The sequence below is a fragment of the Actinocatenispora rupis genome (assembly GCF_016861975.1).
Classification (GTDB): domain Bacteria; phylum Actinomycetota; class Actinomycetes; order Mycobacteriales; family Micromonosporaceae; genus Actinocatenispora; species Actinocatenispora rupis.
Window position 1 is genome coordinate 224,100 of record NZ_BOMB01000004.1, and the last position, 54,429, is coordinate 278,528.

At 72.2% G+C, this 54,429-nt stretch carries 58 protein-coding genes, 2 pseudogenes and 1 riboswitch (1 of these 61 cut by a window edge); of the genes and pseudogenes, 27 read left to right on the forward strand and 33 right to left on the reverse strand.

What is annotated here, in order from left to right; translation table 11 throughout:
* Window positions 1-28 precede the first annotated feature (28 nt).
* The 3 genes from Aru02nite_RS04805 (at window position 29) to Aru02nite_RS04815 (ending at window position 1,942) form a co-directional block, all read left to right on the forward strand.
* A complete protein-coding gene (locus Aru02nite_RS04805) occupies window positions 29-577 on the forward strand; it encodes a dihydrofolate reductase family protein (RefSeq protein ID WP_203655196.1) in 549 nt (182 codons plus the stop codon).
* Window positions 578-680: 103 nt separating this feature from the next.
* Window positions 681-1,193 (forward strand): methylated-DNA--[protein]-cysteine S-methyltransferase, encoded by a 513-nt coding sequence (locus Aru02nite_RS04810; protein WP_203655197.1) that lies wholly within the window; start codon window positions 681-683, stop codon window positions 1,191-1,193.
* Window positions 1,194-1,339: 146 nt separating this feature from the next.
* The gene (locus Aru02nite_RS04815; protein WP_203655198.1) at window positions 1,340-1,942 is read left to right on the forward strand and encodes a DNA-3-methyladenine glycosylase I; all 603 of its coding nucleotides are present in this window, start codon (window positions 1,340-1,342) and stop codon (window positions 1,940-1,942) included.
* Between the two features lie 570 nt (window positions 1,943-2,512).
* Here Aru02nite_RS04815 and Aru02nite_RS04820 read toward each other — a convergent pair.
* Window positions 2,513-3,292 carry a helix-turn-helix domain-containing protein gene (locus tag Aru02nite_RS04820; protein ID WP_203655199.1) on the reverse strand — a complete coding sequence of 260 codons (780 nt, stop codon included), beginning with the start codon at window positions 3,290-3,292 and terminating at the stop codon, window positions 2,513-2,515.
* 116 nt (window positions 3,293-3,408) lie between these two features.
* Between Aru02nite_RS04820 and Aru02nite_RS04825 the strand changes: the two genes are divergently transcribed.
* The 4 genes from Aru02nite_RS04825 to Aru02nite_RS04840 all read left to right on the forward strand — a co-directional run bounded on the left by Aru02nite_RS04825 (window position 3,409) and on the right by Aru02nite_RS04840 (window position 7,299).
* Window positions 3,409-4,434 carry a zinc-dependent alcohol dehydrogenase family protein gene (locus tag Aru02nite_RS04825; RefSeq protein ID WP_239076404.1) on the forward strand — a complete coding sequence of 342 codons (1,026 nt, stop codon included), beginning with the start codon at window positions 3,409-3,411 and terminating at the stop codon, window positions 4,432-4,434.
* Window positions 4,435-4,524: 90 nt separating this feature from the next.
* Window positions 4,525-5,676, forward strand: coding sequence for a glycoside hydrolase family 76 protein (locus Aru02nite_RS04830; protein WP_203655202.1), 1,152 nt, complete (start codon window positions 4,525-4,527; stop codon window positions 5,674-5,676).
* A gap of 359 nt (window positions 5,677-6,035) precedes the next feature.
* Window positions 6,036-6,338 (forward strand): putative quinol monooxygenase, encoded by a 303-nt coding sequence (locus Aru02nite_RS04835; RefSeq protein WP_203655204.1) that lies wholly within the window; start codon window positions 6,036-6,038, stop codon window positions 6,336-6,338.
* Between the two features lie 208 nt (window positions 6,339-6,546).
* Window positions 6,547-7,299, forward strand: coding sequence for an AraC family transcriptional regulator (locus Aru02nite_RS04840; RefSeq protein WP_203655205.1), 753 nt, complete (start codon window positions 6,547-6,549; stop codon window positions 7,297-7,299).
* Window positions 7,300-7,377: 78 nt separating this feature from the next.
* On the opposite strand, the gene Aru02nite_RS04845 is transcribed toward Aru02nite_RS04840, so the two are convergent.
* On the reverse strand, window positions 7,378-7,944 hold the full coding sequence (locus Aru02nite_RS04845) for a CGNR zinc finger domain-containing protein (protein WP_203655206.1): 567 nt from the start codon (window positions 7,942-7,944) through the stop codon (window positions 7,378-7,380).
* Between the two features lie 110 nt (window positions 7,945-8,054).
* Between Aru02nite_RS04845 and Aru02nite_RS04850 the strand changes: the two genes are divergently transcribed.
* Together Aru02nite_RS04850 and Aru02nite_RS04855 are read left to right on the forward strand one after the other, a co-directional pair.
* On the forward strand, window positions 8,055-9,227 hold the full coding sequence (locus Aru02nite_RS04850) for an epoxide hydrolase family protein (protein WP_203655207.1): 1,173 nt from the start codon (window positions 8,055-8,057) through the stop codon (window positions 9,225-9,227).
* Window positions 9,228-9,418: 191 nt separating this feature from the next.
* Window positions 9,419-9,985: a dihydrofolate reductase family protein gene (locus Aru02nite_RS04855; protein ID WP_203655208.1), complete on the forward strand. Its 567-nt coding sequence runs from the start codon at window positions 9,419-9,421 to the stop codon at window positions 9,983-9,985.
* A 132-nt stretch (window positions 9,986-10,117) separates the two neighbouring features.
* Here the strand turns inward: Aru02nite_RS04855 and Aru02nite_RS04860 are convergent, their stop codons facing one another.
* From Aru02nite_RS04860 to Aru02nite_RS04870, 3 genes are all read right to left on the reverse strand, one after another.
* The gene (locus tag Aru02nite_RS04860; RefSeq protein WP_203655209.1) at window positions 10,118-11,524 is read right to left on the reverse strand and encodes a S8/S53 family peptidase; all 1,407 of its coding nucleotides are present in this window, start codon (window positions 11,522-11,524) and stop codon (window positions 10,118-10,120) included.
* Window positions 11,525-11,918: 394 nt separating this feature from the next.
* Window positions 11,919-12,875 carry a M56 family metallopeptidase gene (locus tag Aru02nite_RS04865; RefSeq protein WP_203655210.1) on the reverse strand — a complete coding sequence of 319 codons (957 nt, stop codon included), beginning with the start codon at window positions 12,873-12,875 and terminating at the stop codon, window positions 11,919-11,921.
* On the reverse strand, window positions 12,872-13,243 hold the full coding sequence (locus tag Aru02nite_RS04870) for a BlaI/MecI/CopY family transcriptional regulator (RefSeq protein WP_203655212.1): 372 nt from the start codon (window positions 13,241-13,243) through the stop codon (window positions 12,872-12,874). The genes Aru02nite_RS04865 and Aru02nite_RS04870 overlap by 4 nt, the downstream gene beginning before the upstream one ends.
* Window positions 13,244-13,424: 181 nt before the next feature.
* A riboswitch (cyclic di-AMP (ydaO/yuaA leader) is annotated at window positions 13,425-13,569 on the forward strand.
* Window positions 13,570-13,579: 10 nt separating this feature from the next.
* Between Aru02nite_RS04870 and Aru02nite_RS04875 the strand changes: the two genes are divergently transcribed.
* On the forward strand, window positions 13,580-14,551 hold the full coding sequence (locus Aru02nite_RS04875; protein ID WP_203655214.1) for a C40 family peptidase: 972 nt from the start codon (window positions 13,580-13,582) through the stop codon (window positions 14,549-14,551).
* Between the two features lie 182 nt (window positions 14,552-14,733).
* Window positions 14,734-14,865, forward strand: coding sequence for a hypothetical protein (locus Aru02nite_RS37130; RefSeq protein WP_275408580.1), 132 nt, complete (start codon window positions 14,734-14,736; stop codon window positions 14,863-14,865).
* A gap of 150 nt (window positions 14,866-15,015) precedes the next feature.
* Here Aru02nite_RS37130 and Aru02nite_RS04880 read toward each other — a convergent pair whose 3' ends face one another.
* The 3 genes from Aru02nite_RS04880 to Aru02nite_RS04890 form a co-directional block, all read right to left on the reverse strand.
* A complete protein-coding gene (locus Aru02nite_RS04880) occupies window positions 15,016-15,327 on the reverse strand; it encodes an EthD family reductase (protein WP_203655216.1) in 312 nt (103 codons plus the stop codon).
* Window positions 15,328-15,423: 96 nt separating this feature from the next.
* The gene (locus Aru02nite_RS04885) at window positions 15,424-17,094 is read right to left on the reverse strand and encodes an L-aspartate oxidase (protein WP_203655218.1); all 1,671 of its coding nucleotides are present in this window, start codon (window positions 17,092-17,094) and stop codon (window positions 15,424-15,426) included.
* 343 nt (window positions 17,095-17,437) lie between these two features.
* Complete coding sequence (locus Aru02nite_RS04890) at window positions 17,438-17,620, reverse strand: hypothetical protein (RefSeq protein WP_203655219.1); 183 nt, start codon at window positions 17,618-17,620, stop codon at window positions 17,438-17,440.
* A gap of 250 nt (window positions 17,621-17,870) precedes the next feature.
* Here Aru02nite_RS04890 and Aru02nite_RS04895 point away from each other — a divergent pair, with 250 nt between their 5' ends.
* Window positions 17,871-18,203, forward strand: a complete 333-nt coding sequence (locus tag Aru02nite_RS04895) for a hypothetical protein (protein WP_203655220.1) — start codon at window positions 17,871-17,873, stop codon at window positions 18,201-18,203.
* 590 nt (window positions 18,204-18,793) lie between these two features.
* Here the strand turns inward: Aru02nite_RS04895 and Aru02nite_RS37705 are convergent.
* Window positions 18,794-19,789 (reverse strand): 3-alpha domain-containing protein, encoded by a 996-nt coding sequence (locus tag Aru02nite_RS37705; RefSeq protein WP_505712017.1) that lies wholly within the window; start codon window positions 19,787-19,789, stop codon window positions 18,794-18,796.
* A 111-nt stretch (window positions 19,790-19,900) separates the two neighbouring features.
* Window positions 19,901-20,332: pseudogene (locus tag Aru02nite_RS36445) on the reverse strand (MOSC domain-containing protein); the annotation flags it as partial.
* A 499-nt stretch (window positions 20,333-20,831) separates the two neighbouring features.
* On the opposite strand from Aru02nite_RS36445, the gene Aru02nite_RS04910 reads away from it, so the two are divergent.
* A complete protein-coding gene (locus Aru02nite_RS04910) occupies window positions 20,832-21,542 on the forward strand; it encodes a hypothetical protein (protein WP_203655222.1) in 711 nt (236 codons plus the stop codon).
* 64 nt (window positions 21,543-21,606) lie between these two features.
* On the opposite strand, the gene Aru02nite_RS04915 is transcribed toward Aru02nite_RS04910, so the two are convergent.
* From Aru02nite_RS04915 to Aru02nite_RS04965, 11 genes are all read right to left on the reverse strand, one after another.
* Window positions 21,607-22,713 carry an LLM class flavin-dependent oxidoreductase gene (locus tag Aru02nite_RS04915; protein ID WP_203655223.1) on the reverse strand — a complete coding sequence of 369 codons (1,107 nt, stop codon included), beginning with the start codon at window positions 22,711-22,713 and terminating at the stop codon, window positions 21,607-21,609.
* Between the two features lie 61 nt (window positions 22,714-22,774).
* Window positions 22,775-23,812, reverse strand: coding sequence for an LLM class flavin-dependent oxidoreductase (locus Aru02nite_RS04920; RefSeq protein ID WP_203655224.1), 1,038 nt, complete (start codon window positions 23,810-23,812; stop codon window positions 22,775-22,777).
* Complete coding sequence (locus tag Aru02nite_RS04925; RefSeq protein ID WP_203655225.1) at window positions 23,809-25,149, reverse strand: NtaA/DmoA family FMN-dependent monooxygenase; 1,341 nt, start codon at window positions 25,147-25,149, stop codon at window positions 23,809-23,811. The genes Aru02nite_RS04920 and Aru02nite_RS04925 overlap by 4 nt, the downstream gene beginning before the upstream one ends.
* A complete protein-coding gene (locus Aru02nite_RS04930) occupies window positions 25,146-26,321 on the reverse strand; it encodes an LLM class flavin-dependent oxidoreductase (protein ID WP_203655227.1) in 1,176 nt (391 codons plus the stop codon). The genes Aru02nite_RS04925 and Aru02nite_RS04930 overlap by 4 nt, the downstream gene beginning before the upstream one ends.
* Window positions 26,318-27,175: a glutathione S-transferase C-terminal domain-containing protein gene (locus Aru02nite_RS04935; RefSeq protein WP_203655229.1), complete on the reverse strand. Its 858-nt coding sequence runs from the start codon at window positions 27,173-27,175 to the stop codon at window positions 26,318-26,320. Before Aru02nite_RS04935 ends, Aru02nite_RS04930 begins: the two co-directional genes overlap by 4 nt.
* Window positions 27,176-27,185: 10 nt before the next feature.
* Window positions 27,186-28,802, reverse strand: a complete 1,617-nt coding sequence (locus Aru02nite_RS04940) for a dipeptide ABC transporter ATP-binding protein (protein WP_203655231.1) — start codon at window positions 28,800-28,802, stop codon at window positions 27,186-27,188.
* Complete coding sequence (locus tag Aru02nite_RS04945) at window positions 28,799-29,656, reverse strand: ABC transporter permease (RefSeq protein ID WP_239076406.1); 858 nt, start codon at window positions 29,654-29,656, stop codon at window positions 28,799-28,801. Before Aru02nite_RS04945 ends, Aru02nite_RS04940 begins: the two co-directional genes overlap by 4 nt.
* A 10-nt stretch (window positions 29,657-29,666) precedes the next feature.
* Entirely contained in the window at window positions 29,667-30,614 is a 948-nt protein-coding gene (locus Aru02nite_RS04950; protein ID WP_203655233.1) for an ABC transporter permease, read from the reverse strand.
* 3 nt (window positions 30,615-30,617) lie between these two features.
* Entirely contained in the window at window positions 30,618-32,222 is a 1,605-nt protein-coding gene (locus Aru02nite_RS04955; protein WP_239076407.1) for an ABC transporter substrate-binding protein, read from the reverse strand.
* The gene (gene ssuE / locus Aru02nite_RS04960) at window positions 32,219-32,773 is read right to left on the reverse strand and encodes an NADPH-dependent FMN reductase (protein ID WP_203655235.1); all 555 of its coding nucleotides are present in this window, start codon (window positions 32,771-32,773) and stop codon (window positions 32,219-32,221) included. Before ssuE ends, Aru02nite_RS04955 begins: the two co-directional genes overlap by 4 nt.
* A gap of 458 nt (window positions 32,774-33,231) precedes the next feature.
* Window positions 33,232-33,627, reverse strand: a complete 396-nt coding sequence (locus Aru02nite_RS04965; protein ID WP_275408581.1) for a winged helix-turn-helix transcriptional regulator — start codon at window positions 33,625-33,627, stop codon at window positions 33,232-33,234.
* 82 nt (window positions 33,628-33,709) lie between these two features.
* On the opposite strand from Aru02nite_RS04965, the gene Aru02nite_RS04970 reads away from it, so the two are divergent.
* Window positions 33,710-34,462, forward strand: coding sequence for an SDR family oxidoreductase (locus tag Aru02nite_RS04970; protein ID WP_203655239.1), 753 nt, complete (start codon window positions 33,710-33,712; stop codon window positions 34,460-34,462).
* A gap of 158 nt (window positions 34,463-34,620) precedes the next feature.
* On the opposite strand, the gene Aru02nite_RS04975 is transcribed toward Aru02nite_RS04970, so the two are convergent.
* Window positions 34,621-35,187 carry a TetR/AcrR family transcriptional regulator gene (locus tag Aru02nite_RS04975; RefSeq protein WP_203655240.1) on the reverse strand — a complete coding sequence of 189 codons (567 nt, stop codon included), beginning with the start codon at window positions 35,185-35,187 and terminating at the stop codon, window positions 34,621-34,623.
* Between the two features lie 60 nt (window positions 35,188-35,247).
* Here Aru02nite_RS04975 and Aru02nite_RS04980 point away from each other — a divergent pair, with 60 nt between their 5' ends.
* Window positions 35,248-36,132, forward strand: coding sequence for an SDR family oxidoreductase (locus tag Aru02nite_RS04980; RefSeq protein ID WP_203655241.1), 885 nt, complete (start codon window positions 35,248-35,250; stop codon window positions 36,130-36,132).
* Window positions 36,133-36,247: 115 nt separating this feature from the next.
* Here Aru02nite_RS04980 and Aru02nite_RS04985 read toward each other — a convergent pair whose 3' ends face one another.
* The 4 genes from Aru02nite_RS04985 to Aru02nite_RS05000 form a co-directional block, all read right to left on the reverse strand.
* A complete protein-coding gene (locus Aru02nite_RS04985; protein ID WP_203655242.1) occupies window positions 36,248-36,964 on the reverse strand; it encodes an alpha/beta fold hydrolase in 717 nt (238 codons plus the stop codon).
* A 9-nt stretch (window positions 36,965-36,973) separates the two neighbouring features.
* On the reverse strand, window positions 36,974-37,723 hold the full coding sequence (locus tag Aru02nite_RS04990) for an alpha/beta fold hydrolase (RefSeq protein ID WP_203655243.1): 750 nt from the start codon (window positions 37,721-37,723) through the stop codon (window positions 36,974-36,976).
* Window positions 37,724-37,960: 237 nt separating this feature from the next.
* On the reverse strand, window positions 37,961-38,824 hold the full coding sequence (locus tag Aru02nite_RS04995) for an IclR family transcriptional regulator (RefSeq protein WP_239076415.1): 864 nt from the start codon (window positions 38,822-38,824) through the stop codon (window positions 37,961-37,963).
* A 192-nt stretch (window positions 38,825-39,016) separates the two neighbouring features.
* Complete coding sequence (locus tag Aru02nite_RS05000) at window positions 39,017-39,577, reverse strand: NADPH-dependent FMN reductase (RefSeq protein WP_203655245.1); 561 nt, start codon at window positions 39,575-39,577, stop codon at window positions 39,017-39,019.
* Between the two features lie 180 nt (window positions 39,578-39,757).
* Between Aru02nite_RS05000 and Aru02nite_RS05005 the strand changes: the two genes are divergently transcribed.
* Complete coding sequence (locus tag Aru02nite_RS05005) at window positions 39,758-40,111, forward strand: winged helix-turn-helix transcriptional regulator (protein WP_203655246.1); 354 nt, start codon at window positions 39,758-39,760, stop codon at window positions 40,109-40,111.
* A gap of 134 nt (window positions 40,112-40,245) precedes the next feature.
* Here the strand turns inward: Aru02nite_RS05005 and Aru02nite_RS05010 are convergent, their stop codons facing one another.
* Window positions 40,246-40,848, reverse strand: a complete 603-nt coding sequence (locus Aru02nite_RS05010; RefSeq protein ID WP_203655248.1) for a TetR/AcrR family transcriptional regulator — start codon at window positions 40,846-40,848, stop codon at window positions 40,246-40,248.
* Window positions 40,849-40,921: 73 nt separating this feature from the next.
* Between Aru02nite_RS05010 and Aru02nite_RS05015 the strand changes: the two genes are divergently transcribed.
* Window positions 40,922-41,479 (forward strand): maleylpyruvate isomerase family mycothiol-dependent enzyme, encoded by a 558-nt coding sequence (locus Aru02nite_RS05015; RefSeq protein ID WP_203655250.1) that lies wholly within the window; start codon window positions 40,922-40,924, stop codon window positions 41,477-41,479.
* 245 nt (window positions 41,480-41,724) lie between these two features.
* Here Aru02nite_RS05015 and Aru02nite_RS05020 read toward each other — a convergent pair whose 3' ends face one another.
* Window positions 41,725-42,042, reverse strand: a complete 318-nt coding sequence (locus Aru02nite_RS05020) for an ArsR/SmtB family transcription factor (protein ID WP_203655252.1) — start codon at window positions 42,040-42,042, stop codon at window positions 41,725-41,727.
* A 57-nt stretch (window positions 42,043-42,099) separates the two neighbouring features.
* On the opposite strand from Aru02nite_RS05020, the gene Aru02nite_RS05025 reads away from it, so the two are divergent.
* Window positions 42,100-43,305 carry an MFS transporter gene (locus tag Aru02nite_RS05025; RefSeq protein ID WP_203655254.1) on the forward strand — a complete coding sequence of 402 codons (1,206 nt, stop codon included), beginning with the start codon at window positions 42,100-42,102 and terminating at the stop codon, window positions 43,303-43,305.
* Between the two features lie 111 nt (window positions 43,306-43,416).
* Here the strand turns inward: Aru02nite_RS05025 and Aru02nite_RS05030 are convergent, their stop codons facing one another.
* Complete coding sequence (locus Aru02nite_RS05030) at window positions 43,417-43,890, reverse strand: GNAT family N-acetyltransferase (protein ID WP_203655256.1); 474 nt, start codon at window positions 43,888-43,890, stop codon at window positions 43,417-43,419.
* 150 nt (window positions 43,891-44,040) lie between these two features.
* On the opposite strand from Aru02nite_RS05030, the gene Aru02nite_RS05035 reads away from it, so the two are divergent.
* The 3 genes from Aru02nite_RS05035 to Aru02nite_RS05045 all read left to right on the forward strand — a co-directional run bounded on the left by Aru02nite_RS05035 (window position 44,041) and on the right by Aru02nite_RS05045 (window position 46,956).
* Window positions 44,041-44,883 carry a sugar nucleotide-binding protein gene (locus Aru02nite_RS05035; RefSeq protein WP_203655258.1) on the forward strand — a complete coding sequence of 281 codons (843 nt, stop codon included), beginning with the start codon at window positions 44,041-44,043 and terminating at the stop codon, window positions 44,881-44,883.
* Between the two features lie 393 nt (window positions 44,884-45,276).
* A complete protein-coding gene (locus Aru02nite_RS05040) occupies window positions 45,277-45,555 on the forward strand; it encodes a hypothetical protein (protein ID WP_203655260.1) in 279 nt (92 codons plus the stop codon).
* 684 nt (window positions 45,556-46,239) lie between these two features.
* Window positions 46,240-46,956, forward strand: a complete 717-nt coding sequence (locus tag Aru02nite_RS05045) for a hypothetical protein (RefSeq protein ID WP_203655261.1) — start codon at window positions 46,240-46,242, stop codon at window positions 46,954-46,956.
* Between the two features lie 220 nt (window positions 46,957-47,176).
* Here Aru02nite_RS05045 and Aru02nite_RS05050 read toward each other — a convergent pair whose 3' ends face one another.
* Both Aru02nite_RS05050 and Aru02nite_RS37430 read right to left on the reverse strand, forming a co-directional pair.
* A complete protein-coding gene (locus Aru02nite_RS05050) occupies window positions 47,177-48,262 on the reverse strand; it encodes a hypothetical protein (RefSeq protein WP_203655262.1) in 1,086 nt (361 codons plus the stop codon).
* 59 nt (window positions 48,263-48,321) lie between these two features.
* A pseudogene (locus Aru02nite_RS37430) lies at window positions 48,322-48,764 on the reverse strand (ATP-binding protein); the annotation flags it as partial.
* Between the two features lie 41 nt (window positions 48,765-48,805).
* On the opposite strand from Aru02nite_RS37430, the gene Aru02nite_RS05060 reads away from it, so the two are divergent.
* The 4 genes from Aru02nite_RS05060 (at window position 48,806) to Aru02nite_RS05075 (ending at window position 50,613) form a co-directional block, all read left to right on the forward strand.
* The gene (locus Aru02nite_RS05060) at window positions 48,806-48,967 is read left to right on the forward strand and encodes a hypothetical protein (protein ID WP_203655263.1); all 162 of its coding nucleotides are present in this window, start codon (window positions 48,806-48,808) and stop codon (window positions 48,965-48,967) included.
* Window positions 48,968-49,009: 42 nt separating this feature from the next.
* The gene (locus Aru02nite_RS05065) at window positions 49,010-49,264 is read left to right on the forward strand and encodes a hypothetical protein (RefSeq protein WP_203655264.1); all 255 of its coding nucleotides are present in this window, start codon (window positions 49,010-49,012) and stop codon (window positions 49,262-49,264) included.
* 249 nt (window positions 49,265-49,513) lie between these two features.
* A complete protein-coding gene (locus Aru02nite_RS05070) occupies window positions 49,514-49,831 on the forward strand; it encodes an ArsR/SmtB family transcription factor (RefSeq protein ID WP_203655265.1) in 318 nt (105 codons plus the stop codon).
* Complete coding sequence (locus Aru02nite_RS05075) at window positions 49,828-50,613, forward strand: antibiotic biosynthesis monooxygenase (RefSeq protein WP_203655266.1); 786 nt, start codon at window positions 49,828-49,830, stop codon at window positions 50,611-50,613. The genes Aru02nite_RS05070 and Aru02nite_RS05075 overlap by 4 nt, the downstream gene beginning before the upstream one ends.
* A gap of 194 nt (window positions 50,614-50,807) precedes the next feature.
* On the opposite strand, the gene Aru02nite_RS05080 is transcribed toward Aru02nite_RS05075, so the two are convergent.
* The gene (locus Aru02nite_RS05080; RefSeq protein WP_203655267.1) at window positions 50,808-52,034 is read right to left on the reverse strand and encodes an MFS transporter; all 1,227 of its coding nucleotides are present in this window, start codon (window positions 52,032-52,034) and stop codon (window positions 50,808-50,810) included.
* Between the two features lie 26 nt (window positions 52,035-52,060).
* On the opposite strand from Aru02nite_RS05080, the gene Aru02nite_RS05085 reads away from it, so the two are divergent.
* Window positions 52,061-52,585, forward strand: coding sequence for a CGNR zinc finger domain-containing protein (locus Aru02nite_RS05085; RefSeq protein WP_203655269.1), 525 nt, complete (start codon window positions 52,061-52,063; stop codon window positions 52,583-52,585).
* Between the two features lie 148 nt (window positions 52,586-52,733).
* Window positions 52,734-53,960, forward strand: coding sequence for an MFS transporter (locus tag Aru02nite_RS05090; protein WP_203655270.1), 1,227 nt, complete (start codon window positions 52,734-52,736; stop codon window positions 53,958-53,960).
* A gap of 58 nt (window positions 53,961-54,018) precedes the next feature.
* Here the strand turns inward: Aru02nite_RS05090 and Aru02nite_RS05095 are convergent, their stop codons facing one another.
* On the reverse strand, window positions 54,019-54,429 hold the 3' portion of the coding sequence (locus Aru02nite_RS05095; RefSeq protein ID WP_203655271.1) for a GNAT family N-acetyltransferase. Its footprint extends 99 nt past the window's final position; 411 of the gene's 510 nt are visible here — the last part of the coding sequence; its start codon lies beyond the right edge, outside the window — the gene reads right to left on this strand; the stop codon is at window positions 54,019-54,021.

The following is a 54,429-nucleotide window of genomic DNA, read 5'->3' on the forward strand; positions in this document are numbered from 1 at the left end:
CGTCCTGACATCACCTCCAGGAGCACGCATGCGACCCCTTCGGTACTCCATCAACGTCACGCTGGACGGGTGCTGCGACCACCGCGCGATCGTTCCGGACGAGGAACTGCACCGGCACGCGGCCGAGAACCTCGACCGGGCCGACGCGCTCCTCTTCGGCCGGGTGACGTACGAGATGATGGAGCAGGCGTGGCGAGCGCCGGCCGGAACGGGTGCGCGACCCGACTGGATGGAACCGTTCGCCCGGACGATCGACGCGGCGAGGAAGTACGTGGTGTCGAGCACGCTGCGGCAACCCGACTGGAACGCGGAACTCGTCCGCGGCGATCTCGGCGATGCCGTACGGCAGCTCAAGGAGCAGCCGGGCGACGGGCTGCTCGTGGGAGGCGTGCAGCTCCCCCAGGCGCTGGCGGAGCTGGGGCTGATCGACGAGTACGAGTTCGTCGTGCAGCCCAGGGTGGTCGGGCACGGACCGGCGTTGTTCGCGGGCCTGTCGAAGCCGCTCGACCTGACCCTCGTGAGCCGCCTGGAGTACGCGTCGGGCGCCGTGGCGATGCGCTACGTGCCGCGCTCGTAGCCGGCGTGCCGCGCCCGCCGATGGGGTGGACGCCGGCACATCGTCCGTCTCACGTTTCCGGCCCGGCCAGCGTCTACAGGACGAGACGGAGAAGGGACGAGCCATGGACACGCGGCACACGGTGGCGGACACCACGCTCGGCACGGTCACGATCGTCGCGCGGGACGACACGATCACCGGCCTCTACTTCCGGCACCACGTACGGCGGCCGGCGCGGGACACCTTCGGCCGCGCGGTCGGTGTCGAGTCCGACGAGCTGCTCGCCGATGCCGTGCGGCAACTGCACGAGTACCTTGCCGGCACGCGGCGCGAGTTCGAGCTGCCGCTCGACGCGGACGGCGACGCCTTCCAGCACGCGGTGTGGAGCATCGTCGCCGGGATCCCGTTCGGTACCACGACCACGTACGGACGGATCGCCGAACGGCTCGGTGACCGTACGCTCGCGTACCGGGTGGGTCAGGCCGTCGGCGCGAACCCGCTGTGCATCTTCGTCCCGTGCCACCGCGTACTCGGCGCGAACGGGAAACTCACCGGCTACGCCGGCGGGCTCACGCGCAAGCGAGCGCTGCTGGAACTGGAGGAGCCGGCCGAGGCGAGCGCCGGACGCCTTTTCTAGTACGTACCAGAAAGGGCTTACTGTCTTCCGGGTGCCGTGCCCTCGACACCCGGAAGGCGTTCGGTCGGCTGGTGGAAAGACATGCTGTCCGATGGACGCGACAACGCCGTGCCCCGGCACGCCGACGGAAAGGGACGAGGAACGGCATGGTCGACGACCCCGGCGTCGTGATCGGCGAGGACGGACTCGCCCGCCCGGCATGGGCATCCGTCGATCCGCTGCTGCGCGACTACTACGACACGGAATGGGGCATGCCCGTCACCGACGAGCGCGGCGTCTACGAGCGCGTCACGCTCGAAGGGTTCCAGGCCGGGCTGTCCTGGGCGACGATCCTGCGCAAGCGCCCCGCGTTCCGCGCCGCGTTCGACGACTTCGACCCCGACACGATCGCGGCGTACGACGAGCGCGACGTCGACCGGCTCCTCGCCGACACCGGGATCGTCCGCAACCGGCAGAAGATCGAGGCCACGATCCGCAACGCCCGGGCCACCGTCGAACTGCGCGACGACGGCGGGCTGTCCGCGCTCGTCTGGTCCTTCAAACCCGACACGACCCCCGCGCCACGGGTGTTCGCCGACATCCCCACCAGATCGCCGGAATCGGTTGCGCTGTCGAGGGAACTGCGCCGGCGCGGGTTCTCGTTCGTCGGCCCGACGACGATGTTCGCGCTCATGGAAGCGATCGGCATCCTCGACACGCACCTGCTCGGGTCGCACCGCCGCGGCAGCTCCGGCATCTGGCCCACCTGAACCAACGCACTCCCGTCATCATGGAACGATCGCAGGCCTCAAGCGCCGGACGGGACCGGAACGAACAGTGCTCTGACGGCTGGATCGGCTGTGTGCCACCAGGATCGCCGGTGCAGATCGGGCCAGCCGCGAACTCCCGGTCGTGCGTCGAGGCGGGAAGTCCGCGGGACGCACGGCGTCGAGGACCATGTCGTCGTCCCCGGGCTCGGCCAAGGGAGCCGGGAGAGTCGGCAGAAGGACGGCGTCTGGCCTCGACGACACCGCGATCGGATGAGTGCACATCCAAGGGCGCTCACACTGTGTCCACAAGGGACTCGAACGCGGCGTCGGCGGCCACGTCCTCGCCGGCGGCGGCGACCCGGGCCAGCAGTGGGCAGCGCGCGCCGCGCCCGGCGATCGTGCGCGGCAGATGTCGTCGCGGGTCTCCCGACCGATCCGGCGTCGGCGGAATCGTTGCAGGAGAAGGAAAGCGCCCACGACTCGGGCAGGGCATCCGTGCGGCACGAACAGCCTCGGGCGCCCGGAACCGCGATGTCTGTCCCGTGTGGACGGTAAGCGTTGTCCACCGCGTTACCCGGAGAGCCGGGACCGGCGCAGTAGGAGTACGTCGGCGCTGGCCTGGTCGGCGGGCAGGAACGCCTCCAGTCGCAGTTCGGCGAGCGTGACGTCGGTGGCGGTCGCGAACGCGGTCAACGCCGAGATGAGCCGCAGATCCCCGTCGTCGGTCGCCAGCCGCAGCGGTACCGCGAAGCCGAGGTGGTCCGGCCCGACGGGAACGTCCGGTACGTAGCCGGCAAGTTCGGCGACGAACTCGTCCAGCCGCGGGTCCGGGCTGCGCCGGGCCCGGGCGCGCAGGTTGTCGAGCACGTGCCGGCCCCAGTCGGCGAGATTGCCGACGCGGGGCGCCATCCCGTCCGGATGCAGCATCAGCCGCAGCATGTTCACCGGTGGTACGAGCAGCTCCGGCGCCGCCCCTTCGGTGAGGACGTCGACGGCGTCGTTGGCGGCGACGAGCCGGCCGTACGGGGCGAGGACGAGCGCCGGGTATGGCAGGTGGCCGCGCAGGATCTGGTCCAGTGCCGTACGGACCGGGCGCAGCGCCGGCTCGTCCAGTCCGGACTCGGTGAACACCGCGGCGTACCCGGCGGCGGCGAGCAGGTCGTTGCGTTCCCGGAGCGTCAGGCCGAGTGATTCGGCCAGCCGTACCACGATCGCGCGGCCGGGCCGGGACCGCCCGCTCTCGACGAAGCTCAGATGCCGTTGCGTCGTACCGGCCAGCGCGGCCAGTTCGAGTTGGCTGATCCGCCGGATCCGGCGCCACCGGCGCAGTTCCTCCCCCACCGTCGTCACGTCGCAGTTCTACCCCGCCGCCGCGGTGGCGGCGATTCCCGCCGGGGAATTGCCACCGATTCCTGGTACGCGCACGATCACGGCTCGACGGCAGTACATGAGTGAAAGGGCTTTCTGTGCGGAGCTACCATCTCGACCCGGGCCGCGGTCTCGCCGGCCTGACGCTCCGGGACCATGACGTCCCCGAGCCCGGCCGCGGCCAGATCGTGGTACGGATGCGCGCCCACGCGGTCGGTGCGCGCGACCTGCTCGTCCTGGCCGGTACGTATCCGCTGCCGGTCCGGCCGGGAGTCGTGCCGGGGTGCGAGGGCGCGGGCGAGGTCGTGGCCGTCGGCGCCGACGTGACGCGGGTACGACTCGGCGACCGGGTGGCCGCCACGGTGTTCCCGCGCTGGTGGGACGGCTCGTTCCGCTGGGAGTACGCGACGCAGCTCGGTACCGGTACCGACGGCACGCTGACCGAGTACGCGCTGCTCGACGCCGACGGCGTGGTACCGGTACCGGAGCACCTGTCGTACGCGGAGGCGGCGGCGCTGCCGCTGTCGGCGGTGACGGCGTGGCACGCGCTGACCGCGGGCGGCATGCCACGGCCGGGCGAGACGGTACTGACGCTCGGATCGGGTGCGGTGTCGCTGTCCGTACTCCAGCTCGCCCGGTCGGCGGGCGCCCGCGTGATCGTCACGACCTCGGACGGGGCGAAGGCGGAACGGTTGCGGGAGCTGGGCGCGGCCGAGGTGGTCAACTACCGGGAGTGTCCGGACTGGCCGGATGCCGTCCGCGAGCTGACCGCCGGTCGCGGCGCGGACCGGGTCGTCGACCCGGCCGGGCCGCTGAGCATGTCACTGCGTGCGGTCGCGGTCGCCGGTGAGGTCGCGCTCGTCGGAACGTCGCTGTCCGGCCCCGCCGGCGCCCATCCGGTCGACCCGTCCGCACTGTTCGCCGCGGCCGCGGTCGTCCGCCCGGTGATCGCCGGGCACCGCGCGCACTTCACGGCGCTGAACCGCGCGCTCACCACGCACCGGCTGCGCCCGGTCGTCGACCGCACCTTCGGCTTCGACGCGGTACCCGACGCCCTCCGGTACTGCCGGTCCGGTGCCGGCGTCGGCAAGGTCGTCGTCACGCACCCCGGACCGCCACGGTGAGGTATCGGTAACTTCGTATTTGCGGTGACCCTTGTGGCGACAGGGACGTTAGCGTTAACTTCTCGTCGACCTCGATCTGGGAGGAACGACATGCGCGCTACCACCTGGGCCCGAAGGCTGGGCGTCGCGGCCCTCGCACTGCTGCCGGCCGTCGCGCTGGCCGGTCCCGCGACCGCCGCACCGAACGCGGACCGGACCCTCTGGGCGCACCGCGCCCAGGCCAGCTACCAGGCGTTACAGGACAACCTGTACCTCGGCGACGCCGGCCACCGGCTGTACGCGGAGAGCACCCCGGCGGCGGGCGGCAACCCGTACTCGTACCTGTGGGAGTTCCGGGAGGCGACGCAGGCGACGCTGGGCGTGCGCGGTCTGCCCGGCGGCCAGCGGTACGCGGGCGACGTGGCGGACCGCTTCGCCGCGCTCGGGCAGTACGCCAGCCCGGACCCGGCGCACCCGGGCTACGAGTCGTACCTGCCGGCGCCGCTCGGTGGCGGCGGTGACCTGTTCTACGACGACAACGCGGTGGTCGGTCTGTCCTTTGTGGACTCGTACCGGAGCGGCGGTGGCGCGGGGGCACTGGCCGGCGCGGAGGCGGCGTTCCGTACCGATCTGCGGGCGTGGGACAGCGATCCGGCCAAGACCTGCCCCGGCGGGATGCACTGGGTCGAGGCGGACTGGAACACCATCCGCGCGGCCAACGTGACCGGTCTGTTCGCCGAACTCGCCGCGAACCTGTACGCGACGACCCGGGACCGCAGCTACCTGGACTGGGCGGTTCGCGCGTACGAGTGGAACCGGTCCTGCCTGATGAGCTCGCCGGGCCTGTACCGCAACGACATCGCCGACGACGGCACGTACGACCAGACACTGTGGACGTACAACTCGGGCGCGATGATCGGTACGGCCACGGTGCTGTACCGGGCGACGGGCGACCGGCGCTGGCGGGACCTGGCGCTCGGCGACGCGCGCGGCGCCATGGCGTACTGGACGGCGGACCGGCTCTACTCCCAGCCCGCCATCTTCAACGCGTTCCTGTTCCGGGACGTGCTCGCGCTCGACCCGGCGTACCGGTCCACATTGGACACCTACGCGGCGCGGCTCTGGCAGGACAACAGGGATCCGGCCACCGGGCTGTTCCGGTTCCAGGCGTCGAACGGCGGCGCGCCCGATCCGGCACAGCCGGTGAACACGCTCAACCAGGCCGCCGCGGTGCAGCTCTTCGCCTTGCTGGGCAACGCATGACGCGCGGGCGGGCCCGGACCGACCGGGCCCGCCCGCGACGGCGGTCAGGTCGTGTCGGGTTCGCCGGAGCCGGCGACAGCGCCGGGTGAGCGCCACTAGCGCGGTCCCGCCGGCGAGCAGCGCCACGGCCAACAACGCCGACGAGTGCCAGCGAGGTACCGGTGACGGGGAGACCGCCTGCTGTCCCGTCAGCACCCGGCGTCGGACCGACGTGGTGGCGACGGCGGAGATGGCTTCGTTGTCCGGATCCGGGCGCGCGTGTCCGGTGGGAGCGTGAACGCGTCCGACCGACGGGAGCGGGCCGGGGGTGTACGGCCGGAGGATCGGAGCATCCACTTCGCAGTTCCCAGGAGGTTCCCGTGTTTCTCGCGATCGTCGACTTCACGACCGCCGCCACCGACCGTCCCGCCGCGCTCGCCGAGTTCGACAAAGAGGTCGACCGGGTTCGCGCCATGCCGGGCAACCGCGCCTTCCGCGTCTACGCCGCGCGTACCGACGACACCGCCGTCACGGTGCTGCACGAGTGGGACGACGAGGCGTCGTTCGCCCGGTACCTGGCGTCGGAGTCGTTCGCGCACCTCGGCGAGACGATCCGGCCGATGATGACCGCCGCGCCGGTGAGCCGGCGCTTCCGCGCCGACCTGCTGGAGACGGTGGCCTGACCGGCGCGACGGCCTACCAGGGCGTGTCTGCACAGGTTCGGTCGAACGAGCCGGAGTCCATTCGTTGTCTCGCAAGGCGGAGGTGCGGGTGATACCGGTGTCGTGTGCGCTCGTGCCGGCACTCGCGGCGAGGCGGCGAATGGGCCCGGCGCAGCCGGCCAACGACCTGCGAAGACACGCCCTAGGATCGGCCTGTGCGAGGCCGTCGATGACCCGGGGGGCGTACAGCTTCGTCCGCACCTTCGCGCCGGAGTTCGCCCGCGACCTGCGGGTGGACCGGCACTACCTGCTCTGCGCCTCCGCCGGGACGCTCCGGCTGGAGGCGCAGGGGCAGGCGTGGCTCCTGCCGCCGGCGCGGGCCGCCCTGATCGAGGCCGATCGACCGATCCGGGTGAGCATGGCGCGGCCCGTCACGACCGCGTCCGTACTCTTCGACACCCGGTTCGCGCCCGCGCCGCCGGCACCCTTGACCGTGTTCGATCTCAACCCGCTGGCGCGCGCCCTGCTCACCGAGTGCGGCACGTGGGGGGAGAGCGACGAGCCGCTCCCGGCGTACGCGGAGACGATGTTCGGCGCGCTCGCCGCCGTGACCTGGCGGCTCGCCCGGCAACCGAGCCCCGTCGTCGTACCGTCGGGGCGCTCTCCCGAACTGCGCCGCGCCCTCGTACTGACCGGGCAGCGACTCGGCGACGACGTCCGCTTCGAGGACGTGGCGGACGACGTGGGCCTGGCGCCGCGGTCGCTGGCCCGGCGCTTCGCGGACGAGACCGGCATGACCTGGCGCGCGGTCCTGCGCCGGATGCGGATCCTGGCCGCGATCGAGGAACTCGCCGCCGGCGACGCGCCGGTCACCACGATCGCGTACCAGGTCGGGTACGCGTCGCTGTCGGCGTTCAACGCCGCGTTCCGGGAGCTGACCGGCCGCACGCCGACGGAGTACCGGGAGAGCTTCCGGCCCTGAGCCATCGGCCGGGCTGGTGCGCGGGCGACGGGCGGGTCGAGGCCGAGCGCGGCGACCCGGATGCCGCCGAGGAGCCGGCTACTCCGCCGACCTGGCGGTCTTGCGCTGGTTGGCGTGGAAGCGCGCCTTCTTCTCACGGTTCCCGCAGGTGCCCATGTCACACCATCTCCGGGTACGGCTCTGGCTCGCGTCGAAGAACGCGGCCTGGCAGGTCGGCGACGCGCACAGGGCGAGCTTCCCGTCCCGTTCGCCGGCGAGGATGCCGATCGCGTCGGCGGCGATCACGCTCAGCGCGTCCTCCACCGACGACGTCCGCCACTGCCGGGTGTTCTCGGGCGTCAGTACGGCCGCGGCACGGCCCTGGACGCTGCACTCGTTGATGACCTTCACGGCACGTACCGGAAGGGGTTTGTGGCGGGCGGCGGCGGTCGCGGCGGCGTGGATCGACTCCCGCAGCTGCCGCGCGCGTTCGAGCTGGGCGGTGGTGCAGGACTGCACGGTGAGACCGCTGACGGCCAGCCAGTCGAGGAGCCGTTCCGGCGTCGGGATGCGCTCGACGGCGTCGCCGTGCCGCTCCGACAGGGTTCCCGTGAAGCTGGTCGCCAGCACCTTGCCGAGTCGGAAGTCAGGAAACCGGGCACTCATGGAACCAGCTTAGCCGGTTGCACGCCGGCGTCGAGGCGTGTTAGAACCGTCTTAGCCGGTTCTGCCGGAACGCGGGCCGGAACCACCACCCGACGACCAGGGGGCATCTCATGAACGGGCCGAGCAGTGCCGTGCAGCCGTTCGAAGCGCACGCCACCGACGCCGACCTCGACGACCTGCGCGCGCGGCTGGCCGCGGCGCGGCTACCGGAGGCGGAGACCGTCCAGGGCGCCGCACCCGGTCCTGGCCGGTGGGAGCAGGGCGTTCCGCTCGCCGACCTCGTGGACCTCGTCGAGTACTGGCGCACCGGGTACGACTGGCGGTCGTTCGAGGCGCGGCTCGACCGGATCGGCCAGTTCCGTACGACGGTCGACGGGCTGGGAATCCACTTCCTGCACCGCCGGTCCCCCCGCGCCGATGCCACTCCGCTGATCCTCACGCACGGCTGGCCGGGCAGCGTCGCCGAGTTCGTCGACGTCATCGACGAACTGGCCGACCCGGTCGACCCGGGCACGCCGGCGTTCCACGTCGTGGCCCCGTCGCTGCCCGGGTTCGGATACAGCGACAAGCCGACCACCACCGGCTGGGGTACGGAGAGGATCGCGGCTGCCTGGGTGGAGCTGATGGGCCGGCTCGGCTACGACCGGTTCGTCGCGCACGGCGGCGACTGGGGCGGCGTGATCACCACGATCCTCGGCGGCAGGTTCCCCGAGCACGTACTCGGGATCCACACGACGACCGCGCAGGCACCGCCCGGGCTGACGACCGACGGGCTCACCGCGACCGAGCGCCGGTGGACCGAGGAGACGCACGGCTTCTGGCGCCACCGCGCCGCGTACGCGAAGCAGCAGGCGACCCGACCCCAGACCATCGGGTACTCGCTGGTCGACTCACCGGTCGGGCTGCTCGCCTGGATCCTCGACAAGTTCGCCGAGTGGTCCGACACGGTGGACAGCCCGTTCGAGACGATGTCCCGGGACCGCATCCTCGACGACGTCACCCTGTACTGGCTGACCCGTACCGGCGCGTCGGCGGCCCGCATCTACTCCGAGAGCCACGACTCGCTCGACCCCGACCTGCGGGTCGACGTTCCGTCGGCGATCAGCGTGTATCCGCGCGACATCGAGAAGTACCCGCGGCCGTGGGCACGGGAACGGTTCCGGCAGATCGTGCGGTGGCGGGCGCCCGGCTCCGGTGGGCACTTCCCGTCCCTGGAAGTTCCCGGGTACTTCGTCCGGGACCTGCAGGACGGTCTCGCCGCGGTACTGGCCGCCCACCGGTGAGGTGGATGGCCCGGGAACCGTTGCACGCAACGCCGCCATCCGCTCGCTTCCGGTAGCGTTCGCGATCCGAGACCCACCGGCCGCCGCGGCCCCGGGTACGCGGGCTCGCCGCGGCGCAGGTCGCGTACCGATGAGTTTTTCGCGGCACGCTGGTCTGCACGGTCACGACCGACCCACGGAAGGCTGGCGCCATGCGGAAACTGATCTACGGCATGAACGTGTCCCTGGACGGCTACATCGCCGCGCCCGGCGACGACATCAGCTGGGGCGGGCCGCCGAGCGACGAGCTGTTCCAGTGGTGGCTCGACCGGGAACGGGCGACCAGCCTGATGCTGTACGGGCGCAAGCTGTGGGAGACGATGAGTTCGTACTGGCCGACCGGCGACCAGCAGCCCGGCGCGAGCCCGGCGGAGATCGAGTTCGCGCGGAACTGGCGGGACACGCCGAAGGTCGTGTTCTCCTCGACGATCGACACGGTCGACTGGAACACCCGCCTGGTCACCGGCGACGCGGTCGCCGAGATCACCAGGCTCAAGGCCGAGGACGGCGGCCCGATGGGCATCGGCGGCGCGACCCTGGCCGCGGCCGCCATGCGGGCCGGGCTGATCGACGAGTACGAGCTGGCCATCTACCCGGTCCTGACCGGCGCCGGCACGCCGTTCTTCACGGCGCTGGACAGTTGGGCGAACCTGAACCTGGTGGAGACGCGGACCTTCCCCGGCGGCGTCGTCCTGACCCGGTACGAAACCAAGCGGTGAACGACGCTCCCCCGCGGCGCCGGTACCGACGGGTGAGGTGGCCCGGGTGAAACAGCGGTGCTCGTACACCTCAGGGTCAGACACCGGTGCCGCACGCCCGTGTCGGGCATGCGGCACCGGTCGCACGTCGGGTCAGAACGCGCCCAGGCCGTGCGGTACGCCGACGCCGGTCGGGCCGTCCCAGCCCGGGCCCGCCACGCACAGCGCGGTCGCCAGCTTCGCCTTCGTACAGTCGGCTGCGCCGTTGGGCATGCTGGTGCCCGTGGTCACGTCCTCGATCGAACCGCTGCCGGCCGCGTACACCGTGTTGGGTCCGTCCACGCCGCTGGTGCCGGCGCGGGCGTACAGACCGGCCAGGTACGGCGCCGACGCGCTGGTGCCGAGGGCGACGCCCCAGCCGCCGGCGCCACCGGACGCCGGCAGGTACGTGTCGTAGATCGACAGGTTGACCGCGGCGGCCGACACGTCGGAGCTGGCGCGGTGACCGCCGCAGTGCGCGGCCACGCTCTTGGGCTGCCCGTTCGCCGGGGCGATGTAGTCGGAGCAGGCACTCGATGCCGACCAGTACGCGCCGTCGTTGAGTGCGCTTCCGGTGTCCCACACCGACTTCGTGAACGTCTTGCCGCCGTCGTTCGAGGCGAGCTGGACGCCCCCGGCCGACGTCACCCACGGCACTTCCTGCGGCCACACCTGGTGTGCGGTACCGGTCTGGATGCCGTGGTCACCGGCCGAGGCGACGATCGCCACGCCGGGGTGGTGCAGGCGCTTCGCCAGCGTTCCGGTGGCGATACCCGGCTGCACGCCGTTGCCGACGACGTAGCTGAGCGACACCGAGTTGGCGCCCAGCCCGATCGCGGTGTCCACCGCGTCGTCCATCGCCTTGGCCGTCGCGGCCGGCAGATACGCGTACTGCGGAATCACCAGCAGCGGCGAGATCTCCACGACGCGGATCTTGCACCGCGGGCAGGCCGCCGAGGCCATGTCCACGTCGAGGGTCGACTCACCGGCAAGCCCCTCGTCCGCCTTGTTGAGCAGCGGCAGGCCGATCGGCGCGGGCGGCTTCCCGCCGTGCTGACCGACGATCTTCAGGCAACCGCTCGCCTCGGTGCACGCCGGCAGACCATAAGCCTCCCGGTACTTGGCGAGGTCGGCGGCCAGCGTCGGAGTCGCACCGAACGCGATGATCCCGATCGTGCCGGCCTTCCCGGGGCTGTCCGGCAGGTGGAACGCGCGGGCGAGGTCCGCCGGCCCCAACCCGACCGGCCCCTTCGACTCCAACGGCTTCGACGCGTCCGACGACGCCGCCACCATCGACACGCCACACCCGGTCGGCAGGTACTTGTTGCCGCTCTTCTCCGGGCACAGCTTGATCGTGCGGTGGGTACGCGTCAGGCTCCCGTCCAGCGCCGCCTGCCGTACCGCGGCCGGACTGTCCGGTGTGGACACCGACGCCGGGCGCGCCGACGCACCGCCCGGCATCAGTACCCCGACCGCGGCCACCGCGGTCGCCGCAACCATGGTTTTCACGACACGCCGCATCGCGCTCCTCCGCCGTACCGGGACGTTTCTGGTCGACCGCGATCCTCACGGCACCCGATGAAGCCCCGATGAATCGCCTGTACGCGGCGGCTGATCGTGGAGCCGGCCTGGTCGACCCGGGCCCTAACCATCACGGGGCCGTGGGTGGCCGTCACATCCGAGCGGCTGTCCTGTGGACGTGTCCGGGGCCGGTGTCGTACTCGCGCGGGCCGCGCAGCCACCGTCATCACCCAGGACGGCACGGTGGAAATCCGCTCCCCGCACGAAGTTCGCAGTGCGTCGCACGAACTGGATCCCGCTTCCACAGCCGGGATCAGCCCACGGGCAGCGGTCAGCGGGCGCCGGGCGAGCGTCTGGGCCAGCCGCACGTGCGCGCACACCGGTGGAGTTCGCGCTAGTCGTGCAGTACGCGTGGGCAGACGTGGAAGACGAGTGTCTCGACGGCGGGCATGAGTGCCAGCCCGAGCGGTGCGAGGACCGCCGCGACGACGAGGAGTGCCGCGATGACCGGTGGCATGGCGGTGGCCGGCTCACGCCGTTGGATCAACCGGCGGAACCGGCGTTCGACGGCAACCGCCGACGCGGCCAGTACCGAGGGGTCCGTGTGGTCAGGTCCGGCCAGGGCGAGCAGCGCGCTCGCGACGGCGAGCGAGCCGTGCGTGTGCGCGGCGGCGTCGTCTGCCGCCATCTCGACCAGCGCCGGAACCTCGCTCTTCGCGGCCGCAAACAGCGGAACGAACGGGAACGCCCGGCACAACAGTCCCACCGCACCGATCAGTGGCGCGTGGTGCTGGCGCAGGTGGGCGCGTTCGTGGCTCAGGGCCGCGGCGAGTTCCTTGTCGTCGAGCGTGGCGAGGGCGGAGGAGGTCACCACGATCCGGCTCGGATGCCCGGCGACGCAGTACACGACGGGCCGGTCGTCGCACAGGACGTGCACGCCGAGTCGAGCATCGTGACGTGCCAGCAGTCGGATGCCTTGCAGGTGGCGTCGACGGTGCCGGCGTCCGGACCGCAGTTGCCGCGCAGCGGTGACGTTGAGCCGCAGCACGATGGCGGCGCACACGAGCGTTCCCAGGACGCTGCCCGCCAGGCCCGCCGGTGTCGCGTACGGCGCGAACGCGTGCTCGCACACCGAGAGGGTTCGCGCGACGGTGTCGCGTACCGGATCCCACGGCAGCAGCAGCGTCACCGCGCCCAGCGACGCGGCGACGACGACGGACGCCGACAGCCCCAGCCAGGCGGCAACCCCGAACACCGGTACGACCCTGAGCGCCGGTGTGCGATTCAGGACGAGACCACCGAACGTTCCCGCGGCGGCGGCGTACGCCAGCAGCAGGATCGACGCGGTCATCGGCGGCCGGCGCGGCGCTGTGCCGCGGCCAGGGCGCGGCGCATCTCGGCGAGTTGCCCCGGATCGATCCGGTCGACGAAGTGCAGCAGTGTCGCGGCCTGGTCGCTGCTTCCCGACAGGACATCAGCCATCAGGTCCGCGTGGTACTCCTCGCGGCTCGTGACCGGCTGGTACCGGTAGGCGCGCCCGTCGCGTTCCCGTCGCACCATTCCCTTACCGTGCAGGTGGTCCAGGACGGTCATGACGGTCGTGTAGGCGACCGGCCGGTCTCGTTCCAGCACCTCGCGGACGTCGCGCACCGTCGCCGAGTCGGAGCCGTCCCACAGCACGTTCATGACCACCGACTCCAGCTCGCCGAGCCGACGCATCCCAACCTCCGTCTGCGAGTGCCGGGCATACCTCTGCCCGCCGCAGGCTATCAGTGGCCACTTCCGCGAGTCCGGTGTCGCCGGCCGATCTGGCGTCCCCCTGCTTGCCCGCCAACTATTATGCTACGTAGTATTTGGCCCGTTCGTGTCGGACGTCAGCCATCCGCGAGGGGTGGCGCCGGCACGTACACCGCTCAGTCGCCGCATCAGCGGCGAGCCGGGGACCCAGCACCGTGGGGTGAGTCCGGTGACCCGCATGTCACCGGTAGGGCGCATCTTCCCGTCCGAACCCGTCAGCTAACCCGGTCTGCGGTCAGGAAGAAGGAGCCATCGCTGGTGAGAGTCGCGACCGGCACCACGTCGCGCAGCGCAGTCGTCGTACTCGTCGCCGTCCTGGCGGCGGTGACCGGCCTGGTGACCGCCGCGCCCGTTCACGCGGACCCGGCGGAAACCGAACGGCAGCTCGACGCCACCTGGAACAAGCTGGAGAAGGTGGGTGAGACCTACAAGCAGAACGAAGCCGACCTGAGGAGGAGCCAACGTGCCGCGGCGAAACTGGCGAGACAGATCAAGCCGTTGCGGGACAAGGTCGATGCCATGTACGCCGACATCGGCGTGATGGCCGCCGCCGCGTACAAGGGTGGCGACCTTCGGCTGGTCAACTCGATCATGGAACACGGCTCGGCGGGCACGATGCTCGATCAGGTGTCCACATTGGACAGGATTGCCGCCGACCGGCACCGCAAGGTCGCCGCGTACGAGAGGGCGAAGCGTACGCTGGACGCCAAGAAGGCGACGCTGGACCGGCGTATCGCCGCCGACCGCGTCAAGGCGAAGAGGCTCAAGGCGCAGAAGGCCCGCATCGAGAAACAGATGAAGGACCTCCAGGCGAAACGTGCCCGGGAGATCTCCGCGACCAGCGGCGCCGACTACGTCCCGCCCTACATCCCCGGAGCGGCCGGGAAGGCCGTCCGGTTCGCCTACGCACAGCTCGGCAAGCCGTACGTGTGGAACACGGCCGGCCCGGACACCTACGACTGTTCGGGCCTCACGATGGCGGCGTGGGCCACCGTCGGCGTCAGCATGCAGCACTACACGGTGAGCCAGTACAACGCCTTCCCGAAGGTGTCGCGGGGCGAGCTTCAACCGGGCGATCTGTTGTTCTGGAACAACCTGCAGCACGAGGCCATGTACGTCGGCAACGGGTACGCGATCCACGCGCCCACGCCCGGCGAGAACGTCAAGGTCTCCAGCATGTCGCAACTCGACTACATCGGCCCGTACGACGGAGCAGTACGGCCGGCGTGACGACTCCCGGCGGGGCCATACGGGCCGGATCCGTTCCCCAGGTCGGATCCGGTGTCCACGCCGGGGACGGGGGCGGCGCGATGTGGGTCGCGCCGCCCCACCACAACGAGCAGCAACGACCGGGACGGCCCGACCTGCACGCGTGGTAGGTCACCTCCGGATTCCCGCTCCTGTCCGCGCACGTGCTGGTTGAGGAGAACGACGACTGCCACACCGTCCGCGACCAGTTGCAGCACCTGATCACCGACCCGTTCCAGATCACCCACACCACCCCGCAGGTGGAACGCCACAGCAACGACGGTCCCGCACCATGACGGCGCCCCGACCGCCCGCCCATCACTCCGCGGTCGCCCGGGTCTGCCGCAGAGCATCCGGGACCGGTTCCGCGCGGATGTGGCGAACAGGACGCACCGCAGTGCCTCGGGCCTCGGGCCTCGGGGGTCTCGGGGGTCTCGGGGCCAGGCTCAGCGGGTGCCGTCCCGTACCGGATAGTGGATGGCGACCACACCACCGGTGGCGTAGTTGGCGACATCGGCGGTCACCTGCCGGCCCTGCGGGGACTCCCGCGCCGCGGTCATCGCCGCGGCGTCGGCGAACTCGGCCTCGAAGACCGCGAAGTACGGCGGCTGTCCCTGCGTCGCTGCCACCTCGAAGCTGTAGCGGTACGCGAGCAGGCCGGGCATCCGCGCGACCAGCGGGAGGTGGGTGTTCACGTAGTAGTCGCGGAAGTGGTCGGGATCGGCGGGTTCGGGATACAGGACCATCAGCTTGTGCATGGCATCCTCCGGTCGGCGGCGTGCCTCGGCGAGGCGGCCTCCAGGGCATGGGCAGAGTCCGTCGGACGTTGGTGGCCGCCCGTTTCGGCTGCCGGTTCAGCTGCGGTGAAAGGCGTGGTGCAGGGTTCCGTCGGTCCGGAGGGTGGCGGTCAGATGGCCGCGCCACGCCTCGTCGGGTGCGTCGAAGTCCTCGCGCCAGTGGCATCCGCGCGTCTCCCGGCGCAGCTGCGCCGCCCGTACCAGGGCCGCCGCGACGGTGATCAGGTTCGTGGTCTCCCACGCCTCCCGCCCGGACGACCGCGTACGGCTCTGGTGCGCGATGCGCCGCGCCGCGGTGGACAGCGACGCGGCGCTGCGGGCGACACCGGCGCCGTGGCTCATCGCGTGTTGCAGATCCGTTCGTACGGCGGGATCCACGGCCCAGGCCACGGCTCCGGACGATGCGGGCTCGCGTTGCGGTGGCAGCCCGTTCGCCAGGTGCGCGGCGATCCTTCCGGCGTACACGAGAGCCTCCAGCAGCGAGTTGGACGCCAACCGGTTCGCCCCGTGTACACCCGTGCACGCCACCTCGCCCACGGCGTACAGGCCGGGGATGCTCGTGCGCCCCCACAGATCCGTGCGTACGCCGCCGCTGTGGTGGTGGGCCTTGGGCGCGACCGGAATCAGCTGGTCGGCCGGATCCAGCCCGGCCTGCCGGCACAGCGCCGTCACGGTCGGGAACCGTGCCTCCAGCACCCGCGACCCCAGATGTCGCGCGTCGAGGAACACGTGGTCGGTGTCGGCCGCGACCATCGTACGCAGGACCGCCTTGGCCACGACGTCGCGCGGCGCGAGCTCGGCGAGTTCGTGCACACCCGGCATGAACCGCCGGCCGTCGTGGTCGACGAGGTGGGCACCCTCACCGCGTACCGCCTCGGTCACCAGGCCCTGCTGCCGCGGGTCGGCGCCGTCCAGCGCGAGTACGGTGGGGTGGAACTGCAGAAACTCCACGTCGGTGGCGACCGCACCGGCGCGCAGCGCCAGCGCCAGCCCGTCCCCCGTTGCCACGGGAGGATTGGTGGTGGCGTCGAAGACCTGTCCGACACCACCAGTCGCCAGTACCGTCGCCCGGGCCAGCACCGCGCCGACGCCGGCACGGGCGCCCGTTCCGGCGACGTGGACGGTGACCCCGGCGGCATGACCGGCCGCATCGGTCAGCAGGTCGAGCGCCAACGCGTGCGTGACGACGGTGATGGACGGGTCGCGCAGCACCGCACGCTGCGCGGCCCGCTGAAGTTCCGCACCGGTGGCGTCGCCGCCGGCATGGATGATCCGCCGCGCGTGGTGGCCGCCCTCCCGGGTCAGTGCCCAGCGCCCGTCGGGATCCCGGTCGAACCGTGCGCCGAGCCGTACCAACTCCAGCACCCGCGAGGGCCCCTCGGTCGTGAGTACGTCGACCGCGGCGGGATCGCAGAGCCCTGCGCCCGCCACGAGCGTGTCGTCGGCGTGCGCGGCGGGAGAGTCGTGGCTGCCGAGTACCGCGACGATGCCGCCCTGGGCCCAACGGGTCGATCCGTCGTCGATCTCGCCCTTGGTGACGATGGTGACGCGGTAGCCGAGTTCGCTGGCGTGCAACGCGGTCATCAACCCGGCGATCCCGGAACCGACGACGAGGACCTCGGTACTCTGCGACCACCGCGGCTCCCCGTCGGGGGTTAGTCGGCGCGGAAGCTCCACGCCGCCGTCGGTACCGGCCTCGTCCACGGCACAGCTCTGTGGTGTGCGCATCGTTGGTGTTCTCCCTTCATGCGACGTCGTACGGTGTGCCCCGGCCCGGCTCGACGTGTCCACTGTGGACCTGCTCGGCCGAGCGGCGAAGGCGTGGGATCCGTTGACCGCAGCGGAAACTGGCGTACGTCAGGGCATCGGGGCTGGGTCGACCTCGGTGAGCAGCAGGCTCGGATCGAGTGCCCGTACGCTGTGCGGCAGAGCGCCCACGGACATCGCGCCGGCGATCGCCGTGGCGCCGTCCACGGTGATCCGACCGGATGCCTCAAGCTTCGCCGCGGAACCGACCGCCCCTGGAGCTTCGTCGCGGAGGCGATCCTGGCGTGCATGCGGCCACTTCCCTCTAGTCGCGGAACGACATGGTGTCCAGTAGCAGCCGGTCCGGGCCGGCGTCGAGTGCTTCGCGCGTCTTCGCGGCCGGGGTGGTGACGCCGTCGCCGGCGGTGTCCCCGCCCAACGCCGCGCGTACGGCGGCAACCGCGGGGGCGTTCGGCCAGGCGCGGCGTACATGAGTCGTCTCGACCATGTCCAACCCCTCTCATGTGCTTCTATATTAGAAGCACACGACGGTGCGCGAGCGAAGTCCTTCCGGCCATGAAGTACCTCACGCCGTGGGGATTGCATCCTGCTCAGCGCGCGGGCGGTGCCACCGCGACGAGCGGGTCAACGCGGCTGGCACTCGGTGCGCACGCGGGGCCGCAACCGGTGAGGAGGACACCGATGACCGCATCCCGGCAGCGATTGCCGATACTGGTGCGAGGACGCGGTCGCGGCAGGTGCGGCGGCGGACGTTCCCGGCACGCCAGCTGACGGCACGCGGCCGAGAGCAGTACCTCAATGTCGGGGGCATCGGCGGGGGCGTTCTCACGAAGGCGATCGGCACGCTGCCCGACCACGCGCAGCCCGGCGAGCGGGAGGAGATCCAGGACGTGTTCCAGTCCCCCGACCACACCGGACTGCTGATCGCGACGGACCGCGGTTGGTACACCGGGCCGGCCGACGGTTCGACCGCCCCGCAGTACGCGTTCGAGCACCTGGGCGGCACACCCGCCACCCCGGAGGACTCGGTCGTACTCGGCTGGGCGCCGGCCCACGTGATCGAGCCCTGAGTTCGGCGTCCCGAGCCGGTTCTTTCCCCGGTCCGGGACGATCCAGCACCCGCCCCGGGCCGGACCGTACGGCCCGGGCACGACCGTGCCCGAGCGCGCACCGGGTCGGGCGGCTCGGTGCCCTCGACGAGGTGGCGGTGCCGACGGCCGGCGTGGCTGAAAGACGACGCACGACACGTCAGGCCGCGAGACGCCAGGGTCGCAGATCCTGGCGGCACATGACGGATGCCGCTCGTGGCCCGATCCGTGGACATCGAGCGCCCGACGCGGCGGCCCCAGCATGAACCGACGGACCGGACGTTGGTGCGTCCGAGCGGCTGGAGACCCGCGTCGGCTCCACGTCGACCGACACCGCTGGGGCAGGCGGTGTCACAGGTCGAGCGTGAGATCGGTGTCCGGCCGCGAGCAGCAGATGAGCACCGTACCGGACGGCGGCGGTTCCAGCGGGTCGGGCCGGTACCGGACGCTGCCGGTCAGGGCCGGCGTCTGGCAGGTGTGGCAGACCCCGGTGCGGCAGGACCATCTGGTCGGTACGTCGCAGGTCTCGGCGAACTCCAGGATGCTGCCGCACCGGTCGTCGTACGGGACGGTCAGTCCGCTGCGGACGAAGGTGACGCGCGGTCCGGTGCCGGTCTCGCCCGGCGGAGGATGCGGCCGCGGGTGCGCGGTGTCGGCGATGCCGGGAGTAAGGGCGGGAAGCGCGCCGAACAGTTCGGTGTGCACGCGGTCGTCCGGTACGCCGAGGGCGGCCAACGCCTCGCGCATCGCGACCATGAAGCGATCCGGCCCGCACAGGTAGACCACGGACGTGGATGGCAGGCCGAGCGCGGCGAGGGTGTCCCGGTCCAGCCGACCCTGGTGTACGCCGGGCGCCGTGCCGGTCGTGGCGTCCGGTGCCGTGTAGTACACGTGCTCGTGGCTGTGTCGCAAGGTGCCGAGCAGGCGGTGCGCCTCGCCCGCGAAGGCGTGCTCGGCGGCGGACCGCGTGGTGTGCAGCCACCAGATCTCGCGCGTACTGCCCGCCACGGCCAGGGTGTGCAGCATCGCGAGCACCGGCGTGACACCGATACCGGCGGACAGCAGGACGAGCGGGTCGGTCGCGGGTCCGTCGGCGAGGACGAAGTCGCCGCGCGGGCGGCCACGTCGACGATCGCGCCGGTGTGCAGGTGCGTGTCCAGGTAGGTGCTGACCGCACCGTCGCGCTTGACGCTGATCCGGTACTCGGTGTCGGACGGGGCATCCGACAGCGAGTAGCTGCGGACCGGTGCGGGCTCGCCGGCACCCGGAACCCGGAGCGTCAGGTACTGGCCGGGCCGTGGACGGCGGAGCGGCGCGTGGTCGTCCGCGGCCAGGTAGATCGACGTCACGGTCGTGGTCTCCGCGACGGTCCGGGCGACGCGCAGCCGCCGGAAACCGGCCCAGCCGCCGGGTTCCGGGCCGTCCGGCCGCGGCGTCGCGGCCGGCGGGCCGTCGTGCTCGGCCTGGTCGAGCAGTTCGCGGAACGAGGTCTGCCAACCCGGGCTGAGCGCCGGCACGTCGAGGACCCTGCGAAGCTCGGCGACGTCGCGCCCGGGCAGGTAGAGCAGGGCGTCGACGGCGGCCACGGTCATCCGGTGGCGCCCGGTCCGGGTCCGTACGATCTCGTCCCCGGCCCGTACCGCTCCCTCGTCGATCACCCGCAGGTAGAAACCGGGCCGGTGGTGGGCGACCAGCAGCGCCGGCATGTCGGGCACACCCAGCCGCATGCCCACCCGGAAGCACGTCACCCGCGGCTGCGTCACCTCGAACTCCGCCGCGCCGATCCGGTACCGGTCGCCGATGTGCACCTCGCCGTCGGACAACCCGTCGACCGTGAAGTTCTCCCCGAAGTGTCCGTACTCCAGGTCGGCGCGGCCGAGATGCCGCCGCCAGTGGTCGTACGACGCGCGCTGGTAGACCAGCACGGCGCGGATCTCGCCGCCGTGCCCGGCCAGGTCACCCTGCCCGTCACCGTCCACGTTGAGCCTGCGCACCATCCGCGAGCCGGCGACGGGGTACTTGAAGATGCCGGTGTGCACGGTGCGCCCCTGCCAGGGCACGTCCCGGGGCAGACCGACGTTGAGCGACAGCAGGCGTCCCACGGTCTCCATCCCCGCCAGTGTGCGCCACCACCGGGCCGCCGCCGGCCGGTTCCCTTGGTACGGGCGGCGTTCCGTCGTCCGTGTGCCGTCGACCGCCGTGCCGCGCCGCTCGGTTCACCATGGCAGGAATCGCCGGCATTCCGGGCGTACTCCGGCCGCTGCCCGCGGCACACGTGGCAGGACGGCGACCGTACGGCGAGTGGGCTGGGCCGTGTCGGCGTGCGGGCCGGGCGGCGCTGCCTGACGGCGACTCCGCTCTTCTTCTTGCAGATCCGTCGGTCTCTGGTGGTGTGTCTGGTGGGCGCGGTGGCGATAGGTTTGGGCGCCTCCGGGCTGGCTGACCGGACCGGCGCCGGTCACGTCGCGACGCCCGTGTCGCCGTCGCGCCAGCCGGCCGGAGCGGGTCGATCGTACGTGTCGGGCGCAGCTACGCGGGCCCGTCGGGTGGGAGGCGGCCGATCGACGGCCGGCATTGGTGTCCACGAGCGGGGAGTAGAGGTGTCAGTCGATGACCAGTGAACCGACCTCGGCCGAACTCGGCGGCTACCTGGCGGTGGCACGCGCGCACCGCGAGCACGAGCGCTTCCACTCGGTACTGAAACTCGAAGAGGCGGTGGCGTGGCGACGCGATTCGAACGCCCTCAAGCTGCTCGCGGACCGCTGGTCGAGCCCCGAAGGCGGCCAGTCCGACCGGGAGGATCCGACGCACGGAGCCGTCGGATGCACCGACCTCAACGAGCCGGCGGTGGTTGCGACGACCGGGATCCTGTTCATGGAAGGCGAAACGGAGCCGGCCGAGCTGACCTCGATGAAGGCCCGCATCGGCCACGCCGCCACACGGTACCGGCAGCTGTCGGACTGGCTTCACGGCCACATGGCCGAGGAATGGCCACGGCTGACGACACTCCTCACGCCGCGCCTCGTCGGGTCGGCCCAGCCTCGCCTCAGGGCGCTCACCCGTACCACCGCCGCCGCGAACGCCTACGACCTGGTCGCCCACCTGCTCACCGCGACAGCGCACGCACTCGACAACCAGGACCTCACCCCGGTCGGGGTACGCCGTGACCCGCCCGGCGCCGCGGCCGTGCTGCGTACCGCGGCCTGGCTTCTCGACAGCGCCGCCGCGACGGTGGCCGAAGCCGGCGCGCGACTGAGCCTGTCCGACCCGGACTGGACCGCCTTCATCGACGCGGCGGCCGCAGCGGTCCAGGACGACTGACCCGTACCGCGAAGAAGCAGTCGTCCGGGTCGGCGCTGGTGATCCGACCGGGTGTTGTGGACGTTCAGTACCAGGCGCGGGCGAGGAGGTCGTGGGAGCGGACGCGGTCGGCGTGGTCGTGGGTGATGGTGGTGACGAGCAGTTCGTCGGCACCGGTGACCTTCTGCAGGGTGTGCAGGCGGTCGGTGACGGCCTCGGGCGTACCGACGAAGCGGGTGTCGAGGCGGTCGGCGACGAGGGTGCGGTCGGCGTCGGTCCAGGCGTGCGCGGCGGCCTGTTCCGGTGTCGGGTATGCGATCGCGCCGTCGCCGGTGCGGATGCTGCGGACCCACAGCCCGTACGGCTCGGCGAGGCGGCGGGCGGTCGCGGTGTCGTCGGCGACGAGGACGTCGGCCGACACCATCAGGTACGGCTCGGTCAGCCGCGCCGACGGCCGGAAGGCGGCACGGTAGGCGTCCACCGCGGCGAGTACCGTGCCGGGGCTGACGTGGTAGTTGGCGGCGAAGGGCAGGCCCAGCGCGCCGGCCACCCGGGCGCTCTCGCCGCCGCTGGAGCCGAGCAGCCACAGTTCGACGTCGGCGCCCTCGCCTGGGGTGGCGTGCAGCTCGATGCCGTCCGCGGTCCGGTACGTGCCGGCCAGCAGCGCGGTCAGGTCGTCGATCTGCTCGGTGAACGGCGGGGTGGTCGCGCCCGGCTGACGCAGCAGCGTGGCGTGCGCGGCGAAGCGGGGCGAGCGCAGCAGGTCGCCGGGCGTGAACGGCGGCGGGATGAGCAGCCCGCCGACCGCGCGGGCGGTGGCGGGGGCGGTGGTGTCGGTCGCGGTCGCCGGCGGGCGACCGCCGGATCGGCCGATGCCGAGGTCGATGCGGCCGGGGTGCAGCGCGTCGATGGTGCCGAACTCCTCGACGGTGGCCAGCGGGGTGCGGTGACCGAGTTGTACGGCGCCGGAGCCGACGCGGATGCGGGTGGTGGCCGCGGCGACCTGGCCGATCAGTACGGTCGGGGCGGAGCTGGCCACGCCGGGCGCGAGGTGGTGTTCGGCGAGCCAGTACCGGTGGTAGCCGGCGGCCTCGGCGCGCCGGGCGAGGTCGATCGTGTTGCGTAGGGCGGTCGCGGTGCTGGATCCGGTCGGCACCGGTGCGAGGTCCAATATGGACAGTGGCACGGTCATCCTGTCGTCTCCCGGGTGGTCGGTGGGCCTCGGCGGCAGCCGGCACGGGCACGGCGGCGCGTCAGCGGGCGGCGGGCCGGTCGTACGCGGGGCTCGGTAGTTCGGCGCGCAGGACGGGCGCCACCTCGGCGAAGAACAGTTCGAGGCTGTCGCGGTAGGCGGTGGCGGACAGTCCGTCCGGTTCGGCCGGCAGGTGCATGACGTGGTGTCCGAACCGCTGGTGGTACCGGTGCACCTTGTCGATGATCTGCCCGGGGCTGCCGACCAGCAGCGAGCCGCGGGCGATCGCGTCCTCCAGGTCGGCGAACGTGGGTGTGACGCCGGCACGGCGAAGGGTCTCGGTCCGCGCCTGCCACACCGGCCGGTACGTGTCGACGGCGCGGCGCGGGTCGCGGTGGACGTACAGGCCGGCGGTGCCCGCGCCGATGAGGGCGGTCGCCGGGTCGTGGCCGTGGTGGGCGAGACGCTCGCGGTAGTGGTCGATCAGGTCGGCGTACTGGTCGATGGGGCCGGTGACGTTCGCGGAGAACAGCGGGTCGCCGTGGCGGGCGGCGAGTTCGACCGAGGCGCGGCTGGTGGCGCTGCCGTGCCAGACGCGTACCGGGCCACGGACGGGTCGCGGGAGTACCTCGGCGTCGGTGAGCGGTGGGCGGAAGCGGCCGGACCAGGTGACGGTGTCTTCCCGCCACAGCCGGCGGAACAGCTCGTACCCTTCGCGGTTGCGGTCCCACTGGTCGTCGGCGGTGACGCCGAACAGCGACGCCTGCGCGGCGCCGTTGCCCTTGCCGATGATCAGTTCCAGTCGGCCGCCGGACAGCGCGTCGAGCGTGGCGTAGTCCTCGTACGCGCGGACCGGGTCCAGGAGGCTGAGCGTGGTGACCGCCGTGAACAGGCGGATCCGGGTGGTGCGTTGCGCGGCGGCGGCGAGCAGTACGGGTGGCGCGGCGGACAGGAACGGGCGCTCGTGCCGCTCCCCCACGCCGAACCCGTCGAAGCCGAGTTCTTCGGCGCGTACGGCGGCGTCGACCACGGCGCGCAGCCGGGTGTCGGCGGGTGCGTCGGGTGGCGCGAGTACCAGGGTGATCGCCAGGAATCTCATGCCGCACCCCGACGGTCCGCGGGTACGGGAGGCAGTCCGAGGCGATCGCGCAGGGTGCCCGGTTCGTACTCGGTGCGCAGGGCGCCCCGCTCCTGGAGCAGGGGGACGACCGTGTCGACGAACTCGTCCAGCCCAGTGGGTGTCAGGTGCGGTACGAGGATGAAGCCGTCGGTGGCGCGGTCCTCGACGTATCGGATCATCTCGGTGGCGACGCGGTCGGGCGTTCCGACGAACGCTTGGCGGCCGGTGACCTCGATGATCAGGTCGCGGATGGACAGTCCGCGAGCCTCGGCCAGGTCGCGCCAGCGTCGGGCGGTGGCGACGCGGTCGTCGCGCTGCCGGGTGCGGCCCTGGATGATCGACGGGGCGGTGTCGTCCGGGTCCTCGGCGGGCAACGGTCCGTCCGGGTCGTACTGGGACAGGTCGGTGTTCCAGACCTGTTCCAGGAGCAGGATCGCGGTCTGCGGGCTCACCTGTGCGCGCCGGATCAGGTGCGCCTTCTCCTGCGCCTCCGCGTCGGTGTCGGCGAGGACCACGCTGACGCCGGGCAGGATCTTCAGCTCGTCGCGGCTGCGACCGTACCGGGCGAGGCGGCTGGTGAGGTCGGCGGCGAACGCCGCGGCGTCGTCGTACTCGCCGTGTCGGCTGAAGATGCCGTCGGCGGTACTGGCGGCGAGGTCACGGCCGCCGTCGGAGTCACCGGCCTGGAGTACGACGGGGTGGTGCTGTGGGCTGCGGGGCACGGTGAACTGGCCGGCGATGTCGAAGTGGGTGGAGCGGACGGCGTACCGGCCGGCGTCGGGGGTGCGCAGGAAGTCGCTGGTGTCGAAGGGATCCGCGGGCCAGGAGTCCCACAGCGCCCGGGCGGCGGCGACGAACTCGCGGGCCCGCTCGTACCGCAGGGCGGGGTCGAGGTATCCGCCGCGGCGGAAGTTGGCGCCGGTGAACGCGTCGGGTGAGGTGACGACGTTCCAGGCGGCCCGGCCGCCGGACAGGTGGTCGAGGGTGGCGAGCTTGCGGGCCACCTCGTACGGCTCGTTGTAGGTGGCGGTCAGCGTGCCGGCCAGGCCGAGGTGTTCGGTGACCGCGGCGAGCGCGGCGAGCACCGTGAAGGTCTCGGGCCGGCCGGCCACGTCGAGGTCGTGGATGCGGCCGCGTTGTTCACGCAGCCGCAGACCCTCGGCGAGGAAGAAGAAGTCGAAGCGGCCCCGTTCGGCGGTACGCGCCAGGTGGACGAAGGACGCGAAGTCGATCTGGCTGCCGGCGGCCGGGTCGCTCCACACGGTCGTGTTGTTCACGCCCGGGAAATGGGCGCCGAGGATGATCTGCCGTGTCACGCCGTCCTCCTCTGGTAGCGGTTGGCGGGTCGGGGCAGCCCGAGCAGTCCGCGCAGCGTGTCCGCCTCGTACGCGCGGCGGAAGAGGCCGCGGGCGCGCAGTTCGGGGACGAGTCCGCGGGTGATGCCGGTCAGGTCGTGCGGGAGTACGGCGGGGCGCAGCCGGAACCCGGCGATGCCCGCGGCGTACCAGTCGGCGAGGGTGTCCGCCAGGTGCTCCGGGGTGCCGGACAGGATCGCTGCGTCGGAACTCGTCTCGGCACCGTCGGCGTCGTCGAGCCGGTGCCGGCGTTCCGCGGCGTCGTCGCCGACGAACACCAGCGCGTCGGCGTGGATGGCCAGCGGCGTCTCGCGCTTCGGTTCGACCGAGCGGACCTGGGCGACCAGTTCGGCGGCGTGGTCGGCGTCGCGCGGGGTGACCAGCACGACGTCGGCGTGTTCGGCGGCGAACCGGTACGGCACGGTGGCGTGCGCGAGCGCCACGACGGGTGGCTGGCCTTGTGGCGGGCGCGGTGTGATCGACGGCCCCTGCACTGCGAACCACCGGCCGGTGAAGTCCACGTAGTGCAGGCGGTCCCGGTCGAGGTAGCGGCCGGTGGCCACGTCGCGGATCACCGCGTCGTCCTGCCAGGAGTCCCAGAGCCGTCGTACGACCTCGACGACGTCGCCGAGTTCGGTGAACAGGTCGGTGACGTGCCCGGCGTACGTGCCGTCGCGCAGGCCGTCGGCGCGCAGTTCGGGTACGTCGCGGCGGCCGTAGTGGTCGGCGTCGGTGCGGCGGGGCGCGACCTGCGGTCGCCAGCCGGCACGGCCGGAGCTGACGTGGTCGAGCGTGGCGGTCGCGGTGGCCACGTGGAAGGGTTCGGTGTGGGTGCCGCTGATCGTCGGTACCAGGCCGAGTCGGGTGGTGTGCGGTGCGACGAGGGCGGCGATCAGGGAGGCGTCGAGCCGGCCGCGGAACCGGTCGGTGCGGCCGTCCGGTCCGTCGAGCCGGTCGGACTGCAGGCTCGGTGAGTCCTCGATGGTGACGAAGTCGAGGGTGCCTCGTTCTGCCTCGGCGGCCAGCGCCACCCAGTACCGGGGGCCGAACGGCGCGGCACGGTCCGGCAGGTGTCGCCACGCGGCCGGGTGCCAGCCCGCGTCGGTGAGCGCGACGGACAGGTGGATGCTCACCGCGTCACCTCCTCGTCCCACGCCGGTACGGTCGCGCCGGGCGCGGTGAACGACGCGAACCGGGTGGTGTCCCGGAAGGCCGGGATGCGGTAGAGGGCGCGGGCGTACGCCCAGAGGTGGGGGTGGACGGCAAGGCCGGGGCTGATGGCGCGGGTGGCGTTCGGTCCGACGTCGTAGCGGACCAGCGTGACCCAGAGCCGGACGTCGGCCTCGGTGAGCGTGTCGCCGAGCAGGTACCGGCGATCGGCGAGGCGGGCGTCCAGCGCGGCGAACGCGTCCAGCAGCGTCCGGCGGGCGACGGGATCGGTGGCGGCGCGGGACACGCCATGGTTGACGGCAGGGCCGAGCCAGGCGTCCAGGTCCTCGATCTCGGCTGCCCGGCCGGGCGGGTACGTGGCGGTGCGGGGCCGCTCGTCGCGGAACCGGGTGGCCAGGTCGATGCCGATGGTGCGGTAGTCGTTGCTCACCACCCGGTGGGCGGTGCGGTCCCACAGCGTCGGCACGGAGACGTGGCCGTCGAATCCCGCCGTGGTCGCCTCGTACGCCTCGCGCAACAGCGCGAAACCGTTCACCGGGTCGGGTCCGTGCTCGGTCCGGAAGGCCCAGCCGCGGCCGTCGCGCCGGTCGTCCACATAGGACACCGACACGTCGTCGGTGCGGCCGGCCAGGGCCCGCGTGATCAGTACCCGTTGGGACCACGGGCAGAACCATCCGGCGTACAGGTGGTACCGGCCGGCGACCGCGGGATGCTCGGCGGTACCGAGCCGGCCGGTGAACCGCAGCAGCGGTCCCGGCGTGTCCGGCACCCGGTACTCGCCGTAGGTCGTGGTGTCGACGGCGCTGGCGTAGGTCACGGTCTCCTCCTCACGCGGCCGCACCGGGTACGGCGGCCAGTAGCTCACGGGTGTACGGGTGGGTCGGGTGGTGGAACACCCGCGTGGTCGGGCCGGTCTCGACGACGCGTCCGGCGCGCAGTACCACGATCCGGTCGCAGACCCGCCGGACGACCGACAGGTCGTGGGAGATGAACAGGTACGCGAGGCCCAGCTCGCGTTGCAGCTCGTCGAGCAGGTCGAGGATCTGCGCCTGGACGGAGACGTCCAGGGCGGAGACCGGCTCGTCGCAGATCACCAGGTCGGGTCGCAGCGCGAGGGCGCGGGCGATCGCGACCCGCTGCCGCTGGCCGCCGGACAGTTCGGTGGGGCGCCGTCGGGCGACGTCGGCCGGCAGGGCCACCTGGTCGAGCAGCTCGGCCACGCGGTTCCGGCGGGCCGCGCGGTCGCCGATGCCGAAGGCGCGCAACGGTTCCGCGACGATGGGTCCGATCCGCCACCGTGGATCCAGTGCGCCGTACGGGTTCTGGTGCACGACCTGTACCCGACGGCGCACCGCGCGCAGCGTCGTGCCGCGGGCCGCGGTGACATCGGCCCCGTCCAGGACGATGCGGCCGCTGTCGGCGCGTTCCAGCCGGGCGACGAGCCGGGCGGTGGTCGACTTGCCGGAGCCGGATTCGCCCACCAGGCCGACGGTCTCGCCGATCCCGACCGTCAGATCCACATCGGACAGTGCCACGGTCGACCCGTACTCCCGGCGCAGACCCGTTGCGGCGAGCAGTGTCCGGGCCGGTGCGGGACGCTCCGGCCGGTCCGGCGCGTACGCCGGGGACGCCGCGACCAGCCGCCGGGTGTACGGGTGCCGCGGCACCGTACCGGTGTCGACGGTGGGTCCGGGTCCGACGACGGCCCGCGGGCGGGTCGGGGCGAACATGCTGGCCGGGCCTTCCTCGACCAGTACACCGTCGGACATCACGAGTACCCGGTCGGCGCGTTCGGCGGCGAGCGCGAGGTCGTGCGTGACGAGCAGAACGGCGGTACCCAGCCCGCGGGTGAGCGCGCCGACGTGGTCGAGTACGCGGCGCTGTACGGTCACGTCCAGCGCGCTGGTCGGTTCGTCGGCGATGACCAGCGGTGGGCGGCAGGCCAGCGCCGCCGCGATGAGTACCCGCTGCCGCATCCCGCCGGACAGTTCGTGCGGGTGGCGCCGGGCCTGGGCGGCCGCGTCGGGCAGCCCGGCCTCGGACAACAGCGCCACGGCCCGCTCGCGGAGCGCGCGCCGGCCGCCGGATGGGGCCGCGGAGTGCACCACGAGCGCCTCGGCGACCTGGTCCCCGACCCGGCGCAGCGGGTTGAGCGCAACACCGGGATCCTGTGGTACGAAACCGATCCGGGCACCGCGGACCGCGCGCAGCGACCGTTCACCGAGCCCGGTCAGGTCGATGCCGTCGAGTCGGACCTGGCCGCCGGTGATCCGGCCGCCGCGCGGGAGCAGGCCGACGACCGCGTGCGCGAGGGTGGTCTTGCCGGAGCCGGACTCGCCGACCAGCGCCACCACCTCACCGGACCGTACGGTCAGGTCGACGCCCCGCAGCACGGTGCGCGGCCCGTACGCGACGGTCAGGTTCCGGATGTCGAGCAGGCTCACGTGCCCTCCTCGGTGTGTTCGAGTGCGCGGCCGATCCGGTTGGCGGCGAGGACGACTGCGGCGACGACCAGGCCCGGCATCGTGGCCAGCCACCAGGCACCGGCCAGGTAGTTGCGGCCGTCGGCGACCAGCGCGCCCCACTCCGGGGTGGGTGGCGGCGCGCCGAAGCCGAGGAAGCTCAGCGCCGACACGGCCAGCACCGCCGTGCCGAACTCCAGTGCGGCGAGCGCGCCGATCGGCCCGGTCGCGTTCGGCAGGACGTGCCGGGCCAGCACGCCGTACCACCGGACTCCGGCGCCGCGGGCCGCCTCGACGTATCCGGTGCGTCGGACCCGCAGCACCTCCGAGCGGGACAGTCGCGCGAAACCGGCCACGCCGGCCACCCCGACCGCGATCGCCACCTGTGCGGTGCCGAAGCCCAGGACGGTCACCACCGTCAGGGACAGCAGCAGTCCCGGGATGGCCAGCAGGACGTCGACGATCCGCATCAGTACCTCGTCGACGGCGCCGCCGACGAACCCGGCGAGCAACCCGAGCACGGTGCCGACGACCAGTGCGATCAGGACCGCGACGACGGTGGCGCGCAGCGACTCCCCGGCACCGTGGACCACGCGGGCGTACAGGTCGCGGCCGAGATAGTCGGTACCGAACGGATGGGCCGGGCCGGGCGGGCGAAGGCGGTCGGCCGGGACACCGCGCAGCGGGTCGCGCGCGGTGAACACGCCGGGCGCCGCGGCCGCGGCCACCACGACCGCGAGGACCAGAACCGCCAGCGCCAGGTCCGGCCGGCGCAGCAACCGCAGCGCCCCCCGTACCGGCGCGGCCCGTACCGGCAGATCCGCGAACACGGTCACGTCCGCCTCCTCACGCCGTGGCCGGCCCGGCGAGCCGGGGGTCGAGTACCGGGGCGAGCAGGTCGACGGTGAGGTTCACCGCCACGAACACCGCCGCGGCGAACAGCACCACGCCCTGCACCACCGGAATGTCCTGTGTGGACACCGCGGTCACGGTGAGCCGGCCGAGCCCGTCGCGGGCGAACACCGTCTCCACCACCACCGTGCCGGCGACGAGGTTGCCGGTGAGGACACCGGCAAGCGTCACGGTGGGCACCGCCGCGTTGCGGGCGGCGTGCCGCAGCAGCAGCCTGCCCCGGCCGACTCCCCTGGCCCGCGCGGTCACCGCGTACGGCTCGGCCAGCGCACCACGCAGTCCGCGGGCGAGTACCTGGGCGAGAACCGCACCGGCCGGCAGCGCCAGCGTGACCGCGGGCAGCAGCAGCCCGGACGGGCCGGTGCCACCGAACGCGGGCAGCCAGCCGAGCCGGAACGAGAACACCTGCACCAGGACCAGCCCGACCCAGAACGTCGGCACCGACACCCCCAGCGGGGGCAGCGCGGTCAGTACCCGGCGCAGCCATCCCCCGCGCGGCCAGGTCGCGGCGAGCGCGAGCAGCACGCCACCGAGTACTGCCAGGAGCAGTGCGGCGGCGGCCAGCGTCAGTGACGGCGGTACCGCGTCGAGCACGGTCCGGGTGACGGGTGTACCGGACCGTACCGACGTGCCGAGGTCGCCCCGCACCGCGTGCACCAGCCGGTCCAGGTACTGCTCGGGCAACGGCCGGTCGAGCCCGTACTCGTGGCGCAGCGCCGCGGCCCGCGCCGGGTCGACCGTGCCCTGTTCGCCGGTGCCGGAGTCGAGCATGATCGCCACCGGGTCGCCGGGCAGCGCGTAGAGCGCGAGGAACGACACGGTGAACGCCGCCCACAGCACGAACACCGCCGACAGCAGCCGTCTCAGCAGGTACCGGAGCATGCCTCACCTCGATGTCCACGCGTCGTGCAGTTGCAGCCGGGAGGACGCCTCGAAGCCGATCCCGTGCGCGGTGGGTCCGAGGCCCACGACCTGGGTCAGTTCGAACACCGGGATCGCGTACCCGCCCGCGACGAGCGCGGTCTGTACCCGGGCGCTGAGCGCCGCGCGGCGTTCCGGGTCGAGCGTGGCCGCCTGCGCCGTCAGGTCCTTCTCCAGCGGGCTGTCGGTGAGCCGGTCGGCATTGTGGAACCTCGTCGAGAACAGGGTGCGGAGGATGTCCGGGTCGGCCCGGGTGAGGTTGCCCCAGGAGAAGTCGTACGTGCCGGCCTGTTGGACGCTGGTCAGCTCGCCGGGCGTGGTGGGCCGCAGCCGCAGGTCGACGCCGATCGCCCGGAGTTGCTGCTGCACCAGTTCGAGTACCTGCTGGCTCTGGTTGAAGGTGGCGGTGAACACGACGTCCACCCGCAGTGCGTGGCCCGCCTTCGTACGGATGCCGCCGGCGCCGGCGCGCCAGCCGTCTCGCGCCAGCGCCGCCCGGGCCGCGGCCGGATCGTACGCGAGCTTCGCCGACAGGTCGGTGTAGGTCGGTGTCGACCGGGCGAGCACGCTGCTGGCCGGGCGGTAGCTGCGGGTCAGGACGGTGTCGACGACCTCGCGGCGGTTCACCCCGAGCTGGATCGCCTGACGTACAACGGGATCCTTGAGCGGGGCGCGGGAAACGTTCGGGTAGAGGCTGAACACGAATCCGGGATTGGCCCGGATCAGTTCGGTGACACCGGATTTCGTCAGCGTCGCCTCGTCGGACGGCTGTACGTCGGTGATCGCGTCGACCTGGTGGGACTGCACCGCTCCGGTCCGCACACCCGGCTCGGGCAGCACCCGGAACACGATCCGGTCCAGGTACGCCGCGCCGTGGTGGCGCCACAGCGGCGAGCCCCAGTCGTACCCGGATCGCTTCCGCAGCACCACCTGCTGGTTCTGCTGGTAGCCGGAGAACACGAACGGGCCGGAGCCGACGAGCCGCGTACCGTGGCACCGTCCGCCCGGATCCGCCGCCACCGACCGGGGTGACAGCAGGCCGAGCGACGGCGTGGACGTGGCCTGGAGGAACTGCGCGCTCGGCGTCCGGAACCGCACCGTCGCCGTGTACGGGTCGTCCACGGTGGTCCCGGCGTATCCGGCGAGGTAGCTGCCGGCGATCGGCGACCGGGCGCCCAGCCGTACGATCCCGTCCAGGTTCGCCCGCAGCGCCGCGGCATCGACCGGCGTACCGTCGCTGAACGTCGCGCCCTTCCGCAGGTGGAAGGTGAACCGGGTGGCGTCGGCCGAGCTTCGCCAGGACGTGGCGAGCCACGGCCGCAGTGCCCCGGTACGCGGGTCCTGGTCGGTCAGCGAGTCGACCAGTTGCCGGGCCACGTTCACCTCGCCGTTGGCGCCGGCCTGTTGCGGGTCGACGCACTCGGGGTTGATGGCGATGCCGAGGGTCAGCGTGCCGCCCGGGCGGGGCGGCCCGGCCGACGCGGCGCCGTTCGTACCGTTGGAGCAGCCGGCCGCCGCGAAAGCGAGCAGTACGCCGCCCGCGGCGCCGATCCGCAGTCGGCGCCTCACGACGCCCGCGCCAGACTCGGCCGTACCGGCAGCGCCGTGACGAAGGCGTCGACGCTGGCGTCCAGTCCGCGGGCGGTGTCCTGGTCGAGTTCCGCGCGCCCGGTCTGTCCGATGTGGACGGTCCGGTCCAGCACGAAGAACCCCGGCAGTACGTGCGGTGCGCGGAGGGCCGTGAGTACCGGGCGCAGCGCGTAGTCGACGGCGAGCAGGTGCGCGAGCGTGCCACCGGTGGCGATGGGCAGCACGGCCTTGCCTGCCAACGCCTTCTCGGGCAGTACGTCGAGAAACGCCTTGAGCAGTCCGGAGTACGCGGCTTTGTAGATCGGTGTGCCGACCACCAGAGCGTCCGCGGCACGCACCGCGTCGACGGTGGCGGCGACGGCGGGCGTACTCGTGCGCGCGGCGAGCAGGTCGGCGGCCGGTACGTCGCGGATGCGCAGTACGTGTGCCGAGTGGGTGGCGGCGCGCAGGCGCTCGGCGACCACGCCGAGTACCGCGGTGGTGCGGGACTGCTCGGCCGGGCTTCCGGACAGGAGGAGCACGGATGCCATGGGGCACCTCCGTTGTCGTGGGGCAGCGTCCACCGCCCGGTCGGAGGCTGGCGGCGACCGGGTGGCGGGGAGGGCGGGGTGCGCGGCCGTCCGGTGGGACGGACGCGGCGGAGGGGCGCCGGCCCGGTGGGATCGGGGCTGGGCGCGGTAGGTCGTCGAGGAGGGGTCTCGGTTCCTCGTGTCAGCGGTGACAGGAGGCCGACCACACCCGGCCGAAGTCGATGTGGCCGCGGGTCACGAGCCGTGGCCTGTACGTCACGACATAAGTCGACCAGATGAGTAGGGAATTCGTCAAGGGTCGTCCCACCGTGGCTCCCCTCACCCGGATTCCTTACGCCAGCGGCGATGTACGCGCCGCACCGGCACGTTCGCGATTGCGGGGTGGGATCGTCGGCCGGCGGGCGGGCACGTCCGCGCTGTCGCGCGCGTCGACCGTCACGGGAGGACGGGTTGGTGAATCACGGTGTGGCCCTGTCGTAGGCATCCTGCGCGGTCAGGATCTGCCGGGCATGGGTACGGATCCATCCGGTGAGCGCCCCCAGCGGCTCGGTGACGCCTTCCCCCAAACCGGTGAGCGCATAGCTGACACGCGGCGGCGCGGCCGGCTCGACCGTACGTCGGACCAGGCCGTCGCGCACCAGCACGCGCAGCGTCTGGGACAGCATCTTGTCGCTGATGCCCTCGATGCGGCCGCGCAGCTCATGGAAGCGCAGATCGCCGCCGCGCAGCGCGGTCAGGATGAGCACCCCCCATCGCCCGGTGACATGGTCGAGCACCATGCGCGCCGGGCAGTCGCTGTGGAACACGTCACCGACCGGCCGGCGCGCGGCGCCCTTACCTGCAGACTTCCCCACGAGTTCCGAGCTTACCTCCCGGTATGTGCTTACCAGAAGTGAGTGCGGCGTCCTACCGTCGACCACGACGAAGGAGGCAGGCATGGAACCGGTCGCACTGGTCACCGGCGCGGGCCGCGGCATCGGCGCCGCGACCGCGCGTACGCTCGGCCGTCGCGGATACCGCGTCGTGGTCAACTACCGCACCGATGCGAACGCCGCCGACACCGTGGTCGCCGACATCGAATCAGCCGGCGGCACAGCGCTCGCCGTCCCCGCGGACGTGTGCGACCCGCGCCAGGCGGACAGCCTGATGGACACCACATTCGCGCAGTACGGCCGACTCGACGCGCTGGTCTGCAACGCCAACGTGCCACCGCCGTTCGCGCCACTGGAAACGATGGCCTGGTCCGACTTCCGCGCCAAACTGGACCGCGAACTCGCCGCCGCGTTCCACGTCACCCAGCGGGCATTCACACCGATGCGCCGCACTGGCTCCGGCCGCATCGTGTACGTGTCCAGCCTGAGCGCCGAACTGACCCGCCCGGGCGCCGCCGCCCATGCCGCGGCCAAGTCGGCGCTGGAGGCGTACGCCCGGCACGTGGCCGCGGAAGCCGGACCGTACGGCATCGGCGTGACGGTGGTCGCGCCCGGCGCGGTCCGTACCGACGCGACCGCCCACAGCATCACGAGTCAGGACGCCGAGCACCGAGCGGCCCGCTCGGTACTGCACCGGATGCTCGAACCCGACGATGTGGCGGGCGTGATCGCGGCGCTGCTCGGTACCGACTGGCGCGCCGTCACCGGCACCCGCATCCCTGTCGACGCCGGCTTCCGCGTCCTCACCGCGCCCTGACCGACCGCCGGTCACAGCACCAACCGGCGGCGCGGCTGCCGTCGAGGATCATCAAGCGTCCGGCCGAGCCGCACTCCACTCCACCGGCCGATCGCGCCGTTCGTTCTGGTACCAGGCCTGGTCGAGCCGCGGGCGGAAAGCGTGGGCTGTATCTCGGGTCAGGCCGGGCGCAGACCGGCGAGAGTGGCGGCGACCAGCCGATCGGCCTGGCGCGGTGAGTGGTGGACACGGACCCACGCCGCCGCGTTCATCAGCGCGGTCAAATCGTCGTTGGTGGCGCTGCGACGCAACACCCCCGAGCGACGGGCGCGGGCGGCGATCCGTCGCGTCAGCGACTCCAACCGGACACAGTCGGCGTGGAGGTCGGACGCCTGGTCGCCGCGACTGCCGGCGATCACCTCAGCCAACCCGCGGTACGTGGCGGCGTGTTCGGCGACGGCGCGTACCCAGCAGGCCAGTGCGTCCGCCGGTGGCCGATCGACCTGCACGCGCTCCCCCACGGCGAACAGCGCGTCGTGCCGCTCCCGGAGCACCGCGGCGATCAGTGCCCGCCGATCGGGAAAGTGACCGTACAGGGTGCCGATCGCCACGCCGGCCTCACGGGCGATCGCCTCCAGCGACGCATCCGTGCCGATCTGCTGGAACGCCTCGTCGGCGGCGGCGAGCAGCCGTGCCGCGTTGCGGCGCGCATCCGCACGCGGCGCTCGCCCCGTCCTCGTGGACATCCGTCCCTCCTATTCCGAGGTACCCTCGAATTCGAGGATACCTCGATATTGGAGGACGCGGTGATTCTGGTACTTGGCGCAACAGGCTCGATCGGCACCCCGCTCGTACGAGAACTGCGCCGGCGCGGGGAACCGGTGCGCGCGTTCGTACGCGACCCGGCGAGGGGCCGTGCGCTGGGGGTCGAGTACGCGGTCGGCGATCTGGACGACCCGCCGTCGGTCGCCGCCGCGCTGGACGGCGTCGACCGGTTGCTCCTCAACGCCGGCGGTGCCGTACCGACCGAGGGTGAGCAGCCGATGATCGGCCAGCAGAAGGCGGCGATCGACGCGGCGGTCTCGGCCGGCGTGTCGCGGGTCGTGAAGATCTCGGTGTGGGGCGCGAAGCCCGGCGGGCGACTGGCCGAAGGCGCGCACTGGGACATCGAACGACACCTGGCGAGGTCCGGACTGACGTGGTCGACACTGCGACCCAGCGGCTACATGCAGAACTTCGTCACCGGCGCCGGCGCCTTCACCGCCGACGGTGACCTGCTCGGCGCGTACGGCGACGCCCGAGTGTCCTATGTGGACTGTTTCGACATCGCGGCGAGCGCTGCGGCGCTGCTGACCGGACCACCCCGGCCGGGCGCCACGTTCACGCTCACCGGCCCCGAGGCACTGACCCACAACGAGATCGCGGACCAGCTGTCGGCGGCCTGGGGCCGTCCGGTCCGCTACATCGACCTGCCCGGCGACGAGTTCGTCGCCCGCCTGACCGCGCAGGGCGTGCCGGCCGGGTTCGCGGCAGACGTGGCCGCGCTGTACGCCGACGTCGCGCGCGGCAGCTTGGCCGCCACGACCGACGACGTCGAACGACTGACCGGCCGGCCGCCCCGGAGCTTCGCCGCGTTCCTGAAGGACACCCCGCCGCCCGTCCACGCCACCGCGCGAGGTCGCGACGCGTAGCGCACCCGCGACCATCGATCGGGACGGAAGGTCCTGCCGCCGCAGCCATCGCGACACCGACGGGCGGCGGGGCCGTCCTCACGGCACGGACACGAACGCCCGCCAGCCCCATCCCTCAGCGCCGGCCTCCGGGATGGCGTACGAGCCATGCATCGAGCGCGTCGAGGTACCCGCTCGGGTTGTCGTGGTGGACGTTGTGACCGGTGCCGGGAACGGTGCGCAGCTCGAAGCCGGCCGCCGCGAACTGTTCGGCCCGCGCAGGTGTGACGAGCGCGCTGGGATCCGCGAGCAGTACCAGGGAGGGCACGATCGGCAGCACCGGAACGTAGGCGGTCTCGACGAACCGCATCCCCGTGGTCGCCGGATCCCACTGCTGCAGGGCGGTGCGCTTGGCGGCGCGGGCATCGACGCTCCAGTACGGGAAAGCACGCGCGAGGTCGTCGTCGGTGAGGTGTCTGCTCGCCGCGATGGCGGGCATGCCGGCGCCGTACCCCTCCGCGGTCGGATACCAGGCCGGATCCTCGTACACGGCGGTGGCCGGACGCAGCTGGTCGACGACCATCGCGAGCAGTACTCCGCCGAGGGAGTGGCCGACCACGAGGTCCGCGCCGACGGGAAGGGTGTCGACGAGGTCCTCGGCCCACCGTTCCCGGCTGTACCGTCCGCGTGGGCTGTGACCGTGCCCGGCGAGATCGGGGGCGAGGACGTGGAAGCCGCGGGCGGCGAGCGCGGGGCCCACCTCGCACCAGGTCGCGGAGCTGCCCGACAGGCCGTGAACGAGCACGGCGATCCGGTCGCCCTGGCCCCATTCGGTGATGTGCAGACGTGTCATCCGGTGTCCTCACGCTTTCTCGTGGACGGTTCGCCCCGCGGCGGCCGGCCGGGTGACCGCGGCGAGCCAGGTACGGAGCCGGTCGAGTACGCGGGTGTGGTCCTCGCGGAACGCCGAATGGCCCGAGCCGGCCAGCGTTTCCACGACGAACCCCCGGCGGCGCAGATCCGCCGCATGGTCGGCCGTGACGTACTCGCTCGGATCGGCCGCGAGGACCAGGCTCGGCGTGCCCGCGCGGCGGGGCGAGTGGTCGTAGCCGGTGGCGGCCAGTCCGGCGATCACATCGGGATCGGTCCGCCACATCGACGCCCAGCGGAGCTCGACGTCGCGGTCGGGCCACCGCGAGCCGAGTTCGCGTCGCAGCTCCTCCCGCCGGGTCCACGTCAGCCAGCGCGACCACGCGGCACCGGAGGCGTACGCCTGCTCGGTTGTCATGCGCCACGCGGGATCGAGGTACACAGCAGTGTCCGGGCGGAGGCTCTCGGCGGCAAGTCCGAGGGCCAGTCCGCCCAGCGAGTGGCCGATGGCCAGTTCGGGGCGGAACGCCACGGTCTCCGCGAGGTCGTCGGCCCAGTCGTGCGGACTGTAGTGCCCCCGGGGGCTCCCGCCGTGACCGCGCAGATCGGGGGCGAGCACGTGGTAGCCAAGGCCGGCGAGCGCCGGGCCGAGCCGGTGCCAGCACGTGGCATCACTGAACAGCCCGTGCACCAGCACCGCGTACCGCGGGCCGGCACCCCACTCGACGGTGTGCAGCTTCAACTCCGTTCACCCCCAACGGGTACGACACAGCGTCGGGCCGCGAGCCAGGTTGCAGCCGGGGACGCGGACCGTTGACGAGACGATCCCCCGCGCCGCGGGTGCAGGTGAAGAGCCGACTGTCACTGAGTGAAAGCCCGGGCCTGTCTCACCCTCGTCGGGTCCTCCGGGCGTGCAGGATCCCTGTGCCACCACGGCATCCGCCGCAGGTTCGCCGTCCCCCGTACGGTGAACGCACGATCAGCGGAGCGGTCCTTGCCGAGCGGGCGGCGCCGGGGCACGGCGGGACGGACCCGCGACCTCCGGCGCGGACGCCGCCGCCATCGCCGTACTGAGCCGGTTTCCGGCCGCGCGCACGGCGGACTCGACACGGGCCGTCGGTGTCGTGGTCGGCACCACCACCCCGATCGCGGCGATGACACCGAGCTCGGGATGGCGCACCGGTGCGGCGACGGAAACCGCCCCCAGCCGCAGTTCCTCGTGGACCCGCGCGATGCCGCCCGTACGGATCCGTTCGAGGTGACGGGACAGGCGGGCGGCCGAGTCGACGGTGAACGCGGTGAAGCGGGTGAAGCCGCCCGACGACACCTCCCGCAGCACCGTGCCCGGTGCGTGCGCCAGCAGGACCCGGCCAACCCCGGTCGCGTACAAGGGGACGCGGGTGTCGAGCCGACGGTGGCCGGGACGTACGGTCGGGGCGCAGATCTGGTCGACGATCAGCGCCTCGGTTCCTTCCCGGACCGCGAGTTCGGCCGCCCCGCCGAGCTTTCCGGCCAGCTCGTGCAGGAAGGGCCGCGCCAGGTCCCGCTGGCGGCGCAGACACGGCGACAGCGAGCCCAGGGCCCAGATGTGCTCACCGAGCCGGTACGAACCGTCCGCGAGCCGGGCCAGGCCGCCCCACGCCACGAGTTCGCGGACCATGCGCAGGGCCGTCGGCATCGGCAGACCGGTCCGGCCGGCGATGTCGGTCAGCCGCAACGAACCTTCCGCCCCCACGAAGGCGTCCAACACCAGGAAGATCCTGCCCGCCACGCTGCTTCCGGTACCCACGTTGTTCTGCGCCACCCGACCATCCTTCGTCGGATCGCGCGTACCGTCCACCATCCCGGTCACGCGATCAAGCTCGGCGCCAGTGGCGAGGCGCATTCGGGCCGGCGCCGTCAGCCAGAACCGTTGCGTCATCGGACATCTCGACCCGTTGCAGCCGCGTGCTGCCGGCTCCCCGACTCTGCAGGCCCAGGGCCCCGGCACATCGGCACGCTCGATGTCGTCGCACCGAGCGCCGGGGCCGCGCTGCTACGCGGCCTTTCGCAGCGGCTCCAGCGCTCCGGTCCACGCCTCGACCTCACCGAGCAGGTCGCTCAGCAGCGATTCCTGGTGCGGCTCGGGAGCGAGCGTGGTGAACTCGCGGAAGTCGTGGTGGAAGCTCAACGGTACGTGGGCGCGTACGGTCGCGAGCCGTAGTTCGGCGGCGATCTGCCGCAGTTGCTCGGCCGCTCGTGCGCCGCCCGTGACGCCGTAGCTCACGATCCCGGCGGCCTTGTCGTTCCATTCCCTGTACAGGTAGTCGATGGCGTTCTTCAACACCCCGGGGATGCCGTGGTTGTACTCCGGTGTCACGAACACGAACCCGTCCAGGGCCGCGATGCGCGTGGACCACCGCTGGGTGTGCTCGTGGGCGTACTGCCCGGCGGAGGCCGGCACGGGTTCGTCCAGGTGCGGGAGCCCGACCTCGGCGAGGTCGACCAGTTCGTAGCGGGACTCGCGTCCCTGCGCGCGGTCGAGTACCCAGTGGGCGACCTGCTCGCTGTAGCGCCCCGGCCGGGTGCTGCCGACGATGATGCCGATTGTGCTCACGGCGTTTCCTTCCATGGGGGTTGTGGAGAGGGCCTGTCCTGGCCCTTCTGCCACCGCCAACGTGGTCGCGCCGCGGCGTCTTCCGCTCCCGCATCACGCACTTTTAAGTGCGTCGGTTACCTTCGCGTCCCGTCGATCTCGTGGCCACGGAACCCCGCACCGGCCGGCGATACTGGGACCATGACCGACGCGGCCGAACGAGTACCACGATGCGCCGACGCGCGCAGCCGGGAACGTACGCGCCTGATCCTGCGGCGGATCGGCGACAAGTGGTCGATGCTCGTCATGACGCGGCTCATGGACGGTCCGCGCCGTTTCACGGCTGTACTGCACAGCGTCGACGGGATCTCACACCGGATGCTCACACACACCCTACGAACCCTTGAGCAGGACGGCCTCGTCTCGCGGACCGCGTACGCCGAGGTACCTCCCCGCGTCGAGTACGCACTGACGCCCGACGGATCGTGGCTGCTGACGGTACTCACCGACCTCGCCGCCTGGGTCGAGGAGCGCGACGAGAGCGCGTCGTCGTAATCGTCCGCTGGCACGGTCGGCCACCGCATCAACGGCCGCGTTGCCCGGGACACACTGCGCGGCGGCCGCATCGCGATCACCACCGCGCCGTCCCACGACGCCGCATGCCAGGCCGACTGCGCCACTCGCGAGCGTCACGGGTACAGGTTGGCCGCGTGGCGCATGGCGGCTTCGGCGCGTGCCGCGGCCGACGGGTCGGCGAGCAGTTGGATCTCCTGGTTGGCTGCCATGGCCAGTCCGATCAGGGTGGTGGCCACCTCGTCCGGCGGCCGGTGCGGGCCGGGCGTCTCGGCCTGCGCGGCCGCGATCTCGTCCGCCAGTCGGTGACGCGAAGCGGTGATCGTGGCACGGAGGTGATCGCGCAGCGCACCGGGCCGACCGTCGAGCTCGGTCGAGGCCGCGGTGAAGAAGCAGCCACCCGGGAAGGGACAGTCGGCCAGGTAGCGCACCCAGGCGGAGATCAGCCGAGCGAGGCGCTTCCGACCCGCCGGTACGTCGGCCAGCGGCTCGATCACCGCGGCCCGGAACACCGCACCAGCCTCGTCGAGCGCGGCGCGGAGCAGAGCCTCCCGGGAACCGAACGGGCCGACCAGCCCGGCCTTGCTCATCCCGAGTCGCTGGGCAAGTACGCCGATGGTCAGGCCCTCAAGGCCGAGGCGGGAGGCATCGTCGACGGCCGCCCGGACGATGCGCGCGCGGGTCCGCTCCGCTTCCGCGGCCGAGTTGCGGGGTGACATGCCCGCAGAATAGCGTACGACCGTCCGCTATTGTGATGTCTGTCCGCGACCGTCGACGAAAGTTGGCCCAGCCGTGACCGATCTTCTCCGCCTCGATGCGACCGCTCTCGTCCTGCTGGGACACGACGTGGCTCTGATCCCCGACACCGCGCTGGCGAACCCCACGCCGTGTGCCGGCTGGACGGTGGCAGACCTGCTCCGACACATGAACGAACGGCACGAGGCAGCGATCCGTACCCTGTTGCCGCCACTCGACAGCCCCGCGGAGGATCCACGCGACGACTTTCCCCTCATCGCCACCCGGTGGGTCACCGCGGTGGCCGCCGCCGGCCCGACGCTGCACCTGCCCGGACGTGGCCCCACCTCGACCGACTGGCTCCTCGGCGTACACCTGGTCGACATGCTCGTACACCGGTGGGACCTCGCTCAAGCGACCGACACAGCCATGGCCGTACCGGCCGGGTTGCTCGATGCGGCGTTGCCCCTCGCCCAGGCCAACACCGGCGGTCCACTGACCGGGCCGGGCCGCGCCTACGGTCCACGCGTCGACAGCGGGCCGACCGCTCCGGTACTGGACCAGATCGTCGCCCTGCTCGGCCGCGACCCACACTGGTCCGCCAACCGCACCTGACACCGCCAGCATCCCCTGCTGTCGACGCCCCATCCCGGGGCGTTGGCCCGCACGCGGGATTCCGCCGGCCTCGCCGCGGGGCCGATCAGTCCGGCACCCATTCAGACCACGATCGAGCCGCACATTGGCTCTGGTAAAGGGAAAGCGTTCGCGTCGGCGATGCCCCACGGTGGGCGTGGTTCTGCCGCTCCCCACCATGCCGCACCCCCTCACAGCACCAGCGGCCGGTACGGGCACGCCGGCGCTCAGCGCGGGGCGAGTACCGCGGCGAGCAGGCCGGGAAAGCGGGCCTCCATGTCGTCGTGTCGTACGGTGACGATCCGCTTCCGGCCCTGCGCGACGGTGCGCGTCAGGCCGGCCTCGCGGAGGACGCGGTAGTGGTGGGAGATGGTCGGCGTACTCAGGTCGAGGTCGGTCTCGGCGACGACGGCCGAGCAGTCGACCGGTTCCGCGTTGCGGTAGAGCGCGGCCATCAGGGCGCGGCGGGCGGGGTCGGCGAGCGCGCTGAGTACGACGGTCAGGTCGAGGGAGTCGGCCGACGGCTCGGGCAGCGTGCGAGACATCGGTCACCTCCACCAAATTCTTTGACGCTCATCGAACGATAGCCTAGTCTCCACCGCGTGACCATTCGACAAGCATCAAACGATCTGTCGACGGGGCGGTTGGCCGTGCTCGCCGTCGGCACGTTCGTACTCGGCGTGGACGGGTTCGTCCTGCCCGGCCTGTTGTCGCCGATCGCCGCGGACCTGTCGGTCAGCGTCGCCGCGGCCGGACAGCTCACCACCGCCTTCGCCGCCGCGTACGCGATCGGCTCGCCGCTCATCGCCACCGCCACGGGGCGCCTCGACCGGCGGGTCGTGATCGGCGCGGGCATGCTCGTCTTCCTGGCCGGCATGATCCTGCAGGCGGCCGGCCCCACGTACGGGATCGTCCTCGCGGGGCGCGTCGTGGCGGCGCTCGGGGCGGCGGGATTCCAGGCCAACGCCTTTGCCGTGGCCGGCGTACTGTCCCGGCCCGAACGCCGCGCGCGCTCGTTCGCCGTGATCGGCGCCGGTTCGAGCCTCGCCTCCGTACTCGGGGTGCCGTTCGGGCTGCTCATCGGCCAGTGGCTCGGCTGGCGCGGCACGATGTGGACGATCGTGGCGCTGGCCGGACTCGCCGCCGTACTCGCCTGGCTCGCCGTACCGCGGGTCACCCTTCCGGCCACGTCGCTGCGCAGTCGGGTCGGGGTCCTCACCAACCCCCGCATCCTGCTACTGCTCATGGTCAGCGCCCTCGTCCTCATGCCGATGTACCTCGTCACGTCGTACGCCTCGGCGGTCGTCGGCACCAGCCGGACCACCGCCGACGCCGTCGTGATCGCGCTGCTCGCCTTCGGCGTCGGGTTCTTCACCGGCAACCGCATCGTCGGCCGGATCACCGACCGGGTCGGTCCGTTGCCGGCCCTCACCGCGGCACTGGCGGTCACGATCGGGGTCACCGCCGGCCTCGGCGCCGTCCAGCACTGGTACGTGCCGACCCTCGCCATGCTGTTCGGCCTCGGCGTCGTCGGGTCCTTCCTGTTCATCCCCCAACAGAACCGCGTGTACGCAGCCGGCGGCGACGTCGCCGCCGTCGCGCTCGGCCTCAACGGCTCGATGATCTACGTGGGCGCCGCACTCGGCGCGGTACTCGGCGGCGTGGTCCTGTCGACCGCCGGAGCCCGGTGGCTCGCCCCAGCCGCCGCCGCCCTCACCGTCGCCGTACTGGCCGTCGCGTGGTCAACCGCCCCCGAACGCCGCGCCACCACCAGCCCAGCCAAGCAGATGACGAGCACCGGCGCCTGACCCGACGACCCGGTACGGCAACGGGAATCCGGCGCTGATCTCCCGTGGTGCCTGCTTGGTTGCAATGCGCGGCAGTCAAGAACACGAGCGCTGCCACGCCTTCGGAGGCGTTCAGTCGAGGTGCAGATGCATGTCGTAGTTGGGCAGGTTCTCGCCACGGATCCAGTTCTCGGCGTTGGTACGGTCGACCTCGAATCCGAAGCGTTCGAAGGCGGGGCGCGCCGTTCGGCTCGCATGGGTGCGGAGTCGGGACAGACCCAGTTCGCGGGACTTCTCGACCACGGCTGCGAGGAGGGTGCGGGCGATGCCGCGGCCGGCGGCGTCGGGGTGCACGAAGAGCATGTCGAGCAGGCCGTCGTCCGTCACATCGCTGAACCCGACGACCCGTCGCTCGATCGTCGCGACGAACGTGTGAGCGGCCAACCGGCGCTCGTTCCACTCCATGAGATCGACCGAGGCCGGCGCCCACGCGGCGACCTGCTCCGGCGAGTAGTCACGAGAGGCGGTGTCGCGGACCGCCCGAAAGTACGCGGTCCACGTCGGCTCGGCGTCCTGCGGCTCGTACCCGCGCACGATGACGGTCACGGGATGACACGATATCCGTTGCGGTTACGACAGATCGCCGACCCGCTGGTGCGCGGCCGCCCGACCGCCGGTGAGTACGACCGTCCCCAGAATCGCGGCGGTGGTCTTGGGCCACGGGTGTTCGCCAGGGCGCCGGTATGGTGCATGGCCATGGCTGATCGGCTCGTGGTCACTGGTGTCACCGGTCACCTCGGTGCCCGGGTGGCCCGGCGGGCAGCAGCTGCCGGCTGGTCGGTCGTGGGCACCTGCTTCCGCGCGGCATCCTCGACCGCGGTGCCGAGCGAACGGCTGGACATCCGCGACCGGGCCACGGTGCACGAGCTGCTCCGACGAGTGCGTCCCGACGTGGTGGTCCACACCGCCGCCGGACGGGACGACTGGCGGGTCATGGCCGACGGCGCCGCACATGTTGCCGTCGCGACCGTCGCGCTGGGGATCCGGCTGGTCCACGTGTCCAGCGACGCGGTCTTCTCCGGCCGGGACATCGACTACGACGAGTCCGCGCTGCCCGACCCGATCTACCCGTACGGAGCCGCGAAGGCCGCCGCCGAGACGGCGGTCGCGGCGATCGATCCCGCCGCCGCCATCGTCCGCACGTCGCTGATCGTGGGCGACGGCGGCGGGCAGCACGAGATCCTCACACGGGACCTGATCGCCGGCCGCGTCCAGGGCGCCTTGTTCACGGACCTGATTCGCAAGCCCGTACACGTCGACGATCTGTCGGATGCCCTCCTCGAACTGGCCGCCACCGACCACCGCGGTGTGCTCAACGTCGCCGGCGCCGATCCCATCAGCCGCTACGACCTCGGCGTACTGGTCGCGCAGCGGGAAGGGCTCGACCCGGTCCGGATACCAGCGGCGACGATCGCGGACTCGGGCACGCGCATGGCGGCCGACGTACGGCTGAGCACGAGGAGAGCCGTCTCGCTCCTGCGCACCCGGCTTCGGGGCGTGCACGACTTCATCGGCGGTCCGCACGCGCCACACCGGTAGATCAGAGCCCCGCCGCCTCAAGCCCGAGGCGCTGCAAGGGATCGGTGAGCATCGAGGGGTGTGACGTGTGGGCCGAGCGGCTGCGCATCAGGGATCTGCGGGTCGCGGACCGTGACCGCACGGTCGATCCCGTGGACCGACGACGCCGTAGCCCGGCTCATGGACAGCTTCCTTCCGCGAACACACCGAACACTGGCCACGCCGCAGCGGGCATCGCCCCCGTCGGACGGCCCGGCAGTCCTGAAGCCTTCCCGCCGTGGATTGCCCGGAGCGGCACGACCCGCGAGTCTCCGGGCGCTGCACTCCGCACACCGCGGCGTCCACCGAGCCAACCCAGCGCAGCCGTACGGGACGGATAGCCTTTCACGGCGAGACAGGCTGGAGGGATGCGTGATGTCGAACGATCGCCGTGCCGCGGAGGACCAACGGCGCGCCTACGTGATCGGCAGCGTCCTGCTCGTCGTCGTGTTCGTCGCCACCCTGCTCATCGCCCACCATCGCGCCGGCGCGATCACCTGGTACACAGTGCTGCTCGGCATCTCCCACGGCTTCATGTACTTCCTCGTCGGCTTCGCCGCCGGACACCGCTCGATCCTCGGCGTCCTCCTCTTCGGCGTACCGGCCGGCATCATCACGTACGCGATCCTCACGACCACCGGACGGCTCACCTGATCCTGCGCCCGCCGTACATGGGTCACCTCGTTGGCTGTCCAGCACCGGCCGGAACAGCTGTCGACGGCGTCGCTGCAACGCCGTTCGATGCCAAGGTGGGTCAGTCCTCGGCGTGGCCGGCGCCGCCCGGTTGGTCGGCCGCGGCTGGGGAAGTCCCGCTGTTCGCAGGATCTGGATGACCGCGGCGGCCTTCTGCGTGTTGTACGCCGACATCGACCAGGGATGGTCGGCAGCGGCGCGCCGCTGCTCGGCCTGAGAGACGTCCGCGTGGATGCGCCGACCGAGCGTCGAGAGGGTTGGCCGTCGACCAGGTACGCGACAGGGAGTTCCTGATGGTCGACGGCCCTGCCGACAGCACACCCGCGACCGGGCGCGTTCCTCCTCATCCGCGTCCAGGACGCGACCGTCGAGATTCGCTACGGTGCCCGCAACACCCACGGCGCGGAAGTCTCGACCTCATCGCACGGATGACCACCCTGCACGGCACGTATGCTGCCGCCCGGGCGGTCATGACCCCCTCTCGCCAGCGCCTGACCCGGCTCGACATCGTGAGCGGCGCAGTTTGGAGTGACAGTGTTCGGGGCCAACGTGGTCTGGGCCAACGCGACGTCGTTGCCCGCTGGGTTGTTGGCGCTGCGCGGCGGTGGCGGACCGCCGGTCGGCCTCGTCGCCGCCGGGTTCGGCGTGTTCGTCGTCATCGTGGTGGCGATCATCGCAGCGGGAGTGCGCGACCGTCGCCGCCGATGGCGCGCTGCTGCGGCAAAGGTCGCGTGGTGCACCGAGGCCCTGTACGGCTGGAGTACGGCCCGCGGCTGGCGGTTCCACCCGGGCGAGGCGACCGCGCCATGGCGTGACAGGTTGGCGGTCGGCAACCGCGGCTTCACCGTGCACTGCTCCGCCAGTTACCGTTCCCCCGAACTGGCGGCGACCGTGGCGATCTGCTCCTACCAGGTGCAGGGCACCCGCATCGTCCCCGACCAGAGCGGCGGTACCCAGCGCAGCGGCAGCGTCAAGGTCCCGGTCTGGCTCACGGTGGTCATCCTCCACCTTCCCGGCGCCTGGCCCAACCTGCATGTCCGTCGGCACGAGCCGTTGGTCGACGACGGTCGGTGGCTGCCGGCGCGGTTCGGCGAGCTGCCCTCACCGGCGCCCATCCGCCCCGTACTCAGCGGTCACCCGGCCTTCGACGCCCAGGTCCGGGCCGGTTCCCCCGCTCCTGAGGCGGCTCGGACGCTGCTCACCCGTCCCATCATCGACGCGCACCTGAACCGCCAGCTGGATACCTGGAGCCTGTGCGACAACGACCTGACTCTTGCCACCGAACGGACCTTCGAGCCGTACGCCCTCGATCGCGATGTCCACCTCGCACGGTGGCTGTCCGCGGCTCTGCGACGGCCCTGACCGCAGTTCCCGGAAGGGCCGCGGCCGACACAGGTGATGGGCCGCGGCGCTCGGCAGCGCGGCACCCTGCCGTTGGCCGGCGGCGTTCCGTGCCCGGACCCGGAAGTACGGTCTCGACGCCGCCCGGACGCAAGGCGCCCAGGAGTGGGTACCAAGCTGGTCGGCGCGCACCTGCCGGTTGCCGGGTCTGCTTGACGACTCCGGTACTGCGATCAGGTCGTCACGACGCGATCGGAGTCGCGAGCAGCGAGGTTCCCGCCACCGTGGTGTGCGGCCCGATCCGGTTCAGCGAGACCGACAGGCGGTGCGCGATGTCCTCAGCAGCGAACTCCCAGCCGTACGGGTTGTCGGAGGCGGGATCATCGGCGGCCAGGAGCCGCGGCGTCTCCGGTCGCCGCCCGTTCACCCATGCCAGCATCTCGGTACGGCTCGCCGGCCCCATGCGGTCGTTGCCGTACAGGTCGTAGTAGCACGACTGCAGGACCGTGCCGTGCTCCGCGACAGTCCACGTCGAGTAGTCACCGCAGCCACTCTGAAACCCGTGGCCGTACGCGTGGGCCGCCCCGAAGCGGGCGCTGAGCGCGCCGAGGTCGATGTCGAGGCCCCCAGGCTTCACCAGCAAGGTCCACCCGTCGAACGCCGGGGTGACCAGCACCGCCGTATCCGGCGCCAGGACCGCGTCGAACAACGCGGCGCCTTCCCGGAACCCGACCGGTACGGCGCCGGTGAGCCGGCACGCGTCGAGCACCGCCGCTTGGTCACCGGTCGGCACCGCGTACCACGAGCACTCATCGACGAAGGTGGGCCCGAGCGGCTCGGCGGCGTCGAGTTCCTGAGCGCGGCGGAGCAGCAGCGTTGTGTCGAGCGCCGCGTCGCGGGACTCCGGTCCGCCCGCCAGCAACTGGTCGGCAGCGCTGGCCGCCCACCGACCGCCGTCTCGCTTGGCCGCCGCACCAGGACCGGCAACGCCGCTGGCCACCATGCCGACCAGTACCGCCGTCCGCGGCCGCAGCCCGTCTCCGCGGTGGACGGTGAGGCCCAGCGACTCGGCGAGACGCCCGCTGCCAGCGCGCGCGAGCGCGTCAACGACCAGCGAGAACTCGTCGGAGGAGAGAAAGCACAGCGCGCGCCGGTAGTCGAGGTGGTGTTGGTCTGCCTCGTCGGTCACCCGGTCCAGCAACGCAATGACCCGCTCCCGGCGCTGCCGGTGGCCTGGGGGGAGGTGCGGCAGCGGGCGCAGTACATCGTCGATCTCCCAGTCGCGGTGAGGCTGCCGCTCGCGGAAGGACGTCTCCGGGTCGGTCATCGCACCACCGTAGCGGCGCGGACGAAACGTCCCAGTGGCGCGGGTTCGCCCGGGCAGTGCCGAACCGCCCGCACGAGCTTGGGCTGCGGCTTCCCGGCGTGGCGGGCGTCGGCGAGGCGGCAACCCATCCGGCCGCGGTGGCGAACGCGACCCGGTGCCCGGCCTGGCAGGCGCGTATCCCGAGCCCGGTCGACAGGTGTGTCGTCCCGGTCCCAGGTGGCCCGAGGAGCGCCATGTTCTCTTTCGCGGCAACGAAATCCAGGGTTACGAGGTGGGTGGTCCTGTCGCGTTCGACTGAGCGTTGGTGGGCGAAGTCGAACTCCTCCAACGGTTTCCGTGCCGAGAACCGCCCGGAACGGATGCGGCCCTCCCCTCCGTGGGGCTCGCCGGCAGCGACCTCGCGTCGCAGTCAGGCGGCGAGGAACTCCTCGTACATCCAGGACTCGGCGCGGGCGCGTTCGGCCAGCCGTCCGACGGGTTGCCCCAGCGATGGGGCCTTCAACGCAGGAACGCGCCCCGGTGCCGTCGGCGAGGAACGCCGCCGTGAAGGCTGCGAGGACGTCGGGACCGGCAGTACGGAAGAACGACGTCGTCGGAGATTTCCGCCGCCAGCATCACAACGTCCGGATCGACCGTCGCTACATCAATCCGGTGACCCTGGACGCGCTGCGGTCCGACCAGAGCGACATCGCGCACCTGTCCTGACCGCCCAGGAGCGACCGCACCCGGAGCACCGCTGAACACCTCATGGAGGGGCTGTCCGTACCGGGGCTGCTCAAGGGCCACCGTGGACCCCGGGTACTGGCGATCTGCGGCTGCGCATACGGCTTCCTCGAAGGGCTGCCCAGCGCCATCGTGTTCGCCGCCGGCCGGGGGCCCCTGCCGCTGGCCGGGCTCGAACTACTGATGGCCGCGATCAGCGTCGCCACCCTCTGGTTCCTGGTCGTGCCCGTCGAGTCCCGCGACTGGTTTCGGCCGAGCACACACGAGAACCAGTTCTGACGTACACCAGCCGAACCCCGGACAATCCCGCTTGCCCGGCAGGGTCCGCACCGCCCCCGACGACGCGATCGTGATGCATCAGCGCGACGCCGATCCACCTGCTCACCGCGGCGCCGTCGGTGGTACCCGCTGGCAGGCCGCTGGCGCTTCGGTCTCCAGCGCCGCTTCGCTCAGTTGTGGGACCACGCCGGCCTGCCGATCCTGGCGGCCCTTGACAGGTCCTTCTGTTAGCGCCTACTTTCGTTAGTCATGGCTAACGCTCGTAGCGTTCTCGATGCGCTGGGAGAGCCGACCCGGCGGACGATCTTCGAGCGTGTCGCCGAGTCACCGGGCTCGGTCGGTGAGATCGCCGCAGGCTTGCCCATCACCCGTTCGGCGGTCTCCCAACATCTGAAGGTGCTCAAATCCGCCGGGCTCGTCACGGACCAGGCGGTGGGCACCAAGCGCATCTACCGCGTCGACCCGCACACGCTTCAGATCATGCGGGCCTACTTCGACGCCTTCTGGACACGCTCGCTGCGGGCGTTCCAGACGGCCGCCGAACAATCCGCTGAGGAGCCGTCATGACCACCCAGACAAGCACCACTTCGGTGTCGACGTCCGTCGACGTCGCCGCCCCCGTCGCCCACGCGTTCCGGGTCTTCACCGCCGGCATCGGCAGCTGGTGGGACGCCGACAAGCACATTCTCGACGCCCCGCTGGCCAGCATGGAGTTCCAGCCGTGGGTCGGCGGGCACATCATCGACCACGGCGTCGACGGCAGCGAGTGTCGCTGGGCCCGGGTACTCGCCTACGAGCCGCCCACCCGCGTGTGCTTCAGCTGGGACATCAACACCCGCTGGCAACTGGAGACCGACCCGACCAGGACCAGCGAAGTCGAGATCACCTTCACCGCGACCGGTCCGGACCAGACGCACGTCGTACTCACGCATCGGCATCTCGACCGACACGGTGACGGCTGGGAAGGCATGCGCGACGCGGTCGGCTCGGGCTGGAGCCTGGCCGGGTTCGCCGACACCGCCGCCACCACCGCCGACTCGCCGTGCGTCTTCATGGTGTTGCACTGGCCCGCCCCCGAACACCGCGACCAGCTCGCCGCCTCCATGAACGGGATGCGATCCGCGATGCAGAGCCAGCCAGGCTGCCTCGGCGTCGACCCGCCGCTGCTGAGCGAGGACGGCCGCTGCCTGGTGGGCTACTCGCGATGGGAATCGCCGCAAGCCTTCTGGGCCACCGGCATCACGCCACGTCGCCCGGACGAGATCGTCGAAGGCGAGCTGCGGCCCCGCCAAGCCTTCCTCCTCAACCCCCACACGCCCACCGAGCCCACCGAGAACTCGACGCACTGAGCTCGCCACGACCGTCCCGCCGCTGAGCGGTCCGAGACAGACCCTGACGAAGCGTCTGGTCTTCGCCGCCGGCCACTGCGGGTACTGCGCGCGGCTGGGGTGAAGCCGGCGCGACGCGGCGCGGATCGCCGTGGAAATCAGCCCGCTCGCCGCCCGGCTGGCCCAACGCAGGACGAGGTTCGAGCCTGCCGAGGTCAGGACGCGCGGCGCTGCAGCCCGACCGACAACGCCAACGCGACGACAACCAGCAGGGACAGGGACGCCCAGACCGGCGTGTAGCTGCCGGTGAGGTCGACGAGCAGGCCGAGCCCGGGTGGCACGGTGACGACGGCGATCTGGTTGGCGGACATGGCGAGTCCGAGGGTGAGGCCGGTCCGGTGCGGTGGGGCCGTTTCGGCGACGTGGGCAACCCACGGGCCGTACCAGCCGAAGCCGAAGAATCCGAGCCAGACGACGGTGCCGGCGGCGACGACCGGCTCGTGTCCGGCGGGTGTCGTCAGGACGGCCAGCCCGATGATCACGGCGATCATGCAAAGCCACACGATGGCGTGGCGTCCGCGGGTGCTGCGGTCGCTCCACGCCGCGAGGCAGATCCGGCCCGCGGCGCCGGCGACCTGGGATGCCAGCAGGACCAGGGCTGCCTGCTCCGTACCGAGCGAGCACGTGTCGTGGAGGTGGAGCACCGCGAGGATGCTCACGCCGTACTGCACGGAGATCAGGCTGGTACCGGACAGGATGACCGTCAGCGTGGATCGTCGTACGGTGCGCGGCCGGTCGCGAACCTGCGCCGCCATGCCACCGGCGGTGGAACGTGGCGCCGGCGGCCGGCGGTACGCGCAGGCGAACAGTCCGGCTCCCACCGTCGCGACGATCGCGCCGGTCAGCAGCGTCGCCCGCCAGCCGTACCGGACGGCGACGAGCGGCAGCAGGCTCGACGCCAGCGCCGCGCCCAGCGGTAGCCCGGCCTGCCGGATGCCCATCGCGACACCGCGCCGGGACGACGCGAACCAGGACGCCACCGACCTGCTGCCACCCGGCTGGATCGTGCTGTAGCCCGCGCCGACCACCAGCAGCGCGACCAGCAGGCCCGCGTACCCGGGGGAGAGGCTGCCCGCGGCGAGGGCCACCGCGACGACGCCGGCGCCGATCGCGACCACCCACCGCTCGCCGTACCGATCGAGCAGCCCGCCGGCGACGAGCAGCCCCGCGAGCGGGACGAGTTGGGCGGCGGTGACCAGCAGGCCGAGCTGCGCGGTGGTCAGGTCGAGGGACCGTTGCAGGTGGACGCTGATCGCGCCGATGCCGCTGACGAAGAAGGCGGCTGCCGCCTGGGTGGCGGTGGCGACGCCCAGCACGATCCAGCGGTAGCGCATCCGGTCGCGGGTCTGCGGACTGGCGTGCCGGGTGGTTCGTCGGGCCATGCCCGCCACCTTGGTGTAATGGTCTTATGAGGCTCAACCCTTACGGCGAGGACGCGGTGAACCTCGCCGCGGATCTCGCCAACCGCCGCCCCGCGAGCGCCGACGAACTCGCGGACCGCTGCCGCGCCGCCGGCCTCATTCTGGAACGCCCGGTGACCGCCGACGACCTCGACCGTGCCCGCGAGGCCCTCGACGCCTGGGACGAGATCGTCGACGCGGCAACCGAACAGGCGCGCGCCGACCGGCTCAACCGGATGCTGGCCGAGGCCGCCGCCTACCCACGGCTGACCCGCCACTCCGGTACCGGCTGGCACCTGCACTACCGCGACCCGCAGCGGCCGCTCGGCGACGTGCTGTACACGCTGTTCGCGGTCGGTACCGCGCTGCACCTGACCGGTCGCGGCATGCACCGGCTCCGGCGGTGCGCCGTGGCCGAATGCACCAGATCCTTCGCCGACACGTCGCGGACCGGGCGCCGGCGCTACTGCTCGCACCCCTGCGCCAACCGCGACGTGGTCCGCCGGCACCGGGCGAAGGCCGCGGCCACCTGAGCCTTCCCGCCGGCGATCGGGACCGTTGCCGGCCGGGGCCTCGTCGGTAGGATCGGCCGCAGAATCGGGATGCCAACGCGTTGGTGGCTGGGCGGCGCGTCACGTCGATGTGCCCGCTCGGAGGCATCCTGTGTCGTACCGGTCTCTCGTGCGCGTGGCCGGCCCCGGGTTCTTCGCCCTGGGATACCTCGCGCGCCTTCCCTACGCGATGACCACCCTGGCCACGCTCATGCTCCTCCAGGCTGCGACCGGCAGCTACGCGTTCGCGGGTCTGGCCGCGGGCGCCCAGGGCGTCGCCGTGACCGTCGGAGGCCCCGCGGTCGGTACGCTCGCCGACCGGCTCGGCCACCGCGCCGTGCTGGTCGCGGTACCCGTGGCGGACCTGGCCGCGGTCGGGCTGCTGCTGGCCGCGACCGGGCTCGGCCGCGCCGCGATGCTGGCCGCCGCCGTCCTGGTCGGGCTGACCCAGCCGCAGGTCGGCCCCCTGGTACGCGTGCGCTGGTCGCGCCTGCTGCGGGCCCGGGGCGTACCGGGGCTGGTGCCGACCGCGCTGTCGTACGAGGCGGCGGCGGACGAGACCAGCTTCGTACTGGGGCCGGCGCTGGTCGGCCTGCTGACGCCGCTGCCCGGTCCGTTCGGTACGGCCACTGCGCCCACGGCGGGGGTCGGGCTGCTGCTCGCGGCGGCCACCGTGCCGTTCGCCGCACGGTACTGCCGGCCGGCGCGGCCCGGTCCCGCCCACGCGGAGGCCGGTGGCGGGCGCCTGCGTCGTCGTGCGCTGGGCGGCATGGTCGTGGCGATGGTCTCGATGGGCGCGGTGTTCGGGGCGGTTCAGACCGGCGTGACCGCGTACGCCCGCGACCTCGCGCAGCCCGAGCTGGCCGGGCTGGTGTACGCCGAGTTCGGCATCGGCAGCGCGCTGGCGGGCGCGGCCTGCGCGTGGCTGCCGTCCGCGTTCACCCTGCGGCGGCGGTACCTCGTCTTCGCCGGCGCCCTGCTGGCCGGCACCGTCTGCCTGGCCGCCGGCGCCCGGCTGGGCGCCGTGGAGGTGGCCGTCGCGGTCGCCAGCGTCACGGTCGCCCCCTACATGACCTGCCTGTACGCGCTGACCGAGCAGCTCGCGCCGCCGTCGCGCGCCACCACCGCGATGACGGTCCTCTGCGCGGGCGGCCCCCTGGGTACGGCGGCGGGACAGGCCCTCGCGGGCGTCCTGGCCGAACGGTACGGCGCGGCCGGCGCCTTCGCCGCAGCACCACTGGCGGCCGGCATCGCCCTGCTGCTCGCGGTGGCCCTGCTGCTCGCCGACCGCGGTCGCGGCGTGTGGGTCGCCGGGCGCCGACCCGCCGCCACCCGGTCGGTCCCGCCGGACGCGTGACCGCCACACGTTCCCGACGTCGTGGCGGCTGCGGCGACCCGCCGTCCCGGTACGCGGGCTAGCTGGTCGTGTCGGGCCGGAGTGCTTTGACGTACCGGTGGACCGGGACGGCGACGGTGCCGCCACGCGTCGGGGCGTGGTGGACGGTCGGCCCGCTGTCGCGCCAGCCGTGCCGCTCGTAGAGGCGCCGGGCCGCGGTGTTGTCGGGTACCACGGCGAGCCACGCTTCCCGGTGGGTGGCCGCGATCCGGCGTTCGGCGGCCCGGAGCAGGGCGGCCCCGACCCCGGCGCCCCGCGCGGCGCGGTCGACGGCGAGTTGGATCACCTCGCCGTCGTCGACCCCGACGATGACCAGTCCCAGCAGGTCGGTCCCGCCGTCCGTGGCGACCACCGTGCTGTCGAGCCGTTCGGCCGCGTACTCGGCGAAGTGCCGCGGGTCGCGGGCCGCCATGAGCTCGGCGGGTACGCG

What these genes read in the sequence shown, in the direction of transcription:
- Aru02nite_RS05080 (WP_203655267.1), bottom strand. Translation starts at nt 52,034, where the DNA reads ATGGCCCGACGAACCACCCGGCACGCCAGTCCGCAGACCCGCGACCGG.
- Aru02nite_RS05070 (WP_203655265.1), top strand. Translation starts at nt 49,514, where the DNA reads ATGGCTAACGCTCGTAGCGTTCTCGATGCGCTGGGAGAGCCGACCCGG.
- Aru02nite_RS04970 (WP_203655239.1), top strand. Translation starts at nt 33,710, where the DNA reads ATGGAACCGGTCGCACTGGTCACCGGCGCGGGCCGCGGCATCGGCGCC.
- Aru02nite_RS04910 (WP_203655222.1), top strand. Translation starts at nt 20,832, where the DNA reads ATGACCAGTGAACCGACCTCGGCCGAACTCGGCGGCTACCTGGCGGTG.
- Aru02nite_RS04815 (WP_203655198.1), top strand. Translation starts at nt 1,340, where the DNA reads ATGGTCGACGACCCCGGCGTCGTGATCGGCGAGGACGGACTCGCCCGC.
- Aru02nite_RS04810 (WP_203655197.1), top strand. Translation starts at nt 681, where the DNA reads ATGGACACGCGGCACACGGTGGCGGACACCACGCTCGGCACGGTCACG.
- Aru02nite_RS04850 (WP_203655207.1), top strand. Translation starts at nt 8,055, where the DNA reads ATGAACGGGCCGAGCAGTGCCGTGCAGCCGTTCGAAGCGCACGCCACC.
- Aru02nite_RS04845 (WP_203655206.1), bottom strand. Translation starts at nt 7,944, where the DNA reads ATGAGTGCCCGGTTTCCTGACTTCCGACTCGGCAAGGTGCTGGCGACC.
- ssuE (WP_203655235.1), bottom strand. Translation starts at nt 32,773, where the DNA reads ATGGCATCCGTGCTCCTCCTGTCCGGAAGCCCGGCCGAGCAGTCCCGC.
- Aru02nite_RS04830 (WP_203655202.1), top strand. Translation starts at nt 4,525, where the DNA reads ATGCGCGCTACCACCTGGGCCCGAAGGCTGGGCGTCGCGGCCCTCGCA.
- Aru02nite_RS04885 (WP_203655218.1), bottom strand. Translation starts at nt 17,094, where the DNA reads ATGCGCACACCACAGAGCTGTGCCGTGGACGAGGCCGGTACCGACGGC.
- Aru02nite_RS05035 (WP_203655258.1), top strand. Translation starts at nt 44,041, where the DNA reads ATGGCTGATCGGCTCGTGGTCACTGGTGTCACCGGTCACCTCGGTGCC.
- Aru02nite_RS04870 (WP_203655212.1), bottom strand. Translation starts at nt 13,243, where the DNA reads ATGCGTCGGCTCGGCGAGCTGGAGTCGGTGGTCATGAACGTGCTGTGG.
- Aru02nite_RS04995 (WP_239076415.1), bottom strand. Translation starts at nt 38,824, where the DNA reads ATGGTGGACGGTACGCGCGATCCGACGAAGGATGGTCGGGTGGCGCAG.
- Aru02nite_RS04975 (WP_203655240.1), bottom strand. Translation starts at nt 35,187, where the DNA reads ATGTCCACGAGGACGGGGCGAGCGCCGCGTGCGGATGCGCGCCGCAAC.
- Aru02nite_RS05020 (WP_203655252.1), bottom strand. Translation starts at nt 42,042, where the DNA reads ATGTCTCGCACGCTGCCCGAGCCGTCGGCCGACTCCCTCGACCTGACC.
- Aru02nite_RS05065 (WP_203655264.1), top strand. Translation starts at nt 49,010, where the DNA reads ATGGAGGGGCTGTCCGTACCGGGGCTGCTCAAGGGCCACCGTGGACCC.
- Aru02nite_RS04920 (WP_203655224.1), bottom strand. Translation starts at nt 23,812, where the DNA reads ATGAGATTCCTGGCGATCACCCTGGTACTCGCGCCACCCGACGCACCC.
- Aru02nite_RS05085 (WP_203655269.1), top strand. Translation starts at nt 52,061, where the DNA reads ATGAGGCTCAACCCTTACGGCGAGGACGCGGTGAACCTCGCCGCGGAT.
- Aru02nite_RS05050 (WP_203655262.1), bottom strand. Translation starts at nt 48,262, where the DNA reads ATGACCGACCCGGAGACGTCCTTCCGCGAGCGGCAGCCTCACCGCGAC.
- Aru02nite_RS04805 (WP_203655196.1), top strand. Translation starts at nt 29, where the DNA reads ATGCGACCCCTTCGGTACTCCATCAACGTCACGCTGGACGGGTGCTGC.
- Aru02nite_RS05010 (WP_203655248.1), bottom strand. Translation starts at nt 40,848, where the DNA reads ATGTCACCCCGCAACTCGGCCGCGGAAGCGGAGCGGACCCGCGCGCGC.
- Aru02nite_RS04860 (WP_203655209.1), bottom strand. Translation starts at nt 11,524, where the DNA reads ATGCGGCGTGTCGTGAAAACCATGGTTGCGGCGACCGCGGTGGCCGCG.
- Aru02nite_RS05075 (WP_203655266.1), top strand. Translation starts at nt 49,828, where the DNA reads ATGACCACCCAGACAAGCACCACTTCGGTGTCGACGTCCGTCGACGTC.
- Aru02nite_RS04890 (WP_203655219.1), bottom strand. Translation starts at nt 17,620, where the DNA reads ATGGTCGAGACGACTCATGTACGCCGCGCCTGGCCGAACGCCCCCGCG.
- Aru02nite_RS04855 (WP_203655208.1), top strand. Translation starts at nt 9,419, where the DNA reads ATGCGGAAACTGATCTACGGCATGAACGTGTCCCTGGACGGCTACATC.
- Aru02nite_RS04865 (WP_203655210.1), bottom strand. Translation starts at nt 12,875, where the DNA reads ATGACCGCGTCGATCCTGCTGCTGGCGTACGCCGCCGCCGCGGGAACG.
- Aru02nite_RS04840 (WP_203655205.1), top strand. Translation starts at nt 6,547, where the DNA reads ATGACCCGGGGGGCGTACAGCTTCGTCCGCACCTTCGCGCCGGAGTTC.
- Aru02nite_RS04950 (WP_203655233.1), bottom strand. Translation starts at nt 30,614, where the DNA reads ATGCTCCGGTACCTGCTGAGACGGCTGCTGTCGGCGGTGTTCGTGCTG.
- Aru02nite_RS04880 (WP_203655216.1), bottom strand. Translation starts at nt 15,327, where the DNA reads ATGCACAAGCTGATGGTCCTGTATCCCGAACCCGCCGATCCCGACCAC.
- Aru02nite_RS04915 (WP_203655223.1), bottom strand. Translation starts at nt 22,713, where the DNA reads ATGACCGTGCCACTGTCCATATTGGACCTCGCACCGGTGCCGACCGGA.
- Aru02nite_RS05005 (WP_203655246.1), top strand. Translation starts at nt 39,758, where the DNA reads ATGACCGACGCGGCCGAACGAGTACCACGATGCGCCGACGCGCGCAGC.
- Aru02nite_RS05040 (WP_203655260.1), top strand. Translation starts at nt 45,277, where the DNA reads ATGTCGAACGATCGCCGTGCCGCGGAGGACCAACGGCGCGCCTACGTG.
- Aru02nite_RS04985 (WP_203655242.1), bottom strand. Translation starts at nt 36,964, where the DNA reads ATGACACGTCTGCACATCACCGAATGGGGCCAGGGCGACCGGATCGCC.